53 protein-coding genes and 1 pseudogene (1 of these 54 only partly in view) are annotated in these 56,889 nt (G+C 70.8%); 35 read left to right on the forward strand and 19 right to left on the reverse strand.

Annotation, left to right across the window (positions count from 1 at the left end):
- The 3 genes from ACWGIG_RS03570 to ACWGIG_RS03580 form a co-directional block, all read left to right on the forward strand.
- Window positions 1-206, forward strand: a 206-nt coding sequence (locus ACWGIG_RS03570; RefSeq protein ID WP_453319835.1) for a hypothetical protein, incomplete at its 5' end; no start/stop codon positions are given.
- A gap of 100 nt (window positions 207-306) precedes the next feature.
- A complete protein-coding gene (locus tag ACWGIG_RS03575) occupies window positions 307-1,284 on the forward strand; it encodes a hypothetical protein (protein ID WP_453319836.1) in 978 nt (325 codons plus the stop codon).
- A 30-nt stretch (window positions 1,285-1,314) separates the two neighbouring features.
- A complete protein-coding gene (locus tag ACWGIG_RS03580; protein ID WP_453319837.1) occupies window positions 1,315-1,581 on the forward strand; it encodes a hypothetical protein in 267 nt (88 codons plus the stop codon).
- Between the two features lie 170 nt (window positions 1,582-1,751).
- Here ACWGIG_RS03580 and ACWGIG_RS03585 read toward each other — a convergent pair whose 3' ends face one another.
- On the reverse strand, window positions 1,752-2,261 hold the full coding sequence (locus ACWGIG_RS03585; RefSeq protein WP_453319838.1) for a carboxymuconolactone decarboxylase family protein: 510 nt from the start codon (window positions 2,259-2,261) through the stop codon (window positions 1,752-1,754).
- Between the two features lie 47 nt (window positions 2,262-2,308).
- On the opposite strand from ACWGIG_RS03585, the gene pdxR reads away from it, so the two are divergent.
- On the forward strand, window positions 2,309-3,757 hold the full coding sequence (gene pdxR, locus ACWGIG_RS03590; protein ID WP_453319839.1) for a MocR-like pyridoxine biosynthesis transcription factor PdxR: 1,449 nt from the start codon (window positions 2,309-2,311) through the stop codon (window positions 3,755-3,757).
- 174 nt (window positions 3,758-3,931) lie between these two features.
- On the opposite strand, the gene ACWGIG_RS03595 is transcribed toward pdxR, so the two are convergent.
- On the reverse strand, window positions 3,932-4,324 hold the full coding sequence (locus tag ACWGIG_RS03595; protein WP_453319840.1) for an STAS domain-containing protein: 393 nt from the start codon (window positions 4,322-4,324) through the stop codon (window positions 3,932-3,934).
- A gap of 357 nt (window positions 4,325-4,681) precedes the next feature.
- On the opposite strand from ACWGIG_RS03595, the gene ACWGIG_RS03600 reads away from it, so the two are divergent.
- Window positions 4,682-4,996 carry a hypothetical protein gene (locus ACWGIG_RS03600; RefSeq protein WP_453319841.1) on the forward strand — a complete coding sequence of 105 codons (315 nt, stop codon included), beginning with the start codon at window positions 4,682-4,684 and terminating at the stop codon, window positions 4,994-4,996.
- A gap of 319 nt (window positions 4,997-5,315) precedes the next feature.
- Complete coding sequence (locus ACWGIG_RS03605) at window positions 5,316-6,506, forward strand: glutathionylspermidine synthase family protein (RefSeq protein ID WP_453319842.1); 1,191 nt, start codon at window positions 5,316-5,318, stop codon at window positions 6,504-6,506.
- 61 nt (window positions 6,507-6,567) lie between these two features.
- On the opposite strand, the gene rocD is transcribed toward ACWGIG_RS03605, so the two are convergent.
- A complete protein-coding gene (rocD, locus tag ACWGIG_RS03610) occupies window positions 6,568-7,782 on the reverse strand; it encodes an ornithine--oxo-acid transaminase (protein ID WP_453319843.1) in 1,215 nt (404 codons plus the stop codon).
- Between the two features lie 134 nt (window positions 7,783-7,916).
- On the reverse strand, window positions 7,917-8,735 hold the full coding sequence (locus tag ACWGIG_RS03615; RefSeq protein ID WP_453319844.1) for a hypothetical protein: 819 nt from the start codon (window positions 8,733-8,735) through the stop codon (window positions 7,917-7,919).
- Window positions 8,736-8,834: 99 nt separating this feature from the next.
- Between ACWGIG_RS03615 and trpS the strand changes: the two genes are divergently transcribed.
- Window positions 8,835-9,845, forward strand: a complete 1,011-nt coding sequence (trpS, locus tag ACWGIG_RS03620; protein ID WP_453319845.1) for a tryptophan--tRNA ligase — start codon at window positions 8,835-8,837, stop codon at window positions 9,843-9,845.
- 166 nt (window positions 9,846-10,011) lie between these two features.
- Complete coding sequence (locus ACWGIG_RS03625) at window positions 10,012-10,593, forward strand: 2'-5' RNA ligase family protein (protein WP_453319846.1); 582 nt, start codon at window positions 10,012-10,014, stop codon at window positions 10,591-10,593.
- A gap of 72 nt (window positions 10,594-10,665) precedes the next feature.
- Here the strand turns inward: ACWGIG_RS03625 and ACWGIG_RS03630 are convergent, their stop codons facing one another.
- Window positions 10,666-11,421, reverse strand: a complete 756-nt coding sequence (locus ACWGIG_RS03630; protein ID WP_453319847.1) for a decaprenylphospho-beta-D-erythro-pentofuranosid-2-ulose 2-reductase — start codon at window positions 11,419-11,421, stop codon at window positions 10,666-10,668.
- Between the two features lie 29 nt (window positions 11,422-11,450).
- Entirely contained in the window at window positions 11,451-12,845 is a 1,395-nt protein-coding gene (locus tag ACWGIG_RS03635; protein WP_453319848.1) for an FAD-binding protein, read from the reverse strand.
- Between the two features lie 186 nt (window positions 12,846-13,031).
- Here ACWGIG_RS03635 and ACWGIG_RS03640 point away from each other — a divergent pair, with 186 nt between their 5' ends.
- The 4 genes from ACWGIG_RS03640 (at window position 13,032) to ACWGIG_RS03655 (ending at window position 15,997) form a co-directional block, all read left to right on the forward strand.
- On the forward strand, window positions 13,032-13,553 hold the full coding sequence (locus tag ACWGIG_RS03640) for a phosphatase PAP2 family protein (protein ID WP_453319849.1): 522 nt from the start codon (window positions 13,032-13,034) through the stop codon (window positions 13,551-13,553).
- Window positions 13,554-13,656: 103 nt separating this feature from the next.
- Complete coding sequence (locus ACWGIG_RS03645) at window positions 13,657-14,613, forward strand: decaprenyl-phosphate phosphoribosyltransferase (protein ID WP_453319893.1); 957 nt, start codon at window positions 13,657-13,659, stop codon at window positions 14,611-14,613.
- Window positions 14,610-15,077, forward strand: coding sequence for a GtrA family protein (locus ACWGIG_RS03650; RefSeq protein WP_453319850.1), 468 nt, complete (start codon window positions 14,610-14,612; stop codon window positions 15,075-15,077). Before ACWGIG_RS03645 ends, ACWGIG_RS03650 begins: the two co-directional genes overlap by 4 nt.
- Window positions 15,065-15,997, forward strand: a complete 933-nt coding sequence (locus tag ACWGIG_RS03655) for a YihY/virulence factor BrkB family protein (RefSeq protein WP_453319851.1) — start codon at window positions 15,065-15,067, stop codon at window positions 15,995-15,997. Before ACWGIG_RS03650 ends, ACWGIG_RS03655 begins: the two co-directional genes overlap by 13 nt.
- On the opposite strand, the gene ACWGIG_RS03660 is transcribed toward ACWGIG_RS03655, so the two are convergent.
- Window positions 15,945-17,210 (reverse strand): D-alanyl-D-alanine carboxypeptidase family protein, encoded by a 1,266-nt coding sequence (locus ACWGIG_RS03660; protein ID WP_453319852.1) that lies wholly within the window; start codon window positions 17,208-17,210, stop codon window positions 15,945-15,947. The two genes, ACWGIG_RS03655 and ACWGIG_RS03660, sit on opposite strands and share 53 nt — an antisense overlap.
- 172 nt (window positions 17,211-17,382) lie before the next feature.
- Here ACWGIG_RS03660 and ACWGIG_RS03665 point away from each other — a divergent pair, with 172 nt between their 5' ends.
- Entirely contained in the window at window positions 17,383-17,628 is a 246-nt protein-coding gene (locus tag ACWGIG_RS03665) for an SCO4848 family membrane protein (protein ID WP_453319853.1), read from the forward strand.
- Between the two features lie 9 nt (window positions 17,629-17,637).
- Complete coding sequence (locus ACWGIG_RS03670) at window positions 17,638-18,996, forward strand: metallophosphoesterase (protein WP_453319854.1); 1,359 nt, start codon at window positions 17,638-17,640, stop codon at window positions 18,994-18,996.
- On the opposite strand, the gene ACWGIG_RS03675 is transcribed toward ACWGIG_RS03670, so the two are convergent.
- Entirely contained in the window at window positions 18,968-19,654 is a 687-nt protein-coding gene (locus tag ACWGIG_RS03675; RefSeq protein WP_453319855.1) for a methyltransferase domain-containing protein, read from the reverse strand. The two genes, ACWGIG_RS03670 and ACWGIG_RS03675, sit on opposite strands and share 29 nt — an antisense overlap.
- Here ACWGIG_RS03675 and ACWGIG_RS03680 point away from each other — a divergent pair.
- Both ACWGIG_RS03680 and ACWGIG_RS03685 read left to right on the forward strand, forming a co-directional pair.
- Window positions 19,632-20,006, forward strand: a pseudogene (locus tag ACWGIG_RS03680) (PLP-dependent aminotransferase family protein); the annotation flags it as partial. The gene ACWGIG_RS03675 and the pseudogene ACWGIG_RS03680 overlap by 23 nt on opposite strands.
- Before the next feature lie 185 nt (window positions 20,007-20,191).
- On the forward strand, window positions 20,192-21,748 hold the full coding sequence (locus ACWGIG_RS03685; protein ID WP_453319856.1) for an ABC transporter substrate-binding protein: 1,557 nt from the start codon (window positions 20,192-20,194) through the stop codon (window positions 21,746-21,748).
- A 53-nt stretch (window positions 21,749-21,801) separates the two neighbouring features.
- Here the strand turns inward: ACWGIG_RS03685 and ACWGIG_RS03690 are convergent, their stop codons facing one another.
- The 6 genes from ACWGIG_RS03690 to ACWGIG_RS03715 all read right to left on the reverse strand — a co-directional run bounded on the left by ACWGIG_RS03690 (window position 21,802) and on the right by ACWGIG_RS03715 (window position 27,272).
- Complete coding sequence (locus ACWGIG_RS03690; RefSeq protein WP_453319857.1) at window positions 21,802-22,941, reverse strand: serine hydrolase domain-containing protein; 1,140 nt, start codon at window positions 22,939-22,941, stop codon at window positions 21,802-21,804.
- Window positions 22,942-23,085: 144 nt separating this feature from the next.
- Entirely contained in the window at window positions 23,086-23,868 is a 783-nt protein-coding gene (locus ACWGIG_RS03695; RefSeq protein WP_453319858.1) for a succinate dehydrogenase iron-sulfur subunit, read from the reverse strand.
- Window positions 23,868-25,622 carry a succinate dehydrogenase flavoprotein subunit gene (sdhA, locus tag ACWGIG_RS03700; RefSeq protein WP_453319859.1) on the reverse strand — a complete coding sequence of 585 codons (1,755 nt, stop codon included), beginning with the start codon at window positions 25,620-25,622 and terminating at the stop codon, window positions 23,868-23,870. Before sdhA ends, ACWGIG_RS03695 begins: the two co-directional genes overlap by 1 nt.
- A gap of 22 nt (window positions 25,623-25,644) precedes the next feature.
- Window positions 25,645-26,121, reverse strand: coding sequence for a succinate dehydrogenase hydrophobic membrane anchor subunit (locus ACWGIG_RS03705; RefSeq protein WP_453319860.1), 477 nt, complete (start codon window positions 26,119-26,121; stop codon window positions 25,645-25,647).
- A gap of 8 nt (window positions 26,122-26,129) precedes the next feature.
- Entirely contained in the window at window positions 26,130-26,510 is a 381-nt protein-coding gene (gene sdhC / locus ACWGIG_RS03710) for a succinate dehydrogenase, cytochrome b556 subunit (protein WP_453319861.1), read from the reverse strand.
- Between the two features lie 162 nt (window positions 26,511-26,672).
- Window positions 26,673-27,272, reverse strand: a complete 600-nt coding sequence (locus ACWGIG_RS03715) for a 2-oxo-4-hydroxy-4-carboxy-5-ureidoimidazoline decarboxylase (protein ID WP_453319894.1) — start codon at window positions 27,270-27,272, stop codon at window positions 26,673-26,675.
- A gap of 300 nt (window positions 27,273-27,572) precedes the next feature.
- Between ACWGIG_RS03715 and ACWGIG_RS03720 the strand changes: the two genes are divergently transcribed.
- The 7 genes from ACWGIG_RS03720 to ACWGIG_RS03750 all read left to right on the forward strand — a co-directional run bounded on the left by ACWGIG_RS03720 (window position 27,573) and on the right by ACWGIG_RS03750 (window position 37,444).
- Entirely contained in the window at window positions 27,573-29,273 is a 1,701-nt protein-coding gene (locus tag ACWGIG_RS03720) for a beta-N-acetylhexosaminidase (RefSeq protein ID WP_453319862.1), read from the forward strand.
- Window positions 29,274-29,472: 199 nt separating this feature from the next.
- Window positions 29,473-29,985 (forward strand): hypothetical protein, encoded by a 513-nt coding sequence (locus ACWGIG_RS03725; protein WP_453319863.1) that lies wholly within the window; start codon window positions 29,473-29,475, stop codon window positions 29,983-29,985.
- Window positions 29,986-30,151: 166 nt separating this feature from the next.
- A complete protein-coding gene (locus ACWGIG_RS03730; protein WP_453319864.1) occupies window positions 30,152-30,715 on the forward strand; it encodes a hypothetical protein in 564 nt (187 codons plus the stop codon).
- Between the two features lie 130 nt (window positions 30,716-30,845).
- Window positions 30,846-33,167, forward strand: a complete 2,322-nt coding sequence (locus tag ACWGIG_RS03735) for a FlgD immunoglobulin-like domain containing protein (protein WP_453319865.1) — start codon at window positions 30,846-30,848, stop codon at window positions 33,165-33,167.
- Window positions 33,168-33,810: 643 nt separating this feature from the next.
- A complete protein-coding gene (locus tag ACWGIG_RS03740) occupies window positions 33,811-34,575 on the forward strand; it encodes an RNA polymerase sigma factor (protein ID WP_453319866.1) in 765 nt (254 codons plus the stop codon).
- Between the two features lie 356 nt (window positions 34,576-34,931).
- Window positions 34,932-35,924, forward strand: coding sequence for a hypothetical protein (locus ACWGIG_RS03745; protein WP_453319867.1), 993 nt, complete (start codon window positions 34,932-34,934; stop codon window positions 35,922-35,924).
- Between the two features lie 479 nt (window positions 35,925-36,403).
- Window positions 36,404-37,444, forward strand: coding sequence for a nitroreductase/quinone reductase family protein (locus tag ACWGIG_RS03750; RefSeq protein ID WP_453319868.1), 1,041 nt, complete (start codon window positions 36,404-36,406; stop codon window positions 37,442-37,444).
- Here the strand turns inward: ACWGIG_RS03750 and ACWGIG_RS03755 are convergent.
- Complete coding sequence (locus tag ACWGIG_RS03755; RefSeq protein ID WP_453319869.1) at window positions 37,332-38,906, reverse strand: FAD-dependent monooxygenase; 1,575 nt, start codon at window positions 38,904-38,906, stop codon at window positions 37,332-37,334. The genes ACWGIG_RS03750 and ACWGIG_RS03755 overlap by 113 nt on opposite strands.
- 29 nt (window positions 38,907-38,935) lie before the next feature.
- Here ACWGIG_RS03755 and ACWGIG_RS03760 point away from each other — a divergent pair, with 29 nt between their 5' ends.
- Window positions 38,936-39,610: a TetR/AcrR family transcriptional regulator C-terminal domain-containing protein gene (locus ACWGIG_RS03760; protein WP_453319895.1), complete on the forward strand. Its 675-nt coding sequence runs from the start codon at window positions 38,936-38,938 to the stop codon at window positions 39,608-39,610.
- 66 nt (window positions 39,611-39,676) lie between these two features.
- Window positions 39,677-40,288 carry a Uma2 family endonuclease gene (locus ACWGIG_RS03765; RefSeq protein ID WP_453319870.1) on the forward strand — a complete coding sequence of 204 codons (612 nt, stop codon included), beginning with the start codon at window positions 39,677-39,679 and terminating at the stop codon, window positions 40,286-40,288.
- Between the two features lie 413 nt (window positions 40,289-40,701).
- On the opposite strand, the gene ACWGIG_RS03770 is transcribed toward ACWGIG_RS03765, so the two are convergent.
- Together ACWGIG_RS03770 and ACWGIG_RS03775 are read right to left on the reverse strand one after the other, a co-directional pair.
- A complete protein-coding gene (locus tag ACWGIG_RS03770; protein WP_453319871.1) occupies window positions 40,702-41,295 on the reverse strand; it encodes a hypothetical protein in 594 nt (197 codons plus the stop codon).
- Window positions 41,296-41,526: 231 nt separating this feature from the next.
- Window positions 41,527-41,676 carry a hypothetical protein gene (locus ACWGIG_RS03775; protein ID WP_453319872.1) on the reverse strand — a complete coding sequence of 50 codons (150 nt, stop codon included), beginning with the start codon at window positions 41,674-41,676 and terminating at the stop codon, window positions 41,527-41,529.
- Between the two features lie 351 nt (window positions 41,677-42,027).
- Here ACWGIG_RS03775 and ACWGIG_RS03780 point away from each other — a divergent pair, with 351 nt between their 5' ends.
- Window positions 42,028-43,113, forward strand: a complete 1,086-nt coding sequence (locus tag ACWGIG_RS03780) for a hypothetical protein (RefSeq protein WP_453319873.1) — start codon at window positions 42,028-42,030, stop codon at window positions 43,111-43,113.
- 18 nt (window positions 43,114-43,131) lie between these two features.
- Here ACWGIG_RS03780 and ACWGIG_RS03785 read toward each other — a convergent pair whose 3' ends face one another.
- Window positions 43,132-44,490 carry an alpha-2,8-polysialyltransferase family protein gene (locus ACWGIG_RS03785; protein WP_453319874.1) on the reverse strand — a complete coding sequence of 453 codons (1,359 nt, stop codon included), beginning with the start codon at window positions 44,488-44,490 and terminating at the stop codon, window positions 43,132-43,134.
- Entirely contained in the window at window positions 44,490-45,491 is a 1,002-nt protein-coding gene (locus ACWGIG_RS03790) for a glycosyltransferase family 2 protein (RefSeq protein ID WP_453319875.1), read from the reverse strand. Before ACWGIG_RS03790 ends, ACWGIG_RS03785 begins: the two co-directional genes overlap by 1 nt.
- Before the next feature lie 164 nt (window positions 45,492-45,655).
- On the opposite strand from ACWGIG_RS03790, the gene ACWGIG_RS03795 reads away from it, so the two are divergent.
- The 9 genes from ACWGIG_RS03795 to ACWGIG_RS03835 all read left to right on the forward strand — a co-directional run.
- Window positions 45,656-47,002, forward strand: a complete 1,347-nt coding sequence (locus ACWGIG_RS03795; RefSeq protein WP_453319876.1) for a DUF6716 putative glycosyltransferase — start codon at window positions 45,656-45,658, stop codon at window positions 47,000-47,002.
- Window positions 47,002-48,324 (forward strand): cytidylyltransferase domain-containing protein, encoded by a 1,323-nt coding sequence (locus ACWGIG_RS03800; RefSeq protein ID WP_453319877.1) that lies wholly within the window; start codon window positions 47,002-47,004, stop codon window positions 48,322-48,324. The genes ACWGIG_RS03795 and ACWGIG_RS03800 overlap by 1 nt, the downstream gene beginning before the upstream one ends.
- A gap of 11 nt (window positions 48,325-48,335) precedes the next feature.
- Window positions 48,336-49,253: an N-acetylneuraminate synthase family protein gene (locus ACWGIG_RS03805; protein WP_453319878.1), complete on the forward strand. Its 918-nt coding sequence runs from the start codon at window positions 48,336-48,338 to the stop codon at window positions 49,251-49,253.
- A gap of 5 nt (window positions 49,254-49,258) precedes the next feature.
- Entirely contained in the window at window positions 49,259-50,446 is a 1,188-nt protein-coding gene (locus ACWGIG_RS03810) for a hypothetical protein (RefSeq protein WP_453319879.1), read from the forward strand.
- A 155-nt stretch (window positions 50,447-50,601) separates the two neighbouring features.
- The gene (locus tag ACWGIG_RS03815) at window positions 50,602-51,825 is read left to right on the forward strand and encodes an amidohydrolase (RefSeq protein ID WP_453319896.1); all 1,224 of its coding nucleotides are present in this window, start codon (window positions 50,602-50,604) and stop codon (window positions 51,823-51,825) included.
- A 258-nt stretch (window positions 51,826-52,083) separates the two neighbouring features.
- Window positions 52,084-53,127 (forward strand): BMP family lipoprotein, encoded by a 1,044-nt coding sequence (locus ACWGIG_RS03820; protein ID WP_453319880.1) that lies wholly within the window; start codon window positions 52,084-52,086, stop codon window positions 53,125-53,127.
- Between the two features lie 300 nt (window positions 53,128-53,427).
- Entirely contained in the window at window positions 53,428-55,107 is a 1,680-nt protein-coding gene (locus ACWGIG_RS03825) for an ABC transporter ATP-binding protein (protein ID WP_453319897.1), read from the forward strand.
- Window positions 55,104-56,222, forward strand: coding sequence for an ABC transporter permease (locus tag ACWGIG_RS03830; protein ID WP_453319881.1), 1,119 nt, complete (start codon window positions 55,104-55,106; stop codon window positions 56,220-56,222). Before ACWGIG_RS03825 ends, ACWGIG_RS03830 begins: the two co-directional genes overlap by 4 nt.
- A protein-coding gene (locus ACWGIG_RS03835; RefSeq protein WP_453319882.1) for an ABC transporter permease crosses the window boundary here: on the forward strand, window positions 56,219-56,889 show its 5' portion. It continues 610 nt past the right edge of the window; only the first 671 of its 1,281 coding nucleotides appear in the window; it begins with the start codon at window positions 56,219-56,221; its stop codon lies off the right edge, out of view. The genes ACWGIG_RS03830 and ACWGIG_RS03835 overlap by 4 nt, the downstream gene beginning before the upstream one ends.

Consider the following 56,889-nt stretch of genomic DNA (forward strand, 5'->3'; position numbering starts at 1 on the left):
GTCACGCCCGGCGCGGCTGCGTTGTCGGCCCACCGTGCATGGCTCGAAGTGGCGCCATGTCAGATGAAGCCCAGCTCTTCATTCTTAGGCCAGAAAGCATTCAACACCTTGTGTTCAGTGGGTACTTCCTGCCCACCGAGAACTATTTGAAGGAAAATCAAGATCAACTTGTGACTCCGGTCATAGCGTCATTGGTCTGGACCTGATGGGGTGAAGCTCGACCACAGGGCACGCGGAGCCGCCACCCTCTACAAGGGCGGCCTTCTTCGCTGTGCCCGAAAAACACTCTCAAAAGGGGTACGGGGCGTGCAGACCAGCACCACCATTCGCCGCAAGTCCAACAGGCTCACTGTTGCGGCCATGTCCGTCACCACGGGCCTGGCGCTCTTCGCCACCGCGGTGCCCGCCAGCGCCGACACCGGTGCCACCCGGCCGGGCGATGCGGGCCAGGCGGTTGCCGTCGTCGAGAAGGCGACGGGCACGGCGGACATCGCTTCCTCGACGGCCGCTCCGGGCACACCGGCCAAGGCCGTCACCGCCAACGAGGGCGGCGCCGTCACGATCACCGCACCGGACAGGGCGACCGGCTCCGTCAACGCCGTCGCCGCGGACGGCACTTCGTTCGGCCTTTCGCTGCCGGGCGTCAAGGACGTGGAAGGCGTCAAGGCGGGTGCGGGCACCATCGTCTACCGCGACGCCGCGGCAGCCACCGACATCGCCGTACAGCCGACCACGGACGGCGGCGCTCGTGCCCTCGTCACCCTCAAGGACGGCAAGGCCCCCGAGACCCACCGGTTCCGGCTCAACCTTCCGCAGGGCGCGGGTCTCACCGAGGACGGGCGAGGCGGTTTCGAAGTACACCGCAAGAGCGGCGACGGCGTTCACGTCCCGGTGGGAACGGTCGACGCGCCCTGGGCCAAGGACGCCAACGGCAAGCCCGTGCCCACCCGTTACAAGCTCGACGGCAATGACATCGTCCAGACCGTCGAGACCAATGACAAGACGGCTTTCCCCGTGGTCGCCGACCCCAAGCTCACGTGGGGCATCGTGACGGGTACCGCGTACTTCAGCAAGAGCGAGACCAGGAAGATCGCCGACAACGGGGCTCTGTCGGGAGTCGTTTCCGGGTTCCTCCCGCCGGGCTTGAACATCTATTGGGGCGCGCACGCCGCAGTCATCACCACGACGGCGATCAAGGCGAAGAATGCGAAGAAGTGCATCCAGATCAAGTTCGCCGCGGGGATCTTCATCCCGAACCAGTACTCCGGCGGGTACTGCAAGTAGCAACACCCGTACGACGAGTGGAGAGCGGTCTTGAGCAGTACGTGGCTCATCTACAGCGGAGCCCTCATGATGCTCCTGTCTGCGGGGATCATGGTCGCCACCGGCAGGCCGGCGACACCGGTCCGGCGTGACACCGTGGCGATCGCCACCGGCGTCGCCGTCGGCGTGCTCATGTGCGTCATCGCCCTGATGCTGCACACGCCGGCACGGATCGCCGTGTCCGGGTCGTGCTTCTGGATGGCCGCGGCCATCACCGGAACGCACGCCGTGCGCGGCCGGTTCGACTCGCGAGGCTGATCGCGAGACCGGCACCGCGGCGGCGGCCCGCATCCTCCTGCGGACCCTGTGCGGTCCCCGGGAGCTGCGGGCCGCCGTGCGTCACTGCCGCACCGTGCGACGAGGCTGCGGGGCGGCTCGAAGCACCTGGCCTCCCGGAGCGTCCGCAGCCCGGCCCGCGCCGCCGCAGGTCAGTGCTTGACCGACCCCGCCGCGTAGTGCCCCGGCACCATCCGCGTCGACACCGCGAACCGGTTCCACACGTTGATCGTGTTGATCGCCGCGATCAGATGCGCCAGCTCCACCTCGTCGAAGTGCTTCGCCGCCTTCTCGTACGCCTCGTCCGGGACGAACCCGTCCGTCAGAACCGTGATCGCCTCGGTCAGCTCGATCGCCGCGACCTCCTTCGCCGTGTAGAAGTGCTGCGACTCCTCCCACGCCGAGAGCTGGACGATCCGCTCCACGCTCTCGCCCGCCGCGAGCGCGTCCTTGGTGTGCATGTCCAGGCAGAACGCGCAGTGGTTGATCTGCGAGGCGCGGATCTTCACCAGTTCCGCCACCACCGGGTCGAGGTGCTTCCTGGTGGCCTTCTCCAGCTGGAGCATGGCCTTGAAGACGTCGGGGGCGTGCTCGGACCAGTTCATCCGGGGGGTGTGCTCGGGGACGTACGGGGTGTCGGGGGTGTTCTCGTTCGTCGTCATGCCTCTTACGCTACGCACCCGGCGGCCCACGGGTATGGTCCATTCCCGTGACAGATTCATGGGCCATTTTTCAGGCGGAGCTCCGGCCGGAGTCCCGCGTGGGCACCGGCAGCGACCTGCATCTCGACCTTGCCGGGCCCGGCCTGCGCACCGGACTCCGGGACGCACTCCGCGAGGCCGCCCGCACCGGACGCCTCGCCCCCGGCACCCGCCTGCCCTCCTCCCGTACGCTCGCCGCCGACCTCGGCATCGCCCGCAACACGGTCGCCGACGCCTACGCCGAGCTGGTGGCGGAAGGGTGGCTCACCGCCCGCCAGGGCTCCGGCACCCGCGTCGCCGAGCGGGCCGCGACCGCCGCTCCCCGTAAGCCGCGCGCGCCCGCCGCACCGCGCGACCGGGTCCGTACCGCCCCGACCCACAGCCTCCTGCCCGGCGCCCCCGACCTCTCGACCTTCCCCCGCGCCGAGTGGCTCAAGGCGCACCGCAAGGCGCTCGCCGCCGCCCCGAACGACGCCTTCGGGTACGGGGATCCGCGCGGCAGGACCGAACTGCGCACCGCCCTCGCCGAGTACCTCGCGCGGGCCCGCGGCGTGCACGCCGACCCCGAACGCATCGTGATCCGCTCCGGCTACGTCAACGCGCTGACCTTCCTCGCCGGAGTGCTCCGCCACCGCACCCCGGCCGCGAAGGCGGTGGCCGTCGAGGCGTACGGACTGGACCACCACCGGGAGTGCTTCCGCGCCGCCGGGCTGCGCATCCCCCCGCTCGGACTCGACGAACTCGGTGCGAAGACAGGGGAGTTGGAGGAAATGACGGGCGTGGGGGCGGTGCTGCTGACCGCCGCGCACCAGTTCCCGACCGGCGCCGCACTGCACCCGGACCGGCGGGCGGCGGCCGTCGACTGGGCGCGGCGGACCCGCGCTCTGATCCTGGAGGACGACTACGACGGCGAGTTCCGTTACGACCGCCAGCCGGTCGGCGCCCTCCAGGGCCTCGACCCGGACCGGGTCGTCTACCTCGGCACCACCAGCAAGGCCCTCGCCCCCGGCCTGCGGCTGTCCTGGATGGTGCTCCCGGAGGAGCTGACCGGCCTGCTCTCGCCGCACGACAACACCTCCAGCGCGCTGGAGCAGCTCACCCTCGCCGAGTTCATGGCCTCCGGGGCGTACGACCGTCATGTGCGCGCGATGCGGCTGCGCTACCGGCGGCGGCGCGACGACCTGGTCGCCGCCCTCGCGGCACGTGCGCCGGGCGTACGGATCAGTGGCATCGCGGCCGGTCTGAACGCCATCCTCGAACTGCCGACGGGCAGCGAACAGGCCGTGGTGCGCGCGGCGCACTGGCAGGGGCTCGCGGTGGAGGGGCTGTCCCGGTACCGGCACCCGGACGCGCCGGGGGAGCGGCGGGACGGGCTGATGGTCGGGTACGCGACGCCGACCGACAGCGCGTGGGCGGGCGCACTGGAAGCGCTGATCAGGGCGCTGCCGCAAGGCTGAACAGGGCGCTGCCGCGAAGGGCTGATCAGGTCCCTGCCGCAGTGGGGGCGTACGGGGCGGAGCGGGCGTCGGGACGCGGGTCGGCCCCCGGTTCCGTACGGCGTTGTACGGGACCGGGGGCCGGCGGACGTGGGGGGGGGAGGGGGGGAGGAGCGGTGTGTCAGTTCCGGGGGCTCACCTCGGGGCCTCCTCGGTCAGCAGGGATGCGTTCCGGCCCACGGCGAGCAGGCGTTTCACGGCGGCGGACGCCGCGGCCAGGATCAGCCGCCGGCCGCCCCGCCGCCAGGCGAGCAGTGCGTTGAGGAAGCCGGAGTCGCAGAAGGTGACCCGGGACGCGTCGACCACGAGGCGGGTGTGCCCGAAGGCGGCGGCCGAAGCGAGCAGTGCGCTCAGCGGGGCAGCCGTGAAGTGGTCGATCTCGCCCTGGACGGCGACTCTGAGGGTCGTGCCCTCGGTGCGGCAGGCGGCGACGACGGGCAGCGGTGGCCGCTTGGCTGCGGCACGGCCGGAACGGATCGAGGTGATCGAGATCGGCAGTATGTGGGAGGGGCTTGCGGTGGTGTTCACGCCGTCTGCAACGAGCCCCGGCGCCCTCGGGTACTGCCGGGGTACAGGGATCACCCGGCCGCGCGAACCGTCACCGGCCCGCGGGGAAAGCAGAAGCCCCGGCCGGACGGGGGAGACCGACCGGGGCAGTTTGGGGAGGCGGGGTGAAAATCCCGCGCATAGATGAAGGATAAACCATCAAAGGGGGTGGTTTCTCCCACCGGGCAAATCACCTCACTTAACGCTGGTTGACGCTCCGAAGTTCCTCAGGGCCCGGCAGCCCTCTAGTCTGTCGACCGTCCAGAGTCGGTAGAGCAGTCGGCATCGCAATCGGTGCAGCAACACGATCGGTGCAGCAACACGGGGGAGTGGCCGGGCATGGCAGCGCGACGGCGCAAACTGAGGTCCAGCACGGTGGTGCTCGGCGGCATGGGAATGCTCGCCCTGACCCTCACCTCCTGCGGCGACGAACCGGACAAGCGATGCGTGGACCCGGTCACCCAGGAAGAGCTTCCGAGCTACGAGTGCGAGGACGATGACGACGGGGGCGGCAGCAGCGGAAGCAGCGCCGGCCACAGCGGCGTCTACTACTACGGCGGCAGCGTCAGCAACCGGCGCGTCTCCGGCGGCAGCTTCGACAAGCAGGCGGTGGACCGGGGCGGGTTCGGCTGCTCGGGGTCCGGCGGGGGGTAGCGGGCGCTCGCGCGGGTGGGGTGGGTGCGCTCACTGCCGGGGCAAGCCCCGGACCCCTGCACGGACTGCGCCCGCGCGTCCTCAAGCCCCGGACCCCTGCACGGGCCGCGCCCGCGCGTCCTCCATCGCCGGACGGGCTGAACAGGTCTCCGGGTACGAGCGGGTGCGTCGTGGCCGGCCGCCAGGCTGGTGGTCATGGTGCGGGCACGTCGTGGCTGGTCGCGCAGTTCCCCGTGCCCCTGAATGCCTGCCCCCTCACCCCCTGGCCTCCTTGTGCTCGCCGCCCCGGCCCCGTACCGACCCCCCGAAGGCCACCGCCATGAAGCGTCACACCATCACCCCCCGACCCGACTGGCAGCGGATCGTCGAGGAGCAGGGGGTCATCTACCCCCTGACCCGCTACCCCGACGACACCCTGCGCCCGTACTGGGACGAGAGCGCCTACTACTCCTTCACGCTGCCCGAGGTCGAGGCGCTCGAAGAGGTCGTCGAGGAACTGCACGTGATGTGCCTGGCCGCCGCCGAGCACATCGTGGCCGAGGACCGTTTCGCGGACCTCGGGATCACCGACCCCAGGCTGGCGAAGCTGATCGCCGAGTCCTGGCGCCGCCGCGCCGAACTCCCCTCCCTCTACGGCCGGTTCGACCTGCGCTACGACTCCACGGGGCCGGCCAAGATGCTGGAGTACAACGCCGACACCCCCACCTCCCTCGTGGAGGCGGCCAGCCCGCAGTGGTTCTGGATGGAGGAGCTCTTCCCCGGCGCCGACCAGTGGAACTCCCTGCACGAGCGCCTCGTCGACGCCTGGAAGAAGCAGGCCAGGCTGCTGCCGCCGGGCCCGCTGCACTTCGCCCACTCCGAGGGCGACGAGCTCGGCGAGGACCTCATGACGGTCGCCTACCTGCGTGAGACCGCCGAACAGGCCGGTATCCGCACCGAGGCGATCTCCGTCGAGCAGATCGGCTGGGACCGGCTCTCCCGCCGCTTCGTCGACGAGAAGCTCCGCTTCATCCGCAGCTGCTTCAAGCTCTACCCGTGGGAATGGCTGGCCACCGACCGCTTCGGCCCGCACGTGCTGTCCACCCTCGACAACGGCGGCGGCACCGGCACCACCTGCTGGATCGAACCCGCCTGGAAGATGCTCCTCTCCAACAAGGCCCTCCTGGCCGTCCTCTGGGAGCTCTACCCCGGCCACCCCAACCTGCTCGCCTCCTACCTCGACGGCCCCCGCGAACTGGCCGCCCCGGACGGCCCCGGCTACGTCGCCAAGCCCCTCCTCGGCCGTGAGGGCGCCGGAGTCACCGTCCACGAGCCGGGCTCCGAGCCACCCGCCCCCACCGAAGTCCCGGTCTGCTACCAGGAGTTGGCCCCGCTGCCCGACTTCGACGGCAACCGCACGGTGCTCGGTGCCTGGGTCGTCGAGGACGAAGCGGCGGGGCTCGGCATCCGGGAGTCGTCGGGCCTGGTCACGGACGAGTACGCCCGCTTCCTGCCCCACGTCATCCTCTAGCCGTCGGTCACCGGGCCGTCAGTCACCCGGCGGTCCCACCCGGCGGCCGGTCACTCGGCCGTCAGTCGCTCAGCACCTCGCGCAACTGGTCAAGACCCCAGTCCAGGTCCTCCTTGCTGATCACCAGCGGTGGGGCGATCCGGATGGTCGACCCGTGGGTGTCCTTCACCAGCACCCCCCTCTCCATCAGCTGCTCGGAAATCTGCCGCCCGGTGCCGCGCGACGGGTCGATGTCGACCCCGGCCCACAGCCCGCGCCCGCGCACCGCCCGCACCGCGCCCTCGCCCACGAGGAGGTTCAGCTCGTGGTGCAGGTGGTCGCCCAGCTCGGTGGCCCGCTGCTGGAACTCGCCGCTGCGCAACATCGCGATCACTTCGAGCGCGACCGCGCAGGCGAGCGGATTCCCGCCGAACGTCGACCCGTGCTCGCCCGGCTTGAACACACCCAGCACCTCCGCCGACGAGACCACCGCCGACACCGGCACCACCCCGCCGCCGAGCGCCTTGCCCAGCACGTACACATCGGGCACCACGCCCTCGTGCTCGCAGGCGAAGGTCCGGCCGGTCCTGCCGAGCCCCGACTGGATCTCGTCCGCGATGAACAGCACGTTCCGCTCGCGGGTCAACTCCCGCACACCGGCGAGATATCCGGCCGGCGGCACCAGCACCCCCGCCTCGCCCTGGATCGGTTCGAGGAGCACCGCCACCGTGTCGTCGGTCAGCGCCTGCTCCAACGCCTCCAGGTCGCCGTACGGAACGATGTCGAAGCCCGGGGTGTACGGGCCGTAGTCCGCGCGCGCCTCCGGGTCCGTGGAGAAGCTGACGATCGTCGTCGTACGCCCGTGGAAGTTGTCGGAGGCGACGACGATCCTGGCCCGCCCGTCCGGCACGCCCTTGACCCGGTACCCCCACTTGCGGGCGGTCTTCACGGCCGTCTCGACGGCCTCCGCCCCGGTGTTCATCGGCAGCACCATCTCCATGCCGCACAGGGCGGCGAGCTCGGAGCAGAACGCGGCGAACCGGTCGTGGTGGAAGGCCCGCGACGTCAGCGTGACTCTTTCCAGCTGTGCCTTGGCCGCCTCGATCAACCGGCGGTTGCCGTGACCGAAGTTGAGCGCCGAATACCCGGCGAGCATGTCGAGGAAGCGGCGCCCCTCGACATCGGTCATCCACGCGCCCTCCGCCTCGGCGACGACGACGGGCAGCGGGTGGTAGTTGTGCGCACTGTGTGCCTCCACAGAGGCGATGGCATCCGTAGTGGCGTCCGTTGTCGACACGGGAACTCCGATCGTCAGGTGTGCGGAACAGGCCGTCCGGTGAAGGGCGTGGGCGGCGCCCCTTTCTATCGTCGGTCACCGCGAGGGCGTGGAAACCTTGCCGCCCACCGCACACTTTCCGCTCGGACCGCCGTTCACACGTCGAGGAGTTGACGCCGCTGCCCCGGCGGGTCCGCCTCGCCGGGACCGGCGCCCCGGGACCCGCGCCACCGCAGGAACAGCACCGCTCCGGCGGCCCCGGCGGCCAGCCCGGGAATCGCCCACCACCAGCCGTCCGCCACACCGGAGGCGGCAGGGGCGGACGCCGTGGGCACGGTCCTTGTCCCCGCGGATCCGGCGGTGGCCCCGGACCCGGCGGGCAGGCCCTCCCCGGCTGACCGCTCGGCACGGGCGGGAGGCCGGTGCCCCGTCGGCAACGGCACCGCACCGACCCCCTTGCCACCGGGTGGCGCCATCAGCCCGAGCTTCTTCAGCAGGGCGGCCAGCGGCCCGGGCCGCTCCGCCTTGTGCCAGGTGCCCTCGTACGACCCCGGGACGCCGGAGCTCGTGTGTATCCACACGGCCCCGCCCCTCTCCTGCGGGTACACCTGCTGGAGCCGCCACGGGCTGCTGTCGTGGATCAGCCAGGTCACGTTGATCTGGTGCGCCTCCATCGCGGTCACCAGCGGCGGCCTGGCCTTCCGGTCCTCCTCGCCCGCCTCCGCAGGGTCCTCCAGCAGTTCGGCGAGGCGTCCGTACTCCCCGTCGGAGACGTGCCGCGAAGCGGTCCTCCCGCTGGCGGGCGCCACCAGGAGCACGCTCGTCGGCCCTCCGGCGGACGCCGTCGGGGCGGACGTCCACGTGAGGCCGAACACGGCCAGCAGCAGGGTCACCCGGTACAGGCGTCGCAGCCGGGCCGCCGAGCGCACTGTGTTCCTCGTCTCACGGCCACCCGCAGTGCTGTGCCCTTCCATGGTCCCCTCCGGCGTTCTCACGTACTTCACACACCGGAAGCGGCGCATCGGTTCCCGACCGATGAGAATCCGGTTTCCGCACCTGAGAGAATGGCTCACATGGCCTCTCGACCCCGTGTGCTCTCCGGTATCCAGCCCACCGCAGGCTCGTTCCACCTCGGCAACTACCTCGGCGCCGTGCGCCAGTGGGTGGCTCTGCAAGAGACGCACGACGCCTTCTACATGGTCGTGGACCTGCACGCCATCACGATTGCGCAGGACCCGGCGGAGCTGCGCGCCAACACCCGGCTCGCCGCCGCCCAGCTCCTCGCCGCGGGGCTCGACCCGGACCGCTGCACGCTCTTCGTGCAGAGCCACGTGCCCGAGCACGCCCAGCTCGGCTGGGTGATGAACTGCCTCACCGGCTTCGGCGAGGCCTCCCGGATGACCCAGTTCAAGGACAAGTCCGCGAAGCAGGGATCCGACCGCACCACCGTCGGCCTCTTCACGTACCCGGTCCTCCAGGTCGCCGACATCCTGCTCTACCAGGCGAACCAGGTCCCCGTCGGCGAGGACCAGCGCCAGCACATCGAGCTGACCCGCGACCTCGCGGAGCGCTTCAACACGCGCCTCGGCGAGACCTTCACCGTCCCGGAGCCGTACATCCTCAAGGAGACGGCGAAGATCTACGACCTCCAGGACCCGAGCATCAAGATGAGCAAGTCGGCGTCGACGCCGAAGGGCCTCGTCAACCTCCTCGACGATCCCAAGGTCACCGCGAAGAAGGTCAAGAGCGCGGTCACCGACACCGACACCGTCATCCGGTTCGACCGGGAGAACAAGCCGGGCGTCTCCAACCTCCTCACCATCTCCGCCACCCTCACCGGCAAGTCGGTCGCCGAGCTGGAGCAGGAGTACGAGGGGAAGATGTACGGCGCGCTGAAGACGGACCTCGCCGAGCAGATGGTCGAGTTCGTGACGCCGTTCAGGACCCGTACGCAGGCGTACCTGGACGACCCGGAGACGCTGGACTCGATCCTCGCCAAGGGCGCCGAGAAGGCCCGCGCGGTCGCCGCCGAGACCCTCGCCCAGGCCTACGACAGGATCGGCTTCCTGCCGGCCAAGCACTGACGGCCGAGCACCGGGCAACCCGGTGCGCAGTGGTGGCGGACGTACGTCCCGCAAGCCCCGGACCTCGGGTTCTGGCACCAAGGGCGGTACGCCCGCCACACTGCACCCGTACACGCCTCTCGGCCGCACCGCCGAGGCGCCCGCACCGACGACGGAGGAGAACGACGTGGGGACCGTAACGCTCGGCGTTTCGATCGCGGTCCCGGAGCCGTACGGCAGCCTGCTCCAGGAGCGGCGCGCGGCCTTCGGGGACCCTGCCGCACACGGCATTCCTACGCACGTCACCCTGCTCCCGCCGACCGAGATCGACGCGGACGCGCTGCCGGCCGTCGAGGCGCACCTCGCGGCGATCGCCGAGTCGGTACGGCCCTTCCCGATGCGGCTGTCGGGGACCGGGACGTTCCGGCCGCTGTCGCCTGTCGTCTTCGTGAAGGTCGTCGAGGGGGCGTCCGCCTGCGGGTGGCTGCAGAAGCGGGTGCGGGACGCGTCGGGGCCGCTGGTGCGGGAGCTGCAGTTCCCGTACCACCCGCACGTCACCGTGGCCCACGGGATCACGGAGGAGGGCATGGACCGGGCGTACGACGAGCTGTCGACGTACGCCGCGGAGTGGTCCTGCGTCTCCTTCGCCCTCTACGAACAGGGCCAGGACGGAATCTGGCGCAAGCTGTGCGACTACGCGTTCGGCGGCACGGAGCGGGGCGAGATCCCCCCGCAAGGTCTGCCCCACGACACCCCCGCCCTCCACTGAGACACCTGAGGGCGGGATGCTCAGGGGCGCGGGGAACTGCGCGACCAGCCACGACGTACCCGCACGAAGGAATCAGACCGGCAGTCGCCTGAACAGGGGCCTCGGCACGTGCCGGAGAGCCGACATCACCGCTCGGAGCGCACCCGGGACCCACACCACCTCCGCCCTCCGGCGAAGGCCCGACTCGATGGCCTCCGCGACCGCATCCGGCGTCGTCGCGAGCGGAGCCTCCTCCATCCCCTCCGTCATCTTTGTCCTGACAAACCCCGGGCGTACGACCATCACGTGCACGCCCGTCCCGTGCAGTGCGTCGCCGAGGCCCTGGGTGAACGCGTCGAGGCCCGCCTTGCTGGAGCCGTAGATGAAGTTCGCCCGGCGGGCCCGCTCGCCCGCGACCGACGACAGGACGACGAGGGAGCCGTGGCCCTGGCCCTGGAGTGCGTTCGCGCAGACCAGGCCCGCCGAGACCGCGCCCGTGTAGTTGGTCTGGGCGACCCGTACGGCGGCCATCGGCTCGGCCTCGTCGTTGGTCTGGTCGCCGAGCAGCCCGAAGGCGATCAGCACCATGTCGATGTCGCCCTCGGTGAAGACCTTGCCGAGCACCTCCTCGTGCGAGGCACTGTCGAGCGCGTCGAAGGCGACCGTACGGACGTCGGCGCCGAGGTCGCGCAGCTGCTCCGCCGCGGCTTCCAGGGCGGGGGACGGGCGGCCGGCCAGCCACACCGTACGGGTGCGGCGGGCGACGAGCCTGCGGGCGGTGGCGAGAGCGATCTCGGACGTGCCGCCGAGGACGAGCAGGGACTGCGGGGTGCCGAAGGCGTCCTTCATGACGTACGTACTCCTCAGAGAGCGGATGGTCAGAGTGCGAGGCGGCGGGACAGGTCCGAGGTGAAGACCCCGTGGGGGTCCAGTTCGGCCCGCAGTGCGCGGAAGCCGGCCAGCTTCGGGTACATCGCGGCGAGCGTCTCGGGGCGTACCCGCGAGTCCTTGGCCAGGTAGAGCCGTCCGTCCGCCGCGGCCACCTCCGCGTCGAGCTCGTCGAGGAAGGCGCCGAGGCGCGGCATGCTCGCCGGGATGTCCAGGGCGAGCGTCCAGCCGGGGACGGGGAACGACAGCCAGCCCGGGTCCGCGTCGCCGAAGCGCTTCAGGACGGCGAGGAAGGACGGGCAGCCGCGCTGCGAGATCCGGCCCACGATCCGCCGCAGCGCCTCCTCCTGTCCGTACGGGACCACGAACTGGTACTGGACGAAGCCGCTGCGCCCGTAGATCCGGTTCCAGTGCGGGACGCCGTCCAGCGGGTGGAAGAACGTGGAGATCTTCTGCAGCTCGCCCACGCGCGCGCGGGGCGCCCGCCGGTACCAGAGCTCGTTGAAGAGCCCCACCGACTTCCGGCCGAGCAGTCCTTCCGGCACGAAGGAGGGCGCGCCCGGCAGCCTGCCGGGGCGGAACGTCAGCGGGTGGCGGCGGGCCCGCGCCGGCAGTACGTCCAGCGGTGCGTGGTCGCCGCGCGTGAGGATGGACCGTCCCATCGAGGCCCCGCGCGCCAGCAGGTCGATCCAGGCGACGGAGTACCGGTAGAGGTGGTCGGTCTCCGTCAGCCGGGACATCAGGTCGTCGAGGTCGGTGGCCCGCTCCGTGTCCACCGACATCAGAGAGGTCTCGACGGGCAGCAGTTGTACGGTCGCGAGGAGGATCACCCCGGTCAGGCCCATCCCGCCCGCCGTCGCGTCGAACAGGTCCGTGCCCGGCAGCACCGTACGCACCTCCCCGTCGGCGCCGAGGAGTTGGAGCGAGCGGACGTGCCGGGAGAAGCCGCCCGAGCCGTGGTGGTTCTTGCCGTGGATGTCGGCGCCGATCGCCCCGCCCACCGTGACGTACCGCGTCCCGGGCGTCACCGGCACGAACCAGCCCAGCGGCAGCAGCACTTCCATCAGCCGGTGCAGGCTCACCCCCGCGTCGCACACCACGACCCCGGCGTCCGCGTCGATGCTGTGGATGCGGTCCAGGCCCGTCATGTCCAGGACCGAACCGCCCGCGTTCTGCGCCGCGTCGCCGTACGCCCGGCCCAGGCCCCGCGCGATGGAGCCGCGCACCCCGCAGCCGCGTACCGCCGCCGCTGCCTCCTCGTACGTACGGGGACGGACCACCAGCGCGGTCGTCGGGGCGGTCCTGCCCCAGCCGGTCACGGAGGCGAAGGCATCGGCGGAGAGCGCGGGGTGCTCGGGCACGTGAGCAGGTGCGGAGTCAGGCATGGGCGCGACGGTACCGCTGAAAGTGCCCGCTTATGTCCAACTAAACAACGTTTCGGCGGAACGGGTGGTTGATTGAGTGTCATCACCAAATGTCATGAATATTGGCGTTTTACCGACAAGAGTCTCCCTGAGGTGCGCCCCGCCGGGCCACGCACGCCGAAGCACGCCGAATCCAAGGGATGACAGATGCGAGAAGTGGACCACCGTCTGCTGTCCGCGATGCGCGACTGCGGAACGGACCCACGGGTGGCCGCCGCCGCCCGCGCCCTCTCCTTCAGCGGTGAGCACGGCGCCCTCTGGCTCGCCGCCGGACTCGTCGGCGCGGCCGTCGACCGCGACCGGCGCGGCGCCTGGCTGAGAGGTGCGGCGCTGATCGGCGCGGCCCAGGCGGCGAGCATGGGCGTCAAGCGCGTGGTGCGCCGCCCGCGCCCCCGACTGCCCGCGCAGCAGCCCCTGGTGAAGACCCTGGGCCGGCACTCCTTCCCCAGCTCGCACGCCACCTCGGCCGCCGCAGCCGCGGTCGCCCTCGGCGCGCTCGGCCCCTTCGGCAGACAGGTCGTCCCGCCGCTGGCCGCCGCGATGTGCGTGTCCCGCCTCGTCGCCGGCGTCCACTACCCGAGCGACGTCGCCGCGGGTGCACTGCTCGGAGGGCTCACCGCGGGGCTCGGGGCCAAGTGGCTGAAGGGACGGGAGGCCTCCCGTGGCTGACCGCACCGTCGCCCCCCTCCTGGAGAAGCAGCAGGACCTCCTGGGCAAGCAGCAGGACCTCCTGGACAAGCGGCAGGACCGGCGCGCCTCCGGCGCCGCGACCCTGCCCCCGCAGCGCCGCGTCCTGCGCCGGCTCGGCCTGCACCGGCTCGGCCTGCCGGGCCTCCTGCTGGGGCTGGTGCGCACCGCACGCCCCCGCCAGTGGATCAAGAACAGCCTCGTGGTGGCCGCCCCGGCAGCCGCGGGACAGCTCTTCTCCACCCGCTCGGTGGTCCAACTGGCCGTCGTCTTCGCCCTGTTCACGGCAGCCGCGTCCGCCGTCTACCTGATCAACGACGCCCTCGACGCAGAGGCCGACCGCGCACACCCCACCAAGTGCCGCCGCCCGGTCGCCGCAGGACAGGTCCCCGTCCCCGTCGCGTACGCCACCGGCGCCGCGCTCGGCATCCTCGCGCCGACCGCCGCCGCCTTCCTCTGCAACCCGATGACCGCGGCCCTCCTCACCGGCTACGTGGTCATGCAGATGGCCTACTGCCTGCGCCTCAAGCACGTACTCGTCCTGGACCTGCTCGTCGTCACCGCGGGCTTCCTGATGCGCGCGATGATCGGCGGAGTGGCGCTCGACATCACGCTCTCCCGCTGGTTCCTGATCACCACCGGCTTCGGCGCGCTGTTCATGGTCTCCGCCAAGCGCTACTCCGAGGCCGTCCAGATGGCCGACAGCCCGCTCAAGGGCCGCACCCGGGCGCTGCTCGGCGAATACACCACCGGCTACCTGCGGTTCGTCTGGCAGCTCGCCGCCGGGGTCTCCGTACTCGGCTACTGCCTGTGGGCCATGGAGCACGGCGGCGCCCCCGGCTCGACGCCGGGCGACGGCGGCCTGCTGCCCTGGCGCGAACTGTCCATGGTCGCCTTCATCGCCGGAATCCTGCGGTACGCGGTCTTCGCCGACCGGGGCACCGCCGGAGCCCCCGAGGACGTCGTCCTGCGCGACCGCGGCCTCGCGCTCATCGGCCTGATCTGGATGGCGATGTACGGCCTCGCCGTCGCCGACCTGTGAGCAGACGCGCCCCCGACTGGTCGGAGACCGGCTCCTTCGCCGCCGTCGGCGGCTGCGCCTACCTCGCCGACCTGGCCCTCTTCGTCTGGCTGCGCGGCCCCCTCGGCTGGGACCCGCTCTCCGCGAAGGCCGTCGCGTTCCTCGCCGGATGCACCGTCGCGTACGCGGGCAACGCCCTGGGCACGTACAAGAACCAGGCCGTGCACGTGTCGCGGCTGCGCCGGTACGGCATCTTCTTCGCCGTCAACGTGGCGGGCGCACTGGTCCAGTTGCTCTGCCTGGTGCTCTCGCACCACGGGCTCGGCCTGACCTCGCCGCAGGCCGACACCGTCTCCGGCTCGGTCGTCGGCATGGCGCTCGCCACCTGCCTGCGTTTTTGGGGTACACGCACTCTGGTATTCAGTGCAAAAGGGTTGGTCGGCACAAAAGGGCAGGCAGGTACAGAGGGAACATGGACTGGCTGAAGAACCTCCCCGTCGTCGGGCCGCTCGTCGTGCGCCTGATGGGAACGCACGCCTGGCGCACGTACGAGACGCTCGACCGGGCCAAGTGGAGCAGGCTCGCCGCGGCGATCACCTTCATCAGCTTCCTGGCGCTCTTCCCGCTGATCACCGTCGCCGCCGCGATCGGCGCGGCCGTGCTCAGCAAGGAGCAGGTCCGCGACCTCAAGAGCCGCATCGCCGAGCAGGTCCCCGGCATCTCCGACCAGCTCGACATCGACGCCCTCATCAACAACGCGGGCACCGTCGGCATCGTCGCGGGCGCACTGCTCCTCTTCACCGGCATCGGCTGGGTCGGATCGATGCGCGAATGCCTGCGCGCCGTATGGCAGTTGGACGACGCCGACGAGGGGAATCCGATCCTCCGCAAGGCCAAGGACGGGCTCGTCCTGCTCGGCCTCGGCGGCGCGGGCCTCGGGTCGCTCCTGGCGTCCGCCATCGGCTCCACGGCCGTCGGCTGGACCGCCCGCGCCCTGGACATCCCCGAGAGCGGCGCGGGCGGCGTCCTGCTGAGGATCGCCGCCCTGCTGGTCGCGGTCGGCGCGGACTTCCTGCTCCTGCTGTACGTCCTGACGCTGCTGCCCGGAGTGCACCCCGAGCGGCACCGCCTCATCACCGCGGCCCTGATCGGCGCGGTCGGCTTCGAGCTCCTCAAGATGCTGCTGGGCGGCTACATGAGCGGCGTCGCCTCGAAGAGCATGTACGGGGCGTTCGGCGTGCCGGTCGCGCTGCTCCTGTGGATCAACTTCACGGCGAAGCTGACGCTGTGCTGCGCCGCCTGGACGGCGGCACCGCACGCGGACGGGACGGGCCCCGGCGCCGACGGCGGCGCTACGGCTGCGGACGGCGGCGCGACAGCGCAGGCACCGGCCACTTCCGGTTGACCAGGAACACCGCACCGGCCAGCACCACGAGCATCCCGCCCGCCACCGCGAGCGCGATGCCGACCCCGCTGGACCCGCCGTCCACGGCGGCCAGCCGGGTCGGCGCCGCACTCTCCTTCGCCCCGTCCTTCGCCTTGCCCTTGCCCTTCGCCGGAGGAGCGCCCTTCCCGGAGCTGGTGTCCACCGAACGCGGCGCGACCAGCTCACCGACCGGCTTCACCCGCCCGGCCGCCTGGAAGCCCCAGTCGAGCAGCCGCGCGGTCTCCTTGTAGACCGCCTGGCTCTCGTCGGACTGCGGGTTCATGACGGTCACCAGCAGGACCTTCTCGCCGCGCTGGGCGACCCCGGTGAAAGTGGATCCGGCATGCGTCGTGTTGCCGTTCTTGACGCCCGCGATGCCCGGGTACGGGGAGACGCCGTCCTCACCCGTCATCAGCCGGTTGGTGGTCTGGATCTCGAAGCTGTCGCGCTTGCCGTCCGGCAGCTTCCCGCCGGGGAACTTGGCGCGCGCGGTCGCCGCGTACTCCCGGAAGTCCTTCTTCTGCATCCCGGACCGGGCGATCAGCGTGAGGTCGTACGCGCTGGAGACCTGGCCGGGGGAGTCGTAACCGTCGGGCGAGACGACCTGCGTGTCCACGGCCTGGAGCTCGCGGGCGTGCGCGTTCATGTCGGCGACGGTCTTGCGCAGGCCGCCGTTCATCGCCGTCAACACGTGTACGGCGTCGTTGCCCGACTTGAGGAACACTCCGCGCCACAGGTCGTGGACCTTGTAGTCGAGGTCCTCCTTCACCCCGACCAGACTGCTGCCGTCACCCATGCCCTCCAGGTCGGCCGGCTTGACCTTGTAGACCTGGTCCTTGGGCAGCCGCGGCAGCACCGTGTCCGCGAACAGCATCTTGAGGGTGGACGCGGGGGCCAGCCGCCAGTGCGCGTTGTGCGAGGCCAGCACCTCGCCGCTCTCCGCGTCCGCGACGATCCACGACCGCCCGGACAACCCCTTGGGCAGCACGGGAGCGCCGGGAAGCAGATCCACCTGCGTCCCCGCCTTCCCCAGCTTCTCGCCGCCGACCGACGACATCGAGGCCGGCGGCTTCGGTTTGTCGTCCGACTTCGGATCCGGACCGGCGGCATGCGCTGCCGGTACGAAGAGGATCGGGGGCACCAGCAGGGCGGCGGAGGCGACCGCGACGGCGGTCCTTTTCACGGCAGACACGGACGTGAACGTACAGGGCCCACCTGTGGTTCCGGTCATACCGGGGGTGACCCGCCGCAACAGCCGCCGGACCAGCCCAAGGGTGCGGTCCCCCGTGTGCCCGGTCGCCGTGTGCCCGGCCTCCTTCGCACCCCGCCGACCTGCCAGGCCGGCCGACGGCGATACTGGGCCCATGAAGCTCAACCGCTCCGCGTCCTGGTTCCTGCTCGCCTTCGGGGTGTGGAGTTGGTTCATCTGGGTCACTTTCGTCAAAAACTTGATCAAGGACGGGAGCGGTCTCGCCTTCGACGACGCGGGCGACCCGACCGCCTACTTCTGGGTGCACCTGCTGCTCGCCGTGACGTCCTTCCTTCTGGGGACGGCTGTCGGCGTGATCGGGTTCCGTTCGGTGCGGGCGCTGCGACGCGAGAAGGCGTAGGCGACGACTGTGACCGTGGTGGTCGTCCTGATCGTCCTCTGCGTGGTCGGGCTGCTCGCCACGGTCCACTGGTACGTGTGGAAGCGCCTGGTCCGCGACACGACCACGACGTCCGTACGGGGGCGGCGCGTGCGGCGGGCGGGGGCGGCGGGCGTCGTAATCCTCCCGCTGATGTCGGTAGGCGCGGTGATGTCCGGTCGAATAGGCGCCCCCTTCTGGCTCCAACAGGTCCTCGCCTGGCCGGGCTTCCTCTGGCTGGCCCTGCTCCTGTACGTGACGCTGGCGCTGCTGGCGGGCGAGGCGATACGCCCGCTTCTCCTACGGTGGCCGCGTACGCGGGACGCTGAGCCGCCGCCCTCCGACCAGCCGCCCCCCAGCCTCCTTGGTCAGCAGGCCCCCAGCCTCCTTGGGCAGCGGGGCCACCCCCCGGGGGCGAGTGGGGCCTCCCCTGGTCGAGCGAAGCCGAGAGCTTGGGGAAGGGTGGGCAAGGGGGCGGCCCCCGGCGGAGCCGCACCCCTCGCGACCGCTCCCGCCCGCCCCCGCCCCACCCCCTCCCGACGCCTCTTCGTCTCCCGGGCCGTCGGCGCCGCCGCAGCCGTGGCTGGTGCAGGGATCGTCGGTTACGGCGCGTACGGCGTCCTGAGCGGCCCCCGCATCAAGCGCGTCACCGTCCCCCTCGCCAGACTCCCCCGCCCCGCCCACGGCTTCCGCATAGCCGTCGTCAGCGACATCCACCTCGGTCCCATCCTCGGCCGCGCCCACACCCAGCGCATCGTGGACGCCATCAACTCCACCCAGCCGGACCTGATCGCGGTCGTCGGCGACATGGTCGACGGCAGTGTCGAGGACCTGGGCAGGGCCGCCGAGCCGCTCGCTCAACTCCGTTCGAAGCACGGCAACTTCTTCGTCACCGGCAACCACGAGTACTACGCGGGCGCCGCCCCCTGGCTCGCCCACATCCGCGAACTGGGCCTGCACCCCCTGGAGAACGCCCGCGTCGAGATACCCGGCTTCGACCTCGCCGGGGTCAACGACGTCGGCGGCGAGGCGTACGGCCAAGGACCGGACTTCGTACGGGCGTTGGGCGACCGCGACCGTGCCCGCGCCTCCGTGCTCCTCGCCCACCAGCCGGTCCAGATCCACGAAGCGGTCCGGCACGGCGTGGACCTCCAGCTCTCCGGCCACACCCACGGCGGCCAGCTCTGGCCCGGCAACCTCATCGCCGAACTCGCCAACCCCACCGTCGCGGGCCTGGAACGCTACGGCGACACCCAGCTCTACGTCTCCCGCGGCGCGGGCGCCTGGGGCCCGCCGGTCCGCGTCGGTGCACCGTCCGACATCACCCTCGTACAACTGGCCGTGCGCTAGGGGGAGTTGCCGTCGGGTTGACCGCGACGCCCTTGAAGAAGGTGTAGTGGAACGTCCCGCCGGGGGTGGCGGTCCTGCGCAGGTCCGTGATGCCCCGGTCCCAGTCGGCCCCGGTGGTGAGCGCGGCGGCCAGTGCGTCGTCCCGGACGGAATCGACCATGGCGATGAAGGTGTTGCGGGTGAAGCCGTCGACCAGGCCGGGCCGGGTCTCGTCGGCATAGACAGTACGGGGCCTGACCTCGACGCTCTCGGATCCGGCGCCCGTCAGCAACGGCTGCACCTGTCGGCCGAGCAGCGCGTTTCCGCCCGCCGCCTCCTGGTGGCGGGCCTGGCAGTCGATCGCGGCGCGGGCGTGAGCGCTGTCGGGGTGGAAGAACGCCGATCCGTGGTCTCCCTCGATCACCGTGATGGTGCCTCCGGGGCGCAGCATGCGCCGCAGCCCGGCCCGGGCGCGCAGGGGATCCGCCAGGTGTTCCAGGACGAAGCAGACGAAGATGTGGTCGAACTCCGCGTCGGGAAAGGGGAGTTCGAGCAGATCTGCGCGGTGCCACTCCACCGGGGCGCCCGGGAGGAGGTCCGTGACGTGGGCGCGGGCCTGGGCGAGTGATTCCTCGGACCGGTCGACCGCGACGATGTACCGCCGTCGCCGCGACGCCATGATCACCGCGATCCGCACCCACCTCCCGCACGCGACCGTGCACGGCACCGCGGCGGGCCTGCACCTGACGATCACCTTCGAGAGCGACACCGCCGGTCCGGATGCCGCCGGGCCCGACACCGCCGGTCCCGATGTCGCCGACGCCGAGGGCCCCGACGCCGAGGGCCCCGATTTCGCCGACACCGACCTCGCCGCCGCGGCGCTCGCCCGCGACGTGAAGGTCCAGCCACTGTCCTGGCACTGCCAGTGCCCGCACCGGCCGGGGCTGGTCCTCGGCTACGCCGCGAGCACCCCCACCGAGATCGCCGAAGGGGTGGCCGTCCTCGGCGAAGCCCTCCGACAGCTGCTCTGACCTGCGCCCCGACACATGGACCAGTTGTGGATCACCTGTGCCCCATGTGTCACTTCGGAAAGAATTGCCCCTTCCGTGGCCCTAATTCGTGTGATTAGGTGAACGAATCGTGGGGCTGGGCGTGGGGAACTTCCGCCTGCCCGCTGGGTGGGGTAGTGCGAGGAGAGCAAGTCAATATGCGGTCGATGGGATCCATCCGCCTGCGTGTCATCGTCTCAGCGGCAGTCGTGGCAGCAGCTGCGGTCGGAGCCTGGCAGCTCCTCCCCTCCGACGGCGACAGCGTTGCCGCCATCAAGGTCGGTACGACGGACAAGGCGTCCTCACTGGACCCGGCCTACGCGTACGACGTGGGCTCCTGGGCGCTCTACGGCAACCTCTACCAGTCGCTGCTGACGCTCAAGACCGGCGCGGCGACGCCGACTCCCGACGCGGCCAAGGGATGCCGCTTCGTCGGGCAGAAGCTCATGACGTACCAGTGCGAGCTCAAGGACAACCTGGCCTTCTCCAACGGGAAGAAGATCACCGCCGAGGACGTCAAGTTCAGTTACGACCGCATCCTGCGCAACGGGCAGGAGGTGGGCCCGCGTTCCCTCTTCACCACGCTGAAGTCGGTCTCCGTCGAGGGGCAGCTGATCACCTTCAACCTGCACTCGGGCGATGCCACCTTCCCCTTCAAGGTGGCCTCGGGCGCGGGCTCGATCGTCGACAGTGCGAAGTACCCGGCGACGTCCCAGCGCAAGGACGCCGGGGTCGACGGCTCGGGGCCGTACGTCGTCACCTCGTACACGAAGGGCAAGCTCGCCCAGTTGGCCCCGAACCCCCAGTACAAGGGGGCCGTCGAGAAGGCCGGCCAGCCGGTCGAGGTGAACTACTTCGAGGCGTCCGAGGACATGCAGAAGGCGTGGGAGGGCAAGGAACTCGACGTCGCCCACCGCCAACTGCCGCCCGAGATGATCTCCAAGCTGGCCCCGGGCGACCCGAACGTCCAGGTCAGCGAGGTCGACGCGACCGAGACCCGCAACATGGTCCTGAACGTCCGCAAGACCTCGCCCTTCGCCGACAGGGACGTCCGCCGGGCCGTCTCGTACCTCGTGGACCGCCCGAAGCTGGTCCACGACGTCTACTTCAACACCGTCGAGCCGCTCTACGACGCCATCCCCAAGGGCGTCCTCGGCCACGGCACCCCCTTCTTCGACGCCACGTCGAGGCCCAGCGTGAAGAAGGCGAAGGCGGCACTGGTCGAGGCGGGCGTCGACATCCCGGTGAAGTTCACCCTGGGGTACGCCAAGGGCGGCGCGACCCGGCCCGAGGCCAGGGAGCTGAAGAAGCAGTTGGACGGGTCGGGCCTGTTCTCCGTCACGCTGAAGGAGAAGAAGGTCTGGGACGACTTCCAGACGGACTACAAGGCGGGCAGGTTCGACGCGTACAACGTCGGCTGGGTCGCCGACTTCCCGGACCCGGACAACTACAGCCAGCCGCTCGTCGGCAAGGGCAACAGCAACGCGAACGACTACGCCAACCCGCAGATCGAGAAGCTGATCGTCAGCACGCAGCGCACCTCCCAGCGCAGCGACGCCGTCGAGGACTTCAAGGCGATGCACAAGATCGTCGCGCAGGACGTGCCGCTGGTGCCGCTGTGGCAGACCAAGGACTACGTCCTGAGCAACGGCCGGGTCGGCGGCGTGCAGTACCTGTCGGACGGCACGGGCCTCTGGCGGCTGTGGGAGCTGAGCCGGCTCTGACCGGAGAGGGCGGGGGGGCTTATGGACCGGACCCGGTCCAGAAGCGCCCGCCCTCAGAACGCCGCGTCAGCCACCCGCAGCAGCGTCTTCAGCCCTGTCTCCGCCGACGCCCGCCCCGTGGAGTTGAAGGAGTACACCAGACGCCGCTTCAGGTCCCTGGTGGCGAAGACGCCACTGGTGTAGCCGGGGCGCGACCCGGTCTTGCCCCAGATCTCCGGCAGCCCCTGCATCCGGAACCGCTGGAAGCCGCCCGCCGCGTACGACGCGCCCTCGATGTGGTCCGGCACCTCGAACGCCTGCCGCTGCTGGGCGGGCTTCAGCAACCTCCCCTGGAACAAAGCCCGTTGGAAGTGCTCCAGGTCCCCGGCCGTGGAGATCATCCCGCCCTCGGCCCAGGGCCACGGCCGCTGCCGCGTCGTCTCCACGTCGAGCGGGCTGTCCGGCCCCGCCGCCACCATGCCGCGCGTGTACGGGGAGGGCATCGACGTGTCCTCGATGTCGGGTACGGACGTGTGCCGCAGCCCCAGCGGCCGGATGATCCGCCGCTCGGTCTCGCTCGCGAAGCTGTGCCCGGTGACCTTCTCCACCAGCACGCCCAGGATGAAGTAGTTGATGCCGTGGTACTGCTGGGTCTTCCCCGGCTCGGTGGGTGTCAGCCCCCGCGTCGCCGACCGCACGACCTCGACGCCGGTGCCCTCGACGATCTTCGCCGGCGGCTTGGGCAGTCCGCTGGTGTGGTCGAGCAGGTTCCGTACGGTGACGGGGTGGACGTAACCCGCGTCCAGCAGTCCCGGCAGGCGCTCCTGCACGGTGTCGTCCAGGCTCAGCCGCCCCTCCCCGACCAGCTGGAGCACCACGGTCGCGGTGAACATCTTGGAGATGCTGCCGATCCGGAAGTGCGCGTCAGGGGTCGGTACGGTGGCCCCCGACGTCCCCTTCCACAGGTCGCCGCGCTCCCCGCCGGCCCGTACCAGCACCCCGGTGAACTCGGCCGGGTTCAGCCCTGTGATCGACGCCCGCAGCGCCGCCCGGTCGAGGGGTACGGAAGCGGTCGTCCGCTGCTGCTGCGGGGGCGCGGTGGCGGCCGTCGCGGGGAGCGCCACGAGCGTCGACAGGGCGACACCGGCAGCCAGTGCCACGCACCAACGAGGCCGGGGAATGAGGGAGTTGCTGGAGCTGCTGGAGTGTCTCATGCCCGCGATTCTTCCGGGCGGGTGCGCACCGGGCCATGGGGTTGGCCCCCGGTGAGACCCTGAAGAAACCACTACGGGGCCCGCTCTCCGTGAGGAAAGCGGACCCCGGGGGACCGGAGGCTGCGGGCAGCGACCGGTGGTGGACTAGAAGCGACGCGTGATCAGCGCGCGCTTCACTTCCTGGATGGCCTTGGTGACCTCGATGCCACGCGGGCAGGCGTCCGTGCAGTTGAACGTCGTGCGGCAGCGCCACACACCGTCCTTGTCGTTGAGGATTTCGAGCCGCTGCTCGCCGCCCTCGTCACGGCTGTCGAAGATGAAGCGGTGCGCGTTGACGATGGCCGCCGGGCCGAAGTACTGGCCGTCGTTCCAGAACACCGGGCACGAGGACGTGCACGCGGCGCACAGGATGCACTTGGTGGTGTCGTCGAAGCGCTCGCGGTCCTCGGCGGACTGCAGACGCTCGCGCGTCGGCTCGTTGCCCTTGGTGATGAGGAAGGGCATCACGTCGCGGTAGGCCTGGAAGAACGGCTCCATGTCCACGATCAGGTCCTTGAGGACCGTCAGGCCCTTGATGGCCTCGACCGTGATCGGCTTCTGCGGGTTGATGTCCTTGATCAGCGTCTTGCAGGCGAGCCTGTTCTTGCCGTTGATCCGCATCGCGTCCGAGCCGCAGATGCCGTGGGCGCAGGAACGGCGGAAGGTGAGCGTGCCGTCCTGGTCCCACTTGATCTTGTGCAGGGCGTCGAGCACGCGCTCCTTCGGGTCCATGTCGACCTCGAAGTCCTGCCACTCGGCGTCCTCGGAGACCTCCGGGTTGAACCGGCGGATCCGGAAGGTGACCTTGATGTACGGAGAGTCGGCGAAGCCGGCCTCGGGCGCGCCCTTGCCGTCCTTCTCCACCTTGTCCATGGTCGGGGTAGCCATCAGTACTTACGCTCCATCGGCTGGTAGCGGGTCTGGACGACCGGCTTGTAGTCGAGCCGGATCGACTCGGTGCCGTCGGCCGTGACCTCGCGGTACGCCATGGTGTGGCGCATGAAGTTGACGTCGTCGCGGGTGGGGAAGTCCTCGCGGTAGTGACCGCCGCGGGACTCCTTGCGCGCCAGCGCGGACACGGCCATGACCTCGGCCAGGTCGAGCAGGTTGCCCAGCTCGACGGCCTCCAGGAGGTCCGTGTTGAAGCGCTTGCCCTTGTCCTGGATGGACACGTCTCGGTAGCGCTCGCGCAGCTCGGCGATCTTCTCGACCGCCGTCTTGATCGTCTGTTCGGTGCGGAAGACCATGACGTTGGCGTCCATCGTCTCCTGCAGCTCCAGGCGGAGCGCGGCCACGCGCTCGGTGCCGGTGGAGTTGCGCAGCCGCTCGACCTGGTCGACGACCATCGACGCCGGGTCCTCGGGCAGCTCCACGAAGTCGTTCGTGTGGCTGTACTCGGCGGCGGCGATGCCGGCCCGCTTGCCGAAGACGTTGATGTCGAGCAGCGAGTTGGTGCCGAGGCGGTTGGCGCCGTGCACCGAGACGCAGGCGACCTCGCCGGCGGCGTACAGGCCGGGAACGACGGTGGTGTTGTCGCGGAGGACCTCACCCTGGACGTTCGTCGGGATGCCGCCCATGGCGTAGTGCGCGGTCGGCTGGATCGGGATCGGGTCCGTGTACGGCTCGATGCCCAGGTACGTACGCGCGAACTCGGTGATGTCCGGGAGCTTGGCGTCGAGCTGCTCCGGCGGCAGGTGCGTGAGGTCGAGGTAGACGTGGTCGCCCTCGGGACCGCAGCCGCGGCCCTCACGGATCTCCGTGTAGATGGAGCGGGACACCACGTCACGGGACGCGAGGTCCTTCATGACCGGCGCGTACTTCTCCATGAAGCGCTCGCCGTCCTTGTTGCGGAGGATGCCGCCCTCACCGCGGGCGCCCTCCGTCAGCAGGATGCCCATGCGCCAGATGCCCGTCGGGTGGAACTGGAAGAACTCCATGTCCTCCAGCGGCAGACCGCGGCGGTAGCACGCGGCCTGGCCGTCACCGGTCAGGGTGTGCGCGTTGGAGGTCACCTTGAAGAACTTGCCGGTGCCGCCCGAGGCGTAGATGACCGACTTGGACTGGAAGACGTGGATCTCACCGGTGGCCAGCTCGTACGCGACGACGCCCGCGGACTTCTTTACGCCGTCCTCCTCCACGATGAGCTGATCGAGGACGTAGAACTCGTTGAAGAACTCCACACCCTCCTTGATGCAGTTCTGGTAGAGGGTCTGGAGGATCATGTGGCCGGTGCGGTCGCCCGAGTAGCAGGACCGGCGGACCGGGGCCTCGCCGTGGTTGCGGGAGTGACCGCCGAAACGGCGCTGGTCGATGGTGCCGTCCGGCGTACGGCCGAACGGCAGGCCCATCTTCTCCAGGTCGAGGACCGCGTCGATGGCCTCCTTCGCCAGGATCTCGGCTGCGTCCTGGTCGACCAGGTAGTCGCCGCCCTTGATCGTGTCGAAGGTGTGCCACTCCCAGTTGTCCTCCTCCACGTTCGCCAGCGCCGCGGCCATGCCGCCCTGCGCCGCGCCCGTGTGGGAACGCGTGGGGTAGAGCTTCGTCAGGACGGCGGTGCGGCTGCGCTTGGTCGACTCGATGGCCGCGCGCATGCCCGCGCCACCGGCGCCGACGATGACGGTGTCGTACTTGTGAATCTTCATCTTGGTTGCCTCAGCCCCGGGCCTAGCGGATGTTCGGGTCGAAGGTGAAGATCACCAGCGTGCCCAGAAGGACGGTGAACACCGTGGCGGTGTACAGCAGGTTCTTCAGCCAGAAGCGCGTCTTGGGCTTCTCCGCGTAGTCGTTGATGACGGTACGCAGGCCGTTGGCGCCGTGCAGCATGGCCAGCCACAGCATGATCAGGTCCCAGGCCTGCCAGAACGGCGAGGCCCAGCGGCCCGCCACGAAGGCGAAGCCGATCTTGCTCACGCCGCCGTCCAGCACCAGCTGGATGAGGAGGTGGCCGAGGACGAGTACGACGAGCACGACGCCGGACAGGCGCATGAACAGCCAGCCGTACAGCTCGAAGTTGGTGCGCGTGGCGCGGGGCGTCTTCGAGGTGCGCGCACGCGGCGGCTCGATGACGGGCGCAGGGTTGTCCACGTCGTACAGGCTTACGCCCTCGACGGGACCGACTGCGGAAGAGGTCTCAGCGGACATTTCTTGACTCAGCTCCCGAAGACTTCGCGTACGGCGTGACCGAGCACGGGGTACAGGGCGCCGACCATCAGCACGATCCAGACGCCCAGCACGGTCCAGAGCATCTGCTTCTGGTAGCGGGGTCCCTTGGACCAGAAGTCCACGGCGATGACCCGAAGGCCGTTCAGCGCGTGGAACAGGATGGCGGCGACGAGCCCGTATTCGAGACATGCCACGAGCGGGGTCTTGTAGGTGGCCACGACATCGTCGTACGCCTCGGGAGAGACGCGGACGAGAGCGGTGTCGAGGACGTGTACGAACAGGAAGAAGAAGATGAGGACGCCGGTGACTCGATGAGCCACCCAGGACCACATGCCTTCCCGGCCGCGATACAGCGTTCCAGCCGGCACGGAAATACCCTCCGGGAGCGGGGATTGGGGTCGGCCGGCTTGGTTATGTCGGTCTGACCCGGCCGGGTACGGTCCACCGGCCCCGGTCATCGTAGCGACGAGTTGTCGGTTCCCTCGCCCGGGGGCCTCCGGTGTGATCAAACAGGCAATCAAACAGCCCAATCAAACGGCCACGGACGGGCTACCGGCCCGGGGTGTCGCCTGCGTCCAGGGTTCCCGTACGAGCCGGGCGAGTCGGCCGCGGGCCAGCCTGCGCAGCTCGTCGGCGGCCACGGCGCGCTCCTCGTCCCGCTCGTTGCCCAGCCGGAAGCGGATTCCGGCGAGGATCTGGTCGAGGTGCTCCTCCGGCGCGTACGCGTCGAGACAGATCACGAACGAATGTCCGAAGCGTCTCTCGTACGTGTCGTGGGCGGCCAGCAGTGCGGTCTGCGCGGCGGGCGGGGTGTCCGGGCGCGGCTCCGGCGGGACCTCACGGGCCAGCGCGTCCGCGATCTCCGGGACGGAGAGGTCGTACGACGCCTCGTCGGCGGCGGCGAGCAGGGCGTCCGGATCGGGGTAGGGGCGGTGTGCGGCGAGCCGCTCGGCCCAGCGGCGGCTGCGGCAGCACCCGAGGAGCACGGCTTCGGCGGTGCGCGCGGGGGCCTCGTTGAGCCGGTCGAGCGAGGACCGGTCGAGGGGTGACGGGCCGAGGGGCGACGGGTCGGGAGGGGGCGGGCCGAGAGGGGACCGGTCGCGGGAGGACGGGTCGAGCGAAGGCCGCAGGAGCTCGGACCGGTGGGGCCCGGACTGGTGAGGCGGGCCGCCACGGCCGCTCGTTGTAAGGGAGGCGGAGGGGTGCAGCGTGGCTCCTACGTCGAGTCCGTCGAGTGGCGGTGTGCTGGATGGGACGGTGGCGGGGTCGTAAACGCTAGCGATGGCCGGGAAGAGCTGTCCGACGAATGCACGAATTTCATCCGAACGGGAGGGTTTACGCGCGCGGGGTAGACGGTTCTGCCGCCGAAATCTCGTACTTTCGGCGAGTCCAGTGCTTTTTGTACCAAAAGCGAGAGTTGGGGACGACGGATGAGCAATTCCCGAAGGTCACACCGGGCCATGAGGGGCCGGGTGCCGCGCGGGGCGCTGGTGGCCGGAGCCGTCGTGGCCGTCGCGGCGGCCGGTACGGTCACGTTCGCCGCCTGGCCGGACGGGGAGGGCGGGACGGGGGCGTCGGCCCGGTCGTCGGAGACGGCCCCGGAGTCCGGGTCGGCCGGGTCGGGACAGGACGACGCCAAGAGCGCGGACGCCGGGCGCCCCGCGTCGCCGTCCCCCGCCGCGAAGCCGACACGCCCCGTCTCCGGGCCGCCGCGCACCATCCCCTTCGTACGGGACGTACAGCGCGGTCGCGGCACGGGCTGGCGGCCCGCGCAGGGCACCCGCGTCGTCGTCGCGGAGGGCAGCGAGGCAGCCCTCGCCGACGAGGGGAGGCTGCTGGCGGGCGAGCTCAAGAGGGAGTACGCGCAGGGCGTCGCGGCCCGGCCCGGCGACGTCGAGCTGGTGCTGGGCACGCCGGGATCGACCGGCGGCCCCGAGTCGTACACCGTCACCACCACCGGCGGCCGGGTGCGGATCGCGGGCGGCGACCAGGCGGGCGTCTTCTACGGCACCCGCACCCTCAAGCAGGCGGTCCGCTCGGGCGGCGGTCTCGCGGACGGCGTGCTGCGGGACGCCCCCGCGAAGCCCAAGCGCGGTTTCGCGCTCGACACCGCCCGCAAGCACTTCGACGCGTCCTGGATCGAGGACCGGATCCGCGAGATGGGCGACCTCAAGCTCAATGAGCTGGGCCTGCACTTCTCCGACGACCAGGGCTTCCGCATCGCCTCCGCCTCCCACCCCGAGATCGTCTCGAAGGACCACCTCACGCAGGCCGAGGTCCGCCGCATCGTGGCCCTCGCCGCCTCCCGGCACATCCGGGTGGTGCCCGAGATCGACTCGCCCGGTCACCTGGGCGCGGTCATCGCCGCGCACCCCGACCTCCAACTGCGCAGCGTCTCCGGCAAGGCGTCGCGGGGAGCGGTCGACATCGCGAACCCGAAGGCGGCCCGGATCGTCGACGAGCTGCTCACCGAGTACGCGACGCTCTTCCCCGGCGCGTACTGGCACCTGGGCGGCGACGAGTACCGCGCGCTCACCGTCTCCGACCCCGAGGCCACCTACCCGCGGCTCACCCGCGAGGCGCACCGCAGGCACGGCGCGCGGGCCCGCGTCCAGGACCTGGCGACGAGCTGGCTGAACGACCGTGCGGCGACGGTCGCCAAATTCGGCAAGTCCGACATCCGCGCCTGGAACGACGGCTACTTCGCGGGCGGCACGGTCGACGCGCCGAAGTCCCGCGAGGTCGCGTACTGGACGGGCAAGGAGATCGGCGCCCGCGAGCCGCTGGAGTACCTGAAGGAGGGCCGCGAGGTCCTCAACGTCAATGACGAATACCTCTACTACGTCCTGGGCGAGCCCAACACCTTCCAGTACCCGACCGGCCGCCGCATCTACGACGAGTGGACCCCGCGCGTCCTGCGCGGCAGCGAGAGCGTCCCGGCCCGCTACGACGGACTGATCACCGGCGGCCAGCTCGCCGTCTGGTGCGACTACCACAACGCCCAGACCCAGACCCAGGTCGCCCGGGGCGTGCGCCTCCCGCTGCGCGCCACCGCCCAGAAACTGTGGGACCCGCGAAAGCCAGGACTGGACTGGGAGGGCTTCAAGGCCCTGGCGGGGGAGGTGGGGTAGGACCTCCGGAGGGGAAGGGGGATTTCGGCCGGAGTGGGAGTGTGATTCGGGCCGCAGTCCGGTCCCGATGGCGATGACCCCCCGTCATGTGGGCACAATGTGCCAGGACTGTGGTGGATACGTGCGCAACTGGCCGTTCCGGCTCAGTCCGGGTGAGGCTTGAGCCTCTTGAGGTCAACGCGTGGGGGGAGTGGGAAACATGGGTTTCTGGGGTTACTTCGTCGTAGGGAAGAACACCGGGCCGCTCTCGGAGCTGGAAGCATTGGCCGAGGTCAGAGACGATCTGGCGCTGTACGACGAGCGTGCAGGCGGCTGGCAGGTCTGGGAGCGCCCGAGTGAGCCGGAGGTCGGCGACATGGGCGCGCTGGCGCGGGACGTGTGCCGGGACACCGGAGCACCGGCGCTGTTCGCCTTCGTGATGGGCAGCGACTGCGTGGTCGTGGAGGCCGCGGCGCCCGAGGGCGGTTCGTGGTTCGCGTGCCTGGGGCGCGAGGCGATGGCCGGATACCTGCAGGCGGACGGGCTGCTCCTGGAGGACCTGTTCCTGTCGGCCGAGGACGCGGCGGAGAAGGCCGTTTCCTGGGCGGCGGAGGCAGGCAGGACCGTCGAACTGGAGCCGCTCGTCACCGTGCTGAAGGCGGAGGCGGATCCGGTCGCCGAGGAACTGTTCGCGTACTTCCTGGACGTGCTGGGCCTCGAACGACAGCCGTAACCACGGCAGCACGACAGCAGTGACGTTCCGGCAGGGAACCCACGGGCGCGCGGTGGCGTTGCCACTGTGACGTATTCCGGTGCCGGTACGCAGACGGAAGCAGAGGGTCCGCCACTCCGGGCGGTCCCGTGCCCGTGACGTTCCGTCATGGTGTCGAGGAGGACGCGTGAGCCTGCCCCTGGTGGAACCGGCCGGACTGGCCGACCGGATCGGTCGCGCCGGCGAGCGCGCCCTCGCAGTGAGCGCGCTCGCCTGCCTGGACCGCTGTCTGCCGCTCCTTGAGCACGTCGATGGGGTGGCGGTCGGCGCCGACGCCGCCGACGCCGCGCTGCGTCCGCTCTGGGAGGCGGCCGAGGGCGGCGAGGCGTGGCTCGGCAGGCTGCGGCTGGCCGCCGCGGCTGTCGTACGGGCGGCGGATCTCGCCGAGGCGGACACGGGCACGGGACCGGTGGCACTGCTGCGGCGGGCGGCGGCCGTGCCTCGCCGGTACGAGGCCGGGGAGCTGCGGGACTGGGCCGTGGAGTGTTCGGACGCGGCCCTCTCCGTACACCGGCATCTGGACGGGGACCGCGACGGCGGTCCGCTCGCCACGGGTGAACTGCGCCGCCAGGAGCGCCTGCTCGACCTCCTCGCCGAGGACGGCGACGGGCTGCGGGCGGCGTTCGTCCAGTCGACGGAGGGCAAGCGGGTACTGCGGGCTGCTGCGGCGCGGCGGGCCAGGCGGGCGTAACGCGAGAGGGTGCATCCGTCCCACGCGGTGAGACGGATGCGTGGGGTGCGGGCGACCTGGAGCACCGGTGCCGAGTGACGTTTCGGGCCTGCGCTGCGCTTAGTTGTACATGGAGAAGAAATTCGAACACATGCCCGCTGTGACGCGTCGCCTCGCACTCGTCCTCGCCGTTGCCGCCCTGCCCGTCATCGCCGGCCCCCCGGTCGCCCACGCCGAGGACACCGGGGCCGCGGGGATCGTGCTGACCGCACCCGACCGGTACGTGCCGGTGCAGGACACGCTGGTCGCCGCCGGAGACACCGGCTATCTGCACAGACGGGAGACGAGAGACGGCTCCACCGCTCCGTACCAGTGGCGCGGCTACGACGGCACCGAGCGGACGGTCGACGGCTTCACCAGCCCGCTGCCGGGCCAGCAGGGTTACTACGCGGCCGGTACGGACCTCCTGCCCGTGCCCCTCGGCGCGACCGGAGTCGTGCAGCTGCGCGACCCGTCCACGGGGGAGTCGACGCCGCTCACGGTTCCTGAAGGGCAGTACACCGTCGGCTCGTTCGGACGGACCGTGCTGACGGTCTCGTTCGACGCGGCCTGGCAGGTGGACAAGGTGCACATCCTCCGCGTCCAGGACGGCGTGACCACGGACACGCCCGTCGACCGGCCGGCGGGGGCGCTGTTCCACCGGTACCCGATCGCGGCCGGGGACGGGCGGGTGGCCGTACTGAGGACCAACGATGCCCACGAGCTCGGAGTCCTCGACCTGAGCACCGGCTCCCTCACCGTCGTCCCCACCAGCGCCGCCGTGTACGAACCCACGAGCATGCAGGTCGCCGTCTCGCCCACGCACATCGCCTGGTACCAGCCGGGCATGAGCCAGGCCCGGGCGGTCCGCCGCGACGACCCCGCCGGGGCGCAGACCGCCGTCCCCGTGCCCGCGTCCGCCGACGGCTCCCCCGTCATCGGGCTCGCGGGCGACTGGCTGCTCACCGCTCACCGGCCGAAGGCGCCCACCGGGCAGAACCCGCCGCTGCGCCGCGGCGGCCCCCTCAAGGCCACCCCGCTCGGGGGCGGTCAGGCAGTCACCCTGCTGGCCGCCGCCCAGAGCGACCTGGCCCAGATACCGGGCGGCGGGGCGACCGTGGTCGGCGGCGCGGGCGCGGGCGACTGGGCGGTGCGCCGGGTCGAGGCCGGGGCGGACGGCGCCCTGACGCTCCGTACCCTCTCCGAGGTGCCCGCCAGACCTGCCTCGGTGCGCGGGATCGCGCTCGCCGGGGGGCAGTTGATCACCAAGGAGGACGACAGCGCACCGCTTCCCGCCTACCAGACGCGGAAGGTGACGCTCGGCGCGGCGCCGTCGGCGGGGGAGCGGTCCGAGGTCACCACCGCCCCCCTCGACCCCGACTACGGTCAGCCGATGGGCGCGGGGGACGGGTCCGTCGTGCACGTCTGGCACGACGACGCCATCCAGCGGGACGTCCTCGTGCGCGCCACCGCGTCCGGTGCGCGTACGGAGTTCGTGATGTTCGACCGCAACACGGCGCTCTCCGGCCGCCTTCTGCGCGACGCCTCCGGGCGGTACGCGGTGTTCGGCGGCGGTGACGAACGGCGCGTCGTCGACTTCGAGGCGCCCGGCGGCGCGGCGGTGGTGCAAAGCCTGGAAACCCCGGCCGCCGCGCTGTCCGGCTCCACGCTGTGGACCACGGACCGCACTTGGGGGCAGGTCGAGGCACGGGACCTGGTGTCCGGCAGGGTCACTCCGTACAAGGTCGGCGCCTCCTGCGTGATCCAGGACATCCAGACCGTCGGGCGCTGGGTGTACTGGGACTGCCTGGGACAGAACGTCATCGGCGGCGACCCGTCCACTCCGTTCGGCGTGTACGACCTGAAGACCGGCGCGAACATCAGCCTGCCCAAGCGCGGGAAGCTCGGTGACGGCTTCGTCGTCAACCACGACACGGCCGCGGGCGAGCTGCGGCTCACCGACTTCCACACCGGCACCGCGGCAGCGCCGCGCGTGCTCACCGGCCTTTCCACCGTGCCCGGTTGGAAGAACTACGACGTGGACAAGTTCGGCGGCGGCGTCGGCTGGGTGGACGCGGCCGGGGCCGCGCACGTCGTGCCGAGCGGCGTGCCCGCGCAGGCGCCGACCGTGACCGGCGCCCAGGTCGACACCGGATACGCCGTGACGTCCGGCGCGGCGTGGGCCCCGGCGTGGCAACTGTCCAAGCCGGTCACCGGCGCCAAGGTCGTCATCAGGCGCGGGTCCGAGGCCGTGCGCACCCTCGACGCCACCGCGCTGGGCGCAGCCCTGACGGCCCGTTGGGACGGAAGGCTCGCGGACGGTACGAGCGCTGCCGCGGGCGCCTACACCTGGGAGCTCACGGGGGCACCCGAGGACGGCACAGGCGCCGCCCTCGCCGTGACCGGCACCCTGAGCGTCACCGACGGCGCCTGACGGGAACGGCCGGCGAGCGGGCCCCCGCCTGGCGTGGCTTTCGCCGGGTGGGGGCCACCGCCGCCGTTGCCGACCCGTCCGTACCGGTGGCCCCGGCCGGCCCCGTCGTCGCAGGCGGGTGCGTGGATCACCTACGTAACGCCGTGGCGGACCGCCTCGAAGGGACAGCCGTGATCCGGGAACGGCGCAGCGCGGCGCATCGGCCCGGGGCGGGACCGGGCCGATGCGCCTGGACGCGTCGGTCACGGTGGGCCGCGGGCCGGTCGTGCATGAGCCCCGCACCACGAGAAGTCGTGCAAGCCCCGCACCACAAGAAGTCGTGCAAGCCCCGCACCACGAGAAACAGCCTGGTCAGAGCGGTGCGGGCCGGAAGGACGGCCGGGGCCGCCACCCCCCACAGGAGTGACCCCGACCGCCAGTCCGCACGGGCTGTGCGACGAGCCCGCACTCCACTCAGCGCCGCGGGTGCGTTTTCTGTCACACCTCGGTCTGTCAGTGGGTCGTTGCACGTTGTACAAGCCATGGACTAATCGCCCTTTGACGTCGTAGCGTGCACATTCGCGCTGGGGTGGGGCGTGCTGCGCGCCCCCACGGGAAGACCAGCACATCGAAGACCAGCATCGACTGGGGACAGGTTGAGAGAGTGCTGGCGGACGACGCGGAGCTGACCGCCGCGGTGCTCGCGGCGCAGGACGGGAACGAGCAGGCGTTCCGGACTGTGTACCGCGCCGTGCATCCGCGGCTCTTGGGCTACATACGCACACTGGTCGGCGAGCCCGAGGCGGAGGACGTCGCGTCCGAGGCGTGGCTCCAGATAGCGCGCGACCTCCACCGGTTCAGCGGCGACGCCGACCGGTTCCGGGGCTGGGCGGCGCGGATCGGCCGCAACCGGGCGCTCGACCACATCCGGATGCGGGGCCGGCGCCCCGCCGTGAGCGGCGACGACACCGAACTCACCGACAAACCGGCTGAATCGGACACCGTGGGCGAGGCGATGGAGTCGCTCGCGACGCACCGGACGATGGCACTCATCGCCGAGCTGCCGCAGGACCAGGCGGAGGCGGTGGTGCTGCGCGTGGTGGTCGGTCTTGACGCGAAGAGCGCGGCGAAGACGCTGGGCAAGAGGCCGGGCGCGGTACGGACGGCCGCCCACCGGGGGCTGAAGAGGCTCGCGGAACTGCTGGAGAGCAGGGGGGCCGGTGAGCATGCGGAGCACCCGGAGCAGGCGGAATTCGAGGAGTACGCGCAGTACGCGGGGCATGCCGAGTGGGCTGCGGGGGGCGAACTCGACGCCGTGCCCCTGCAACGGGACCGGCGGACGGCCGCCGCGGCAGGACTGAGAGGCGGAAGGCCGCGCGCATCGCACGGTGTGACGCAATCGCGCGCGCGGACGCAGAAGGAAACGTGATGGCCGACGAGCGCTACGAGTGGCTTGACGAGGAAACGGCGGACCGGCTGCTGCGCGGAGAGGCGGGCGGCGGGACCACCGGTGGCTCTGCGGTGGCTGGTGTTGCTGGGGCCGCTGGGGCTGGGTCTGCGGCGGGTTCCGGGGCGGCGGAGGGCTCCGGAGCTGCGTCGGGAGACAGGTCCGATTCCGGATCCGGCTCCGGAGCCGATTCGGATTCCGGGTCCGAGGCCGCGCGGCTCGCTGCCGTACTCGATGGGCTGCGCACGAGCGTGAGAACGGCAGGGACGGGGGCGGGTACAGGTGCGGGTGCGGGTGTAGGCGCGGGGACCGGTGAACTCCCGGGTGAGGCAGCCGCGTTGGCAGCCTTCCGGCAGTCCAGGACCGCCGCCTCGGCGCGTCGGCGCAACCGTTGGGGCCGTCCGTTGCGCCTCGGCCTGGTGAGCGTGCTCGCGGCGGGGACGCTCGGCGGTGTGGCCGTCGCCGCGGGTACGGGGGTGCTGCCCTCGCCCTTCCCGTTCGCCCACTCCGAACCCGAGCCCGCCTCGTCGGTGTCGGCGGCGGAGGACCCCGACCCCTCGGACGTCGAGGAGATCGGTCCCGACGTGGAAGCGGACGCGGATCCGGAACGCAGCGGAAGACCCGACGACCCGGCGGACAGCAGCACGTCCGGCGCCGCCGACCACGACCCGTCCCCGGGTGCTGACGTGAACGGCGAGGTCCCCGGAAAGGACAAGGGCGCGAACAAGGACCGGGGCGGCGACCCGAACGGTTCGGGCGCGGGCGGCGGCGCCGCGGGCACCGGATCGGACCGCGGCACGGACGGTAGGCCCGACACCTCCGACCCGTCGGACTCCGGCCAGGACGCGCGCGACAACTCCGGTACGCAGGGCAAACCGTCCGGCGAATGGCAGCGCCGTACCGCAAAGGCATGCCGGGACTACCGGGCCGACCGCCTGCCCCCGGACGTCAAGAAGTACCTCGAAATCCAGGCCAAGGGCTCCGACGGCATCCCCCGCCTCTGCGACCGCCTGCTCGGCGGCGGCTCCGCGCCCGTGCACCCGGGACACGGCGGCGGCGCACCGGGCGGCAACGGAGCCCCCAGCGGCGGGAGCGGCCCCGGAAGCGGAAGCGGAACCGGAAACGGACCCGGAAACGGACCCGGCGGCAAGGACGAGAACGACGGCAACGGCGGCGGCGGCCGAGGCGGGAACGGCGGTCGGCCGGGGGAGGCCGGCGGCCCCCGGCAGAGCGCCGCCAGGAGCCTCGTCCGCAGTACCGCCCAGAGCCTCGCCCACAGCCGGGAAGCCGCCCGCGACGGCCGGCTGCTCACCACGGCGAGCAGGGTGTGACGTTTTTCGGGGCAGTGGCGCTGTAGAGAGTGAGCCGACTGGTCATCGGCAGCGCACGAGCCGGGGTTCCCCCCGTACCTACGGCTCTGCGCACCTGGCGCGGGCGGGATTCGTTCCCCCGGTCCCGCCCGCGCCTCTTTTCATACGCGGTTGGCTCGTGCACCTTGCCCCCGTACGCCGCTACTCGCGAGCCCTGTCCCGTACGCCGTTGACAGCCGCCGCCCGTGCGGTTTCTAATGGCCGACGTGCAGCGCGGTGCCGGCCACAGAGCAGTGGGCAGGCCGGTGACCGAGCCAGCACCTGTTCCGCAAGGGGCCAACGCGATGAGTCCAGACTCAGCACCCCGCACCTGACGCCGTTCCGCGTCCCCGCTCCACCCTCTCTCCCCTCACTTCTCCTCCGCGCCGCACGAGTGCGTCCTCAGGGCCGCTCGCTTGCCACGGAGTCACCCACACCTGTTCAGGAGATGTCGACACCGCATGTCGTCCGCAGCAGCATCCGCATCCGCAGCCACGCCCGCAGCAGCATCCGCATCCACGCCCGCAGCAGAGCCCTTCGACTTCAACCAGTGGGTCATCGACGAGTTCCGTGCCCACGAGGGAAAGGTGGGCGGCCCCTTCGAGGGCGGTGACCTGCTCCTTCTCACCACCAGGGGCGCGAGGTCCGGCAGGCAGTTCACCGTTCCGCTCGGGTACGCCCGCACCGAGGACGGCTCGCTCATCGTCACCGGCTCGAACATGGGCGCCCCGGAGCACCCCGCCTGGTACCACAACGTCCTCGCCCACCCCGCCGTCGACGTAGAGGTCGGCACGTCGTCCTTCGGCGCGGTCGCCGTCCCGGCGGAGGGCGAACGCCGGGACCGCCTCTTCGAGCGGATCGTCCGTACCTCCCCCGGCTACGCCGACTACCAGGCGCAGACCACCCGCACGCTCCCGGTGATCGTCCTCGAACGCACCGAGTACGGACCCGAGGCCGGACCCGGGTCCGGCCCCGCGGACGGTTCCGGGGCCGGGGTCGGTTCCGGGAACGGCGCCCCGCGCCCGATCCTCACCGTCGGCGACAAACTGCTCGAAATCCACACCTGGCTGCGCGGCCAGCTCGCCCGGGTCCGTACGGACGCCGAGGCCCACTTCGCGGCGGCGGTCTCGTACCCGGGCGCCCCTACGCTCCCCGGCCTGGGCCTCCAGATCCGCCAGCACTGCCTGGCCTTCTGCGAGACCCTCGACTTCCACCACAAGAGCGAGGACGCGGCGGTCTTCCCGCAGATCGAACTGCACCACCCGCACCTCGCGGACGCGCTCGCCCAACTCCGCTCCGAACACGTGAAGGTGGCCGAACTCAAAACCCAACTCGCCGCCCTCCTGGGCGAGTTCCAGACCGCAGACCCCGGGGTCTTCCTCGCCGAACTCACCCGGATGTCGGACGAGTTGACCGCCCATATGGACTACGAGGAGTCGGTGATCCTCCCGATCCTGTCCGACATCCCGCTCCCGTCGGGCCCGCCGCCGGCCGGCGCGTAGCCCCGGCGTGTGCGGTGAACCGGCCGAGCATGAGGTCCAGTTCACCGCACACGCCGTCCCCTGCCCAGGCCACACAGCCGTCCGGCCGTACGAGGAAGAGCCCGTCGCCGTACGAGGCCAAGGCGGGGACGTGCAGCGTCCGCAGCCAGCCGCTCTCGTACGAGCCGTACGGTCCGAGGGCCGCGCTCCCCACGGCCAGCAGCGTGAAGTGCGGCCCTCGGAAGGCGTCGAAGAGCCGCCCGCCACCCCCACTCAGCACCGCGTCCGGCGCCCGGTCGCCCGCCTCCAGCACCCCGGCGGAGCCGACGGCGAGCGGCCCGCCCCGATACCCGATCCCCATCTGCTGGGTGGCCGCGCCCCGCCGCTCCTGCCCGTGGTGCACCCGGGTGCTCAGCCCGAGCATTTCGGCGGCGACGGGCCGGCGCTCCGCCTCGTACGTGTCGAGGAGCGCGGGAGCTGCCCCGTACCGCAGCACCTGACCGAGCTTCCAGCCCAGGTTGTACGCGTCCTGGACGGAGGTGTTGAGTCCCTGGCCGCCCGCCGGGGAGTGGAGGTGCGCGGCGTCCCCGGCGAGGAAAATCCGCCCTTCCCTGAACCGCTCGGCGAGGGCGGCACGCGGCCGGAAGTCCGACGCCCACAACACGTCGGTGACGTCTTCGGCCCTCAAGTGGCTTCGCCTGGCGATGAGTTGACGCACGCCGTCGACGGACGTGTCGGGTACCGCGCCCTCGTCCGCGTACTGCGCCATGAGCTGGAAGTCGACCGTCCCCGGCAGCGGGCAGAGCGCCAGCAGGCCTTCGGGTGGCTCCGCGAAGAAGTGCCAGTTGTCGCGGTCGAGGGCCTCGGGCCGGATGCGTACGTCGGCGACGAGCATGGGCGCCGGGTCGACGGTCTCGCCGGCCATCCGGATGCCGAGCGCGGCGCGGACCGTACTGCGTCCGCCGTCGGCGGCGACGACGTACGAGGCGCGCAGCGCGCTCCCGTCGCCGAACCGAACGGTCACCCCCTCTTCGTCCTGCGCCAACTCCCGCACGTCACCACCGAATTGAACCGATCCGCCGAGCTCTCCCAGCCTCCCGTGCAGAATCTCCTGCGTCCGCCACTGGGGCAGCATCCACGGCCGCCCGCAGTAGGGCTCGGCCTCCGTCGGTGTCGTCGACTCGAACATGTCGTACGCACCGGCCCGCACGCCGCCCTCTTTCCAGCCCATCCCCACGGGCGCGGGCCCACCGGCCGCGAGTACGTCCGCAACCACCCCGAGGTCGTCGAAGACCTCCATGGTCCGGGGCTGAATGCCCTTGCCGCGCGAGCCGGGGAAGAGCCGGTCGGCCCGTTCGGCGACGAGGGTGCGCACGCCGCGCCGGGCGAGATCGCAGGCGAGGGCGAGCCCGGTGGGCCCGGCGCCGACGACCAGCACTTCGACGTCTCCGACCCCTACTGCCTTAACGCTGTTAAGTTCCATGCTCGCCAGCCTGTGCTTAACGCTGTTAAATTGTCAAGGTGGCTACGATGAAACTGGACCGGAAACTGGTCGCCGAGACCGCCCTGCGCCTGCTCAACGAGGTGGGCCTGGAAGGTCTGGCCCTCCGCCTGATCGCCAAGGAACTGGACGTCAAGGCGCCCGCCCTCTACTGGCACTTCAAGAACAAGCAGGCCCTGCTGGACGAGATGGCCACCGAGATGCTGCGCCGCATGGCAGCCGACTTCATGGGTCACACGGACGGCCTGACCTGGGACGAAGCACTGTCGGGCGCGATGCGCGGCCTGCGCACCCACCTCCTGCGCCACCGCGACGGCGCCAAGGTCTACAGCGGCACACACTTCACGGACATGTCCTACGCGGCCCCGATGGAGGCCCACCTCCGCGCCCTCGTCGACGGCGGCTTCACACCGGAGGGGGCGGCCCGCGCCTGGTTCACGGCGTACGGCTACACGATCGGCTACGTCATCGAGGAACAGTCGATGCGCCCGGCCCCGGGCGCGGATTCCAGCAAGGCCTACGACCTCACCGCCCGCGCGGAACGCCTCGCCGACCACCCCCTGGCCGCCGCCGCGGGCCCGGTCGTCTTCGCCTCGGTGGACGAGGGCTTCGAACTGGGGCTGACGGCGGTGGTGACGGGGATCGGTGCGGTGTTGCGCCCCCGCAAGGCCCACTCGGACGAGTGATCGCGAGCCGAATGTCAGCCGCGCTGGTTACGCTCGTGGGCAGTGGGCTCCCGGAAGGAGAATGCCGTGGCCGTAATACAGCATGAGACGCATGTGGCTGATGAACCGCATGGGGCGACGGTCGGCGAGGTTGCCGATCAGATCTCTCGCGTGCTGACTGGGCACCGCGTGGAGATCATCCAGGGGAGGATCACTGTGACACCGCCACCGGACGGGGAGCACGCACTGACGCTGACCTGGGTGATCGAGGAGTACGGCAGGAAGGTTCGGGAGCAAGGGCTGAGGTCGGTGCAGGGGGTCGGCCTGTGGCTGCCGTCGGGTCCCCAGGACTACGCGGTTCCAGACCTCTCCATCGTGGACGCGGATTTCCGCGATGCCCATGTGGAGAAGAACTGCTTCGCTCCACACGTCTTCCGGCTGGTGTTGGAAGTGACTTCCTCGAATTGGGCCGACGGCCTCGGCCCCAAGGTCGAGTGTTACGCGCAGGCCGGCATTCCGGTCTACCTCGTTGTCGATCGCCGCCATGATGAGGTCCTGTTGCATACGGACCCTCGGGAGGGCGTGTATCAGACCCGCACCTCCTACAAGCGCGGGTTGTCCGTCCAGGTACTCAAGTCGCTCGGTATCGACATGGAGTTGTCGGTCGATCAACTCCTGGACGGGGACCCCGACGCCTGACCTGACCACCCACCCGGTTCAGCGAGCAAGGTCGGTGCAAGGGTTGCTGCCCGGAGTCAGTAGGCCCAGCTCGTAGGCGACGATGACGGCCTGTGCTCGATCTCGCAGTCCCGGAGCGGGTGGTCGTCCGAGCCGCCCTTCGACGCCACGATCAGGTAGTCGTCGCCGCGCCGTAGATGAGAACGGTCCGGCGCAGGGTGCCGCTGCGGCGGCCCTTGAACTCCCGTGGTACGTCGACGAGATGCTTCGTCCGTGCGACGTACGGTCGCGCTGAGGTATTCCTTCCGGGCGGCACGGGCGGCACGGGCGGCACGGGCGGCACGGGCGGCACGGGCGGCACGGGCGGCACGGGTGACACGGGTGACACGGGCGATCTGGCCGGTAGGGCGTTCGAGCGACGTTTGCGGAAGGGCTCAGGGCTGGGGTCGGCGGCCGGGTCGGTCGGCCAGTACGTCCACGCGCGGCAGGTCCCGGTGGCGGTGGTGGGCCGTGGTGAGGGCAGCCAGGTGGGGGCGGTCCAGGGCCGCGTAGGCGAGGGTGAGCAGGTCGTGGGCGTGCGCCTCCAGGGCGGGGTCGCCCGCCGAGGCCCAGTGGAGGTCGCGGCCGAGTGCGAGGGCTTGCGCAGGGTCGCCGGAGGCACAGCGGGTACGGGCTTCCGCGGCCCAGGCCGTTACCGTCGCGGGGTCGTCGAACTGGGCGTACACGTACTCCGCGAAGCGGGACTCGTCCGCCCCGTTGTGCGGCGGCCGGTCGAGGATCGTGGCGCCCGCGACCAGGGCGCCCGCGCCGTCGAGGGTGGTGAGGCGGTCCGGGTCGCGAGGATGGCGAATGAAGCCGGGATCGTACGCGCGGGAGTGGGCGAGGCCCTGTTCGGGGCGGTCGGACGTCCCGAACTGGCAGAGGTGAGTGCGTAGTTCGGCGAGCGCGGCGATGCGCCTCGTGACGTCCGGGTCCGTGGTGTCGTCGTCGTGCAGGTCACGCCAGACCCGCTCCAGGATGTCGCGCACCGCTGTCAGCGGCGTGCCGGCGGGGGCGTACTCGATGCCTCCGCCGTCGTTGTTGCAGTACGAGGCGACTCCGTCGCACGTACGCCCGTCGTCGAACCACAGGCCGTGGTGCAGGCCGTCCGAGCCGCCGTGCAGGAAGTCCTGGAACCGGGAGAGGGACTCCGGGAGTTCGCCCCCCCCAGGTGCGGAGCACTGCTGCCCGGGCGGTCGCTCCGGCTTGTCGGCGTGCGCTCATGGGGCGAGGTTGTCGACCTCGTGGACCGCCGCTCCGACCGGCCGCTCGGGCTGCGGCACGGACTCCAGGGCTTGCAGCATCGGGATCTGCAGGGCCAGCGCGATGACGGCGACGATCAGGTGTCGTCGGGGGACGTACGTGGACATGGTGGAGCTCCCCTCGCCGAGGGCGATGCGATGGCGATAGCGATAGTGCAGGTGGTGCAGGTGGTGATGCGTTTGGTGCTGCTGGGGGGCATCTTCCAGTACGTCGAAGTTAGGGCGGTGAGGGGGGTCCGGGCGTCACCCCACGGGCCCAACTCCCTTGTCGTACTTGAGTAGCAGGGCGACTACGGAGTTCCGGCCGCACCGGACGGGACGGGGGCGGGGTGACTCGCCGGTACGGCGTTACCTTGGGCGCGACGGCCCGGCCGCGGGCGGTAGAGGGAGGCGATTCCCGTGCCCCGATTCCCCTCGCGAGGGTCCTCCGATCCGGACCGCGATCCGGACCGAGAGCCGATGCGCGATCCGGGCCCTGAGCCGATCCGCGACCCGGACCGCGAGCCCCGGGGCGGCAGTCCCGGCCCCAGGCCCCGACCCGGGCTCTTCCTTGCCCGTCTCGCCCGCCGACGCAGTGTCCAGATCACCGTCGGCTCCGCGGCTCTCCTCGTCGCGCTCCTGCTGCTCCTCGCGCGTGACGCCCTGCCCTTCGACTGGCCTGCTCCCGGGGCGTCCCGCACCGTGTCCGGGCGGCTCGGGGACGCGGCGCTCGCGTTCGTCGAGTTCGTGCTGCTCAGCCTCGTCGTGTACGCGCTGACCAGGAAGCGCGAGATCCCCGACATCGCCGCCCGCGCCCCCGGACGGGACCTGGCCCGCCGCGAGACCCTGCTCCTCCTCGCGTACGGGGCTCTCGGCCTCGCCCTCGGGTACGGACTCGCCGAGCTGCTCGGCTGGAACGCCTTCGGGTTCCACCTCGCCGGGTCGATCTACGGCACCCACGCGCACGTCGCCGTGGCAGAGGCGATCGGCTGGGCCGCGTACAACCTCCTCGTGTACGCGGTCCTGCCGCTGCTGTACTTCGGCCGCAGGTACACCGCCGAGAAGCTCAACCTCCGGTCCAGCAACCGCCGTTCGGACGTGATCGTCATCCTCGTCGTGCTGGTGCTGGAGACCGCCGTGCAGATCGCCGCGCTCAAGCCGGAGATCTTCGACCTGAGCGGGCGTCAGCTGCTGCTCGGCGTGCCGCTCACCTTCGTGCTGTACCTGGCGGGCGCCGTTCTCCCCGCCATGGTCTTCGTCTACGCGATCCTCGTGCCGCGCTTCCTCAGGCTCACCGGGTCCGCCGCGACCACCGTCATCCTCGGCGGACTGACGTACACCGCCCTGCACCTGTGGGACGCCTGGACGCTCTTCGACTCGCCCGGCGACGCCCTCCTCTCGCTGGCGTTCCTGCTGGTCACGTACTTCGTCCCGGGGATGTTCAAGACCGTGCTGACGCTACGGACCGGCAACGCGTGGGTGCACGTGTGGGCGTACCACGCGCTCGCCCCGCACACCCTCGCCGATACGCCGAGCATCGTGCACATCTTCGGCATCAAGCCCTGAGGGCCGGGCGGTGCGGGGTCAGGCCGTGAGCCTGCGCACGCGCCGTGCCATCCTCCGCACCGTCGCATTGCGCGGTACGAACGCCAGGCGCTGCGGCAGCCCGCCAGGAAGTGCGAGTGACGTCAGGCGACGGCGCTTGAAGTAGCGGCGGGTGCGGGGCGACAGGTGGGACAGCAAGTAGCCCTCGGCGCGCGTGCGTTGGGCGCGCAGGACCTGGGGCTGCATCGCGAAGCCCACGGCCGCGAGGAGCGCGCTCAGCTCGCCGACGGGGGGCGGGGCCGGCGACGCCGCCGCCTCCAGGTCCGGGAGGAGCGCGTCGACGAGCGTCACCGGGATGCGGTTGCTGTTCTCGTACGGGGTGAGGCGTTCGAGGAGCAGGTCGGTGCCCACGCGCGCGACCGGGATCCCGTAGAAGGTGTGCGCGGTGAGGAGCGCCGTCGAGAAGCAGCCGACGACCAGAGCGGGACGCAACCGCCTGAAGAGGACCTCCGCGAGCAACGGGGCGTCGAACACGGTGAGGTGGGCACCCAGTCGCTCCGCCTCCCGCTCCAGCAGCCGCGACCAGCGGCCCGGCGCGTTCGGGTGCGGCTTGAAGACCACCCGGCGGTGACCGCGCGCGACCGCGCCCCGCAGCATCCGTACGTGCAGCTCCTCTTCCTCCTCCGGCGTGAGGATGGAGAGCGCGGAGAGGTACTGGCCGAGGAGGAGGGCGGGGGCGTCGGCGTCCGATGCCGAGGCCAAGTCGGCCTCGTCGGAGGAGAGTTCGCGCAGGACGTCCAGGAACGCTTCCTTCGGTACGATCCCCGGGCGCACGCCGAACTCGCTCAGCAGCAGGGGCCGCAGGCCGGGCACCAGGTCCAGGTGGAGCAGCCGTCGCACCCGCCCGCCGACCAGCGGGTCCAGCTTGTTGCGGGTCGGGCCGTAGCTCATCAGGCCGTCCGCGTACACGTCGATCGGCGCGTCGGGGAAGCACTGGGCGACCGCCTGCGCCGGAGCGACCTGGATCGACTCCAGGATCAGGGAGAGGGGGGAGTCGCCGAGGTTCCATTCGCGCCGCAACTGACGTTCCCACAGCGGGACGTCGTCGCTGCGCGGTGTCCAGCCGCCCGGGTGCAGCGGGGCGATCGCCGCGTTCCAGTCGATCACGTCGTCGAAGCGGGCCCGGAGCGACTCGAAACCCGGGGCCTCCGTCAGCGGCGGGGTCGTCTCGGGGGTCGCCGCGTTGTTGCTGATCAGCAGGATGCGGCGGGTGGCGGGCGGGAAGAGGTCGCTGTCCAGGGCGGCGGCGAGGGTGGCCGTTCCATACAGGGTGGAGGCCAGGAAGAGCTGCGTCGTGGGCGTGGCGGGGGCTGGGGGTGTCGTGGGCGTCGGTGACATCAGTGCGCAGCTCCCGTCGGGATCGGCTCCGGGCCCAGCCCCAGGCCCGGCCCGCGCCGCAGTCTCCGCAGCCGGGTCGCCCGGTCCGTGTCCATCGAGTTCAGGGCTTCGGTCAGGACCCGCTGCGGCATTCTCCGCAGCGCCGCCGCACTCATCGTCCGCAATTTCCTCGCCACCGCTGGTTCAAACCTTTCCGTACTTCCCAGATGGTGGGAAATGATCGCGCAGTACGTGCGTACCGCCTTCGGAAGAAGGGAACGCGCGTCCGGGTCCTTTGCCGTTTCCGCCAGAACCTGATCGAAAGCGCGGATGAAATCCAGTTGGCGAACGTCCCCGATCTGGGTGAGCGAGGAGGAAATTCCCCGGCGGTAGAAGACTCCGAGAAGTCCCACCACCCCGAAGGATTCCGCCTCCCGGTGCAGCCGCCAGATCCACGGCCGGTCCTCCGCGGTGCGCAGCCCGTCCGTGAAATGCAGCAGGCCCCGGTCGAGGAGCCTGCGGTGGTAGATGCCGGCCCAGGCGTACGCGTAGTCCACCGACGTCGACCGGTCGGCGGGGAGGATCGCGTCGCGCGGCGACACGGACTCGCCGCGCCTGCCGTGCGGGACGCGCTGCACCGTACGCGTGCGGCCCGTGCACTGGACATGGTCCGTGCGGACGAAGTCGCAGCCCAACTCCTCGATGGAGGCGAGGAGTTGATCCAGATAGCCCGGGGCCAGCCAGTCGTCGCCGTCCAGGAAGGTCAGGTACTCGCCGCGCGCCGCGTCCAGGCCCGTGTTGCGGGCCGTCGCGAGACCGCCGTTGTGTTCGTGTCTGAGGAGGACCGCGCCCGGAAGGTCGCGTTCCGCGCGACTGAGGATCTCCGGGGTCTCGTCCGTCGAACAGTCGTCGACGAGAAGGAATTCGAAGTCCTCGCGCGTGTTCGCACGCAGACTTCTCAGGGCATCTGGGGCGTATGTCTGCACGTTGTAGAACGGCACGACGACGGAGAGCTTGACCACCCGGGGGACATTAGGGCGTGCGGACGGATGACGAGTGAACTGGTCATGTCGCACGGGTGAATCACGATATTTTCCGGGCTCCGTGTCCGAGCGTCGATTGCTGTTAACCGGTTGTTGCTGCCGAGTTGGGCCGGGAAGCGGAACCGTTCTCTAGCTTTCTCGTCGTGCCAGCAAGAACTAGCAGCGGAACCAGCAGCGGGACCAGCGGTGAAACAGGCGGCAGTGCGAGCCACGGTAATTCACTGCGAGTTGCCGTACTCGCGGATTCGGACACTCGTTGGAAATGGGGTGCGCTCACTGCTCGTCGGATAGTCGGAGCGAGCGGCCCCGGCGCTGCCACCGTCACCGGATTCCTGCTGCGTGGACGTGCCACGCCGACGGTGCGTCAGCTCGGCGAAGTGGGCGGTGAGTTGCCCGCACCGCGTGAGGTGACCGGGGCCGAATTCATCGACGCCATGGGCAAGGCCTCGTACGACGTGATCGTCCTCGCCCTGGTGGGAGGCTCCGTACAGGCCCTGCTGCACGGCCTCGCCCGCCTCTGGCCGGGCCCGGCCCGCCGGCCGGTCCTCGTCACCGGCTACGTCGGCGTCGTATACGAAAAGCTCGCCGACGGACTGCTGCTGCGGCACGGAGCAGACCTCGTACTCGCCAACTCGCCCTACGACGAGGCCCGGTTCAAGGACGTGTACGAGGGAGTGGGTGCGGACGCGTCGGCGGTGACCGGTGCGCAGCTGCCCTTCCTCGGCGGTACGCCCTACGGCGGTGTCGCCGACACGGTCGTCTTCGCCGCACAGCCCTCCGTACCGGAGAAGCGGGCCGACCGCGCGTATCTGCTGCGCAGGCTCGTCGAGCACGCACGGCTGCACCCGGGGCGGGAGGTGGTGCTGAAGCTGCGCAGCAAGCCGGGGGAGCACACCACGCATGTGGAGGAGCTCCCCTACCAGCGGCTGGTGCAGGACCTCTCCCTCGCCCCGCCCCCCAACTTCCGCCTCGCGTACGGGCACATGGGGGAGGTGCTCGACCGGGCCGGACTGCTGGTCACGGTCAGCTCCACGGCGGCGCTGGAGTCGCTGCACCGGCGCATTCCGACGGCGGTACTGACCGACCTGGGCGTGCGCGAGCCACTGGGCAACCACCACTTCCTCGGCTCCGGCTGCCTGACCTCCTGGGATCGCCTCGACGCGGGACACCGGCCGACGGCGGATGCGCAGTGGCTGGTCAGGCACGGGGTCGTGACGCAGAACGATCCGTACGAAGCGGTACGGGAGAAGATCGCGGGCCTTCTCGCCCGCCCCGAACTCCCCACCCCCGCGCCCTTCTACACCGCCGAAACCGCCCCCGGCTACCTCCCCGGCATCCTCGCCCGCCACCGCCTCGACGAGGCACCGCCCGCGCAGGTCACGGGCGTGCGGCGGGTCGTGCGCGACGCGGTGCGGGACGCGGCGCGGGGGGCGTACCGGCACGGGGTGCAGCGGGTGGCGCCCGTAATCCGACGCATGGGAGAGCTGTGATGCATGCCCCTCAGAGAGTCCTGGCGGTCATCCCCGCACGGGGTGGGTCCAAGGGCGTTCCCGGAAAGAACCTCGCCGAGGTGGGCGGAGTGCCGCTGCTGGTACGGGCGGTACGGGCGTGCCTGGCGGCGCGGCACGTGAGCGAGGTGGTCGTCTCGACGGACGACGACACGATCGCGGCGGTCGCGCTGGGGGCCGGGGCGGAGGTGGTGGTGCGGCCGGGGGAGCTGGCAGGTGACAGCGCCACCAGTGAGGCGGCTGTGCTGCATGCGCTGGACGCGCAGGAGCACGACCCGGCCGTGGTGCTGTTGGTGCAGTGCACGAGTCCCTTCCTTACGGGGGAGGACGTGGACGGGGTCGCCGGGGCGGTCCTCGGTGGGGCTGACACGGCTGTCACGGTGGCTCCCTTCCACGGGTTCGTGTGGCGGGAGGGGGAGTCGTCCGCGGAGGTCGTGGCGAGCGCGGGCGGGAGCGAGGACGGGACTCCGCGTGGGGGCCGCCCCCTTGCCCACCCGTCCCGCCCCCGGGGGGCGGCCCCGCTGCCCAAGGCGGCCGGGGCGGGCGGAATCAACCACGACAAGGCCATCCGCCCCCGTCGGCAGGACCGGCCGCAGGACTTCCTGGAGACCGGGGCGGCGTACGCCATGGACGTCCCCGGCTTCCGCACCCACCGGCACCGGTTCTTCGGCCACACCGCCCTGGTGCGTACCGACCCCGCGCGGGTGCTCGAAGTCGACGATCCGCACGATCTCGACCGGGCCCGCGCCCTCGCGCCCCTTCTCGACCCGCCCTCACGGCCCACCCTGCGGGACGTCGACGCCGTCGTCATGGACTTCGACGGGACGCAGACCGACGACCGCGTGCTGGTCGACGCCGACGGGCGCGAGACCGTCGCCGTGCACCGGGGGGACGGGCTCGGGATCGCCGCGCTCCGGGATGCCGGGGTCCCGGTCCTCACCCTCTCCACCGAGCGGAACCCCGTCGTCGCCGCCCGCGCCCGCAAGCTCCGCATCCCGGTGCTCCACGGGATCGACCGCAAGGACGCCGCCCTCAAGGCGTGGTGCGAGGAGCAGGCGCTGGACCCCTCCCGCGTCCTCTACGTCGGCAACGACGTCAACGACCTTCCCTGTTTCGCCCTCGCGGGCTGGCCCGTCGCCGTGGCAGACGCCCACGACAGCGTCCGCGCCGCCGCCCGCACCGTGACCACCACACCCGGCGGCAGCGGAGCCATCCGCGAGATCGCCGCCTGGCTCCTCGGCCCGAGCCTCAACACCCCAACCCGTCACACCCAGAGCACGCCCAGTACCTCCCACACCCTTTAAGGACACGCAAGATGAGCAACGCCTCCCGCATCCGCACCCTCGGCACCAAGACCGCAGGCCCCGGCCACCCCGTCTACATCACCGGTGAGATCGGCATCAACCACAACGGCGACCTCGACAAGGCCCTCGCCCTCGTCGACGCCGCCGCCGAAGCCGGCTGCGACGCCGTGAAGTTCCAGAAGCGGACCCCCGAGATCTGCACGCCGCGCGACCAGTGGGACATCGAGCGCGACACCCCCTGGGGCCGCATGACGTACATCGACTACCGCCACCGCGTCGAGTTCGGCGAGGACGAGTACCGGGCGATCGACGCGCACTGCCGCAAGCGGGGCATCGACTGGTTCGCCTCCCCGTGGGACACCGAGGCCGTCGCCTTCCTGGAGAAGTTCGACGTCCCCGCCCACAAGGTGGCCTCCGCCTCCCTCACCGACGACGAGCTGCTCCGCGAGCTCCGCGCCACCGGACGTACGGTCATCCTCTCCACCGGCATGTCCACCCCGGCCCAGATCCGGCACGCCGTCGAGGTGCTCGGCAGCGCGAACATCCTTCTCTGCCACGCCACTTCGACCTACCCGGCCGTCGCCGAAGAGCTGAACCTGCGGGTCATCAACACCCTCCAGGGCGAGTACCCCAACGTCCCCATCGGCTACAGCGGCCACGAGACCGGCCTCCAGACCACCCTCGCCGCCGTCGCCCTCGGCGCCGCCTTCGTCGAGCGGCACATCACCCTCGACCGCGCCATGTGGGGCTCCGACCAGGCCGCGTCCGTCGAGCCCGGCGGTCTCACCCGCCTCGTCCGTGACATCCGCACCATCGAGGCCTCGCTCGGCGACGGCGTCAAGAAGGTCTACGAGTCCGAGCTCGCCCCGATGCGCAAGCTGCGCCGGGTCCCGGGCGTGGTCGCCGAGCAGCAGCCCGTAGGAGTCTGATCGCCATGGCCCCAGCCAGCAGCCCGTCCGGCAGCGCAGCCGGCCCCCCGGAGGGCGCGTCGGCAGGTGTCCCGGCAGGCACCTCGACAGGTCTGTCGGCCGCCACCCCGGTCAGCGCCTCGGCCGCCACCCCGGCCCGTGCTCCGGCAGGCGGCGGCACCCTCGCCTTCGTCGAGAGCCCCGTCCAGCTCCTCAACGTCCTGGAATGGGCCCACGTCACCGTCTGCGACATGGCCGAGGTGACCGTCGTCGTCCTCTCGCCGCGCGACCCCATGTCACGCGGCCAGCTCCGCCGGATGGCCGAGCTGGCCCGCGACGAGGGCTGCGCGGTCCGCTGGGAGGACGCCCGCGAGGGGGCCGGGGCGCCGCTGCGCACCGTCGCGGGGCTCGCCCCCGCCCTGCGACGGGCCGAGCGGGTCGTCATCGGCGACCCCTTCTCCCGGTACGTACAGCTGCTGCTCACGCTCGTACGGGCTCCGGCCCTGGTGGTCGTGGACGACGGGACGGCGACGATGGAGTTCGCCGGGCAGCTCGCCCGCGGGGAGCGCCTGGTGCGCTGGCACCGGCGCGGCAGCCGCCCCGGGGCACGCGAACTCCTCCTCGCTCCCGTCACCTCCTCCGCACGCCGCAGGCTCGCCCCCGGCCCCCGCCGCAGCGTGGAACTCTTCACCGCCATGCCGGTCACCGAGGCCCTGCCCGGCATCACCGTCACCTCCAACGACCTCGCCTGGACCCGTGCCAGGTTCGGCCCGCCCCGGATCACCCGCAGCGCCGACCTCGTCGGCACGTCCCTGGTGGAGACGGGCGTGGTGGACCCCGAGCACTACCTCCGCGCCGTCCGCTCCCTCACCCTCAGCCACGGCGCCACCCGCTACTTCGCCCACCGCCGCGAGAGCGCCGACAAACTGCACCGGCTCGCCCTGGAGACCGGCCTGGAGATCGTCAGGCCCGATCTGCCTCTCGAAGTCATCGCCCGGCGGGGCCCGATCGGGCGTACGATCCTGAGCTTCCCCTCGACGGTCGTACACACGCTCCCGCGGGCACTCGTGGGGACGGACGTAAAAGTAGCGGTATGTGACATCGATCCCGGTTGGCTCGCGGCCGATGCCTCGCCGCGCGCCCGCGGATTCCTCGCCGGAGTCACCGGAACCGCCCGTGACGTGCGAAAACTCCGGGTACTGCCCGCGACATGACCAGGGCGTAGCCGAGGCGTAGCCATCTGTCATACCCGTCTCACATCCTGGGCACACCTCACTCCGCCAATTTTCTTACGCCTATCGGGCTGAACTTTTGTTGATGGGTAGGCAGTTGGGGGCCGACTGCGCCTACCGTTGACGGGGTGAACCAGTTGATCTCCCTCGTGTCCGAAGCCGGTCCCGACGCCGGAGACGATCTGCCCGGCACGCTGCCCGATGGGCTGCGTGCCGAACTGATCGCATTCCGTCGGGACTTGCACATGCACCCCGAGCTCGGCAACCAGGAGTTCCGCACCACCGCCGCCATCAAGGCCCGCCTGGAGCAGGCGGGCCTCGCACCGCGCGTGCTCGCCTCCGGCACCGGGCTCGTCTGTGACGTCGGCGAGTGGGACGGCGTGACGCCCATGCTCGCCATGCGGGCGGACATCGACGCGCTGCCCATTCCGGACGCCAAGGTCGGGGTGTCGTACCGCTCGACCGTCCCGGACCGGGCGCACGCCTGCGGGCACGACGTGCACACCACCGTCGTCCTCGGGGCGGGACTGGTCCTCGCCGAGCTGCACCGCAAGGGCCAACTTCCGCACCCGGTGCGCCTGTTGTTCCAGCCCGCCGAGGAGGTGCTGCCCGGCGGCGCCGCCGACGCGATCAAGTGCGGCGTGCTGGAGGGGGTCGCCAAGATGATCGCCGTGCACTGCGACCCCAGGGTCGACGCGGGGCGGATCGGCCTCCGTACGGGGCCCATCACGTCGGCCTGCGACCGGCTGGAAATCGCCCTTGACGGACCCGGCGGACATACCGCCCGCCCGCACCTGACCACGGACCTCGTGACCGCTGTGGCGAAGGTGGCGACAGAGGTCCCCGCCGTCATCTCGCGCCGCGTCGACGCCCGCTCCGGACTGTCCGTCACCTGGGGCCGCATCGAGTCGGGCCACGCCTGCAACGTCATCCCGATGCACGCCGAGCTGGCAGGCACGGTCCGCTGCCTGGACCTGGACACCTGGCGCGACGCGCCCGACCTCATCCACGCGGCCGTCGCCGACATCGCCGACCTGCACGGCGCCAAATCGCAGATCAACTACATCCGGGGCGTCCCGCCGGTGGTCAACGACGGCACGGTCGTCGAACTGCTGGTCAACGCGATGGCGGCCCGCCGCGGCCCGTACTCCATCGAGGACACCGAGCAGAGCCTCGGCGGCGAGGACTTCTCCTGGTACCTCGAACACGTCCCCGGTGCGATGGCCCGCCTGGGCGTCCGTACCCCCGGCGACACGACCAAGCGCGATCTGCACCGGGGCGACTTCGACGCCGACGAGAGCGCCATCACGGTCGGGGTCGAGCTCTTCACCGCGGCTGCGCTCCTGGACGTGCGGAGCTAGCCCGGCAGGATGCGGGGGAGGGCGTCCGCGGTGGCCGAAAGGTCCCGGGGGCGCCCTTTTGTAGTTTCCTACGGGAGTGCTCGCTATGTCCGTTGTGAGTATGTACATTGCTTATGTCAGACACACCCTGGCGATTCGAACGCGCGACGATCCGGTAACGACTGATGAACGGGTCTTTACGTGACATCTACGCGCGTTACGATCGCCGCGAAACCAGCGCCGTTCAGAGGCGCTTCGGTCAGGTTGAAGGAGCGTCCCGTGCGCCGGGTATCCAAGATCGCTGCTGCGAGCGTCGCCACTGCGGCCCTCGCGTTCTCCGCCACCGCGTGTGGCGAGTCCTCCACCGGGAGCTCCAGCTCCGGTGAGGGCGGCAAGCTCAAGATCGGCATGGCCTACGACGTCGGCGGCCGTGGCGACAACTCGTTCAACGACTCCGCCGCGCGCGGTCTCGACAAGGCCAAGAAGGACCTGGGCGCCGAGACCAAGGAGCTCACGGCCAAGTCGAGCGAGACCCCCGCCGACCGCGAGGCCCGCCTCGCCTCGCTCGCGGAGAGCGGCTTCAACCCGGTCGTCGCCGTCGGCTTCGCGTACAAGGACGCGGTCGACAAGGTCGCCAAGAAGCACCCCAAGGTGAACTTCGGCCTGGTCGACTCGATCTCGGCGGAGAAGAACGTCAACAACATCGTCTTCACCGAGGAGCAGGGCTCCTACCTCGCCGGTGTCGCCGCGGCCCTCAAGTCCAAGAGCGCCCAGGTGGGCTTCATCGGCGCCGTGGACACCCCGCTGATCAAGAAGTTCGCAGCCGGCTTCGAGCAGGGCGTCACCGAGACGAACCCGAAGGCCAAGGTGCAGATCCAGTACCTCGGCACCGGTTCGGACATCACCGGCTTCGGCAGCCCCGACAAGGGCAAGGCCGCCGCCAAGGGCATGCTCGACAAGGGCATCGACGTCGTCTACACCGCCGCGGGCGGCTCCGGCGCCGGCGCCATCGAGGCCGTCGCGGGCAAGAAGGGCACCTGGGCGATCGGCGTCGACTCCGACCAGGCCCTGGACCCGTCGCTGTCGAAGTACAAGGCGTCGATCCTCACCTCCGTCGTGAAGAACGTCGATGTGGGCGTCTTCGAGCTGGCCAAGTCCATCAAGGACGGCAAGCCGAAGACCGGCACCTCCACCTTCTCCCTGGCCGAGAACGGCGTCACCCTGACCACCACGGGTGACCACATCAAGGACATCCAGGCGAAGATCGACGAGGCGAAGAAGAAGATCGTCGACGGCACCATCACCGTCAAGAAGACGATCTGACCCACCTCTTGATCGAGGAGGGGGCCCGAAGGGAAGCTCACGCTGCTCTTCGGGCCCCCTTCACTGTCCGCAGCGGCCGTACGGCGGCTCCGCGACAAACGGAACCAGCCCTGCCCCGCTTCACTTTTGGGCAAGGCTGCTCCACAATTTGGCGCAGCTACGCGCGTAGCTCGCGCGGTGCGCGGTAACTTTCCGCCACACCCTTCACGCCGTACGGCCCCACCCAGCAGCCGTACGGAGTGCGCCGTACCCCGTACCCCTCGCCTCAGCTTCTTCGCCTCCTGCCTAGGAGAGTGCGCCATCAAAGCGTCCAGCAGTCCCCACGCCGCCCCCAGCGCCCACAGCGGCAGCCCCGCTGTCGAACTGCGCGGCATCACCAAGCGGTTCCCCGGCGTCGTGGCCAACCACGACATCGCCATCACCGTGCACCGCGGCACCGTGCACGCCCTCGTCGGCGAGAACGGCGCGGGCAAGTCCACCCTGATGAAGATCCTCTACGGCATGCAGAAGCCGGACGAGGGCACCATCGCCATCGACGGCGAGCAGGTCTCCTTCAACAGCCCCGCCGACGCCATCGCCCGCGGCATCGGCATGGTGCACCAGCACTTCATGCTCGCGGACTACCTCACGGTCCTCGAAAACGTCGTGCTCGGCTCGGAGAAGCTGTACGGCATCGGGGACAGGGCCCGCGCCAAGATCCAGGAGATCTCCGACGCGTACGGGCTGAACGTCCGCCCCGACGCCGTCGTCGAGGACCTCGGTGTCGCCGACCGCCAGCGCATCGAGATCCTCAAGGTCCTCTACCGCGGCGCCCGCACCCTGATCCTCGACGAGCCCACCGCCGTCCTCGTGCCCCAAGAGGTCGACGCGCTCTTCGCGAACCTGCGCGAGCTCAAGTCCGAGGGCCTCACCGTCATCTTCATCTCGCACAAGCTGGGCGAAGTCCTCTCGGTGGCCGACGACATCACCGTCATCCGCCGCGGCACCACGGTCGGCACCGCCGACCCGGCGCACACCACGCCCAAGCAGCTCGCCGAACTGATGGTCGGCAGCGAACTGCCCTCCCCGGAGACCCGCGAGTCGACCGTCACCGACGTGCCGATGCTGACCGTCTCCGACCTGCGGCTGAGCGCCACCGACCCGGACGGGGTCGTACGTTCCGTCCTCGACGACATCGCCTTCACCATCCACAAGGGCGAAGTCCTCGGCATCGCGGGCGTCGAGGGCAACGGCCAGGCCGAACTCGTCGAAGCCATCATGGGCATGCGCACCCCGGACGCCGGCGCGCTCACCCTCGACGGCTCCGACATCTCGGCCACCCCCACCCGCAAGCGGCGCGAGGACGGCATCGGGTACATCCCCGAGGACCGCCACAAGCACGGCCTCCTCCTGGAGTCCCCGCTGTGGGAGAACCGCATCCTGGGCCACGTCACCGAGAAGCCCAACAGCTCCAAGGGCCTCCTCGACCTCAAGGCCGCCCGCGCCGACACCCAGCGGATCGTGCGCGAGTACGACGTCCGCACCCCCGGTATCGACGTCACCGCGGCCTCCCTCTCCGGAGGCAACCAGCAGAAGCTGATCGTCGGCCGCGAGATGAGCCACACGCCCAAGCTGCTCATCGCCGCCCACCCCACCCGCGGTGTGGACGTCGGCGCGCAGGCGCAGATCTGGGACCAGATCCGCGAGGCGCGCCGCGAAGGCCTTGCCGTACTGCTGATCTCCGCCGACCTGGACGAGCTGATCGGGCTCTCCGACACCCTGCGGGTCATGTACCGGGGCCGTCTGGTCGCCGACGCGGACCCCGCCACCGTCACCCCGGAGGAGCTGGGCTCGGCCATGACCGGCGCGGCCACCGGACACCTGGAGGCCAGCGCCGAGGACCTGGCCCAGGCCCAGGCCGAAGCCGCAGCCGGACGCGAGGACGCCACCGGCGCCCCGGCCGGCACCGACCACCCCCGGACCGGGGGAGAGGACCGATGAAGAAGTTCGACAAGGAGCGCCTGCTCCTGGGCATCGCGGCCCCGCTGCTCGCGATCGTGACCGCGTTCGTGGTCACCGCCGTGGTGCTGCTCGCCACCGGCAAGGAGCCCTTCAGCGCCTTCGGGATCATGTTCGACTACGGCGTCAAGTCCGACAGCCAGGTCTACATCCTGAACAAGGCCACCACGTACTACCTGGCAGGTCTCGCGGTCGCCGTCGGCTTCCGCATGAACCTCTTCAACATCGGAGTCGACGGCCAGTACCGCCTGGCGGCGTTCTTCGCCGCCGCGGTCGGCGGCGCGCTGACCCTGCCCGGCATCGTCCAGATCCCGCTGATCATCCTCACCGCGATGATCGTCGGCGCGATGTGGGCCGGCATCGCCGGTGTCCTCAAGGTCACCCGCGGCGTCTCCGAGGTCGTCTCCACGATCATGCTGAACATGATCGCCACCGCGATCATCGGCTACCTCCTCCAGCAGGGCCGCCTCGGCCACCTGGACAGCGCGGGCACCAAGGTCGCCACCAAGCCGCTGCCGGAGTCCTCGCGCTTCTTCTCCATCCCGACGCAGCCGGACGCCGACCCCATCTGGGGCTTCATCCTGATCGCCGCCGTCGCGGGCGTCGCCTACTGGTTCGTCCTGGCCCGCACCCGCTTCGGCTTCGACCTGCGCACGGTCGGCCAGTCCGAGTCGGCGGCCGACGCGAGCGGCGTCAACGTCAAGAAGATGGTCGTCACCTCGATGGTGATCTCCGGCATCGTCGCCGGCCTGGTCGGCATGCCGACCCTGCTCAACGACAGCTACGAGTACGGCGGCGACTTCCCCACCGGCATCGGCTTCACCGGCATCGCCATCGCCCTCCTCGGCCGCAACCACCCCGTCGGCATCGCGCTCGGCGCACTCCTGTGGGGCTTCCTGGAGCGCGGCAGCGGCAAGCTCGAATTCGAGGGTTACGACAAGGAGATCGTCGGCGTCATCCAGGGCGTCATCGTCCTGTGCGTCGTCATCGCCTACGAAGTCGTCCGCCGCTACGGCCTCAAGCGCCAGCAGCGACAGGTCGGCGCGAAGCTCGCCGCCCAGGCCAACAACTCCGAGAAGCAGGAGGTGTCGGCGTGAGTACGGCGACTTCCACCCCCGCGCCCAAGAAGCAGGGGCGTGGCAAGGCGATCAAGTCCCGCCTGTCCTTCCCCGTCGTCCTGCTGATCATCGCGGGCGCGCTCGTCGCGCTCTCGGCGGTCCGCGCCATCACCGGCGCCCAGGACATCACCGCGGCCGGCCAGATCGGCGCCGCACTCTCCATGGCCGTACCGATCGGCCTCGCGGGACTCGGCGGCCTGTGGGCCGAGCGCGCGGGCGTCGTGAACATCGGCCTCGAAGGCATGATGATCCTCGGCACCTTCTTCGGTGCCTGGGCCGGCTGGCAGACCAACCCCTGGATCGGTGTGCTCGCCGGTGTGCTGGGCGGCATGTTCGGCGGCCTGCTGCACGCGATCGCCACCGTCACCTTCGGTGTCGACCACATCATCTCCGGCATCGCGATCAACATCCTGGCGCTCGGCGTCACCACGTACTTCGCGAAGCTCTGGTTCAACAGCGGCGAGGCCGCGGCCAAGGGCGGCAGCCCCAAGCAGTCCCCGCCGGCGGACGAGATCACCACGGTGACGCTGCCAGGGGTCTCGGACTGGCTGACGAGCATCGAGAAGCACCACTGGTTCTTCGTCTCGGACGTCGCGGGCATCCTGGGCGGCCTGGTCAGCAACGTCTCGCTGCTGACGATCGTCGC

The organism is Streptomyces sp. NPDC054863, assembly GCF_053610825.1.

Coding starts and splice junctions, on each gene's coding strand:
- sdhA (WP_453319859.1), bottom strand. CDS start 25,622: ATGAAGATTCACAAGTACGACACCGTCATCGTCGGCGCCGGTGGCGCG.
- ACWGIG_RS03675 (WP_453319855.1), bottom strand. CDS start 19,654: ATGGCGTCGCGGCGACGGCGGTACATCGTCGCGGTCGACCGGTCCGAG.
- ACWGIG_RS03720 (WP_453319862.1), top strand. CDS start 27,573: ATGAGCAATTCCCGAAGGTCACACCGGGCCATGAGGGGCCGGGTGCCG.
- ACWGIG_RS03630 (WP_453319847.1), bottom strand. CDS start 11,421: ATGAAGGACGCCTTCGGCACCCCGCAGTCCCTGCTCGTCCTCGGCGGC.
- ACWGIG_RS03695 (WP_453319858.1), bottom strand. CDS start 23,868: ATGGCTACCCCGACCATGGACAAGGTGGAGAAGGACGGCAAGGGCGCG.
- ACWGIG_RS03605 (WP_453319842.1), top strand. CDS start 5,316: ATGAAGCGTCACACCATCACCCCCCGACCCGACTGGCAGCGGATCGTC.
- ACWGIG_RS03665 (WP_453319853.1), top strand. CDS start 17,383: ATGAAGCTCAACCGCTCCGCGTCCTGGTTCCTGCTCGCCTTCGGGGTG.
- ACWGIG_RS03810 (WP_453319879.1), top strand. CDS start 49,259: ATGGCCCCAGCCAGCAGCCCGTCCGGCAGCGCAGCCGGCCCCCCGGAG.
- ACWGIG_RS03830 (WP_453319881.1), top strand. CDS start 55,104: ATGAAGAAGTTCGACAAGGAGCGCCTGCTCCTGGGCATCGCGGCCCCG.
- ACWGIG_RS03585 (WP_453319838.1), bottom strand. CDS start 2,261: ATGACGACGAACGAGAACACCCCCGACACCCCGTACGTCCCCGAGCAC.
- ACWGIG_RS03755 (WP_453319869.1), bottom strand. CDS start 38,906: ATGGAACTTAACAGCGTTAAGGCAGTAGGGGTCGGAGACGTCGAAGTG.
- trpS (WP_453319845.1), top strand. CDS start 8,835: ATGGCCTCTCGACCCCGTGTGCTCTCCGGTATCCAGCCCACCGCAGGC.
- ACWGIG_RS03735 (WP_453319865.1), top strand. CDS start 30,846: ATGCCCGCTGTGACGCGTCGCCTCGCACTCGTCCTCGCCGTTGCCGCC.
- ACWGIG_RS03600 (WP_453319841.1), top strand. CDS start 4,682: ATGGCAGCGCGACGGCGCAAACTGAGGTCCAGCACGGTGGTGCTCGGC.
- ACWGIG_RS03780 (WP_453319873.1), top strand. CDS start 42,028: ATGCGCGATCCGGGCCCTGAGCCGATCCGCGACCCGGACCGCGAGCCC.
- ACWGIG_RS03800 (WP_453319877.1), top strand. CDS start 47,002: ATGCATGCCCCTCAGAGAGTCCTGGCGGTCATCCCCGCACGGGGTGGG.
- ACWGIG_RS03640 (WP_453319849.1), top strand. CDS start 13,032: ATGCGAGAAGTGGACCACCGTCTGCTGTCCGCGATGCGCGACTGCGGA.
- ACWGIG_RS03775 (WP_453319872.1), bottom strand. CDS start 41,676: ATGTCCACGTACGTCCCCCGACGACACCTGATCGTCGCCGTCATCGCG.
- ACWGIG_RS03750 (WP_453319868.1), top strand. CDS start 36,404: ATGTCGTCCGCAGCAGCATCCGCATCCGCAGCCACGCCCGCAGCAGCA.
- ACWGIG_RS03705 (WP_453319860.1), bottom strand. CDS start 26,121: ATGTCCGCTGAGACCTCTTCCGCAGTCGGTCCCGTCGAGGGCGTAAGC.
- ACWGIG_RS03635 (WP_453319848.1), bottom strand. CDS start 12,845: ATGCCTGACTCCGCACCTGCTCACGTGCCCGAGCACCCCGCGCTCTCC.
- ACWGIG_RS03785 (WP_453319874.1), bottom strand. CDS start 44,490: ATGTCACCGACGCCCACGACACCCCCAGCCCCCGCCACGCCCACGACG.
- ACWGIG_RS03685 (WP_453319856.1), top strand. CDS start 20,192: ATGGGATCCATCCGCCTGCGTGTCATCGTCTCAGCGGCAGTCGTGGCA.
- ACWGIG_RS03615 (WP_453319844.1), bottom strand. CDS start 8,735: ATGGAAGGGCACAGCACTGCGGGTGGCCGTGAGACGAGGAACACAGTG.
- ACWGIG_RS03690 (WP_453319857.1), bottom strand. CDS start 22,941: ATGAGACACTCCAGCAGCTCCAGCAACTCCCTCATTCCCCGGCCTCGT.
- ACWGIG_RS03655 (WP_453319851.1), top strand. CDS start 15,065: ATGGACTGGCTGAAGAACCTCCCCGTCGTCGGGCCGCTCGTCGTGCGC.
- ACWGIG_RS03725 (WP_453319863.1), top strand. CDS start 29,473: ATGGGTTTCTGGGGTTACTTCGTCGTAGGGAAGAACACCGGGCCGCTC.
- ACWGIG_RS03805 (WP_453319878.1), top strand. CDS start 48,336: ATGAGCAACGCCTCCCGCATCCGCACCCTCGGCACCAAGACCGCAGGC.